Origin of the sequence: Streptomyces sp. R33, from assembly GCF_041200175.1 — a bacterium.
Lineage (GTDB): Bacteria > Actinomycetota > Actinomycetes > Streptomycetales > Streptomycetaceae > Streptomyces > Streptomyces katrae_B.
In genome coordinates this window covers 952066-1006919 of record NZ_CP165727.1, presented here as the reverse complement: position 1 = coordinate 1006919, position 54854 = coordinate 952066, and the positions used below count along the sequence as shown (strand labels likewise).

General features: G+C 73.1%; 59 protein-coding genes (2 of these 59 only partly in view). 39 read left to right on the top strand and 20 right to left on the bottom strand.

From position 1 onward, the window contains the following. Window positions 1–1107, top strand: the 3' portion of a protein-coding gene (locus tag AB5J51_RS05100; RefSeq protein WP_053789181.1) for an NAD(P)/FAD-dependent oxidoreductase. The gene continues 285 nt to the left of window position 1, outside the view; 1107 of the gene's 1392 nt are visible here — the last part of the coding sequence; the start codon falls outside the window, past its left edge; it ends in the stop codon at window positions 1105–1107. Between the two features lie 26 nt (window positions 1108–1133). After that, window positions 1134–2372 carry a cytochrome P450 gene (locus AB5J51_RS05095; RefSeq protein WP_136223930.1) on the top strand — a complete coding sequence of 413 codons (1239 nt, stop codon included), beginning with the start codon at window positions 1134–1136 and terminating at the stop codon, window positions 2370–2372. A 60-nt stretch (window positions 2373–2432) separates the two neighbouring features. Here the strand turns inward: AB5J51_RS05095 and AB5J51_RS05090 are convergent, their stop codons facing one another. The 3 genes from AB5J51_RS05090 to AB5J51_RS05080 all read right to left on the bottom strand — a co-directional run bounded on the left by AB5J51_RS05090 (window position 2433) and on the right by AB5J51_RS05080 (window position 5157). Continuing rightward, on the bottom strand, window positions 2433–3116 hold the full coding sequence (locus tag AB5J51_RS05090) for an HAD family acid phosphatase (protein WP_369776973.1): 684 nt from the start codon (window positions 3114–3116) through the stop codon (window positions 2433–2435). 114 nt (window positions 3117–3230) lie between these two features. Continuing rightward, on the bottom strand, window positions 3231–3989 hold the full coding sequence (locus AB5J51_RS05085) for a 3-hydroxybutyrate dehydrogenase (protein ID WP_369776972.1): 759 nt from the start codon (window positions 3987–3989) through the stop codon (window positions 3231–3233). Window positions 3990–4101: 112 nt separating this feature from the next. Then, window positions 4102–5157, bottom strand: coding sequence for a PHB depolymerase family esterase (locus tag AB5J51_RS05080; RefSeq protein ID WP_369776971.1), 1056 nt, complete (start codon window positions 5155–5157; stop codon window positions 4102–4104). Between the two features lie 85 nt (window positions 5158–5242). On the opposite strand from AB5J51_RS05080, the gene AB5J51_RS05075 reads away from it, so the two are divergent. The 5 genes from AB5J51_RS05075 to AB5J51_RS05055 all read left to right on the top strand — a co-directional run bounded on the left by AB5J51_RS05075 (window position 5243) and on the right by AB5J51_RS05055 (window position 9466). Further along, window positions 5243–6211 (top strand): LysR family transcriptional regulator, encoded by a 969-nt coding sequence (locus AB5J51_RS05075; RefSeq protein ID WP_369776970.1) that lies wholly within the window; start codon window positions 5243–5245, stop codon window positions 6209–6211. Next, window positions 6208–7080, top strand: a complete 873-nt coding sequence (locus AB5J51_RS05070; protein WP_369776969.1) for a serine hydrolase — start codon at window positions 6208–6210, stop codon at window positions 7078–7080. Before AB5J51_RS05075 ends, AB5J51_RS05070 begins: the two co-directional genes overlap by 4 nt. 113 nt (window positions 7081–7193) lie before the next feature. Continuing rightward, entirely contained in the window at window positions 7194–8375 is a 1182-nt protein-coding gene (locus AB5J51_RS05065) for a sensor histidine kinase (RefSeq protein WP_369776968.1), read from the top strand. Next, on the top strand, window positions 8372–9037 hold the full coding sequence (locus AB5J51_RS05060) for a response regulator (protein WP_369776967.1): 666 nt from the start codon (window positions 8372–8374) through the stop codon (window positions 9035–9037). Before AB5J51_RS05065 ends, AB5J51_RS05060 begins: the two co-directional genes overlap by 4 nt. A 129-nt stretch (window positions 9038–9166) precedes the next feature. After that, the gene (locus AB5J51_RS05055; RefSeq protein ID WP_136223936.1) at window positions 9167–9466 is read left to right on the top strand and encodes an SHOCT domain-containing protein; all 300 of its coding nucleotides are present in this window, start codon (window positions 9167–9169) and stop codon (window positions 9464–9466) included. Between the two features lie 76 nt (window positions 9467–9542). Here AB5J51_RS05055 and AB5J51_RS05050 read toward each other — a convergent pair whose 3' ends face one another. Next, window positions 9543–10049, bottom strand: a complete 507-nt coding sequence (locus AB5J51_RS05050; RefSeq protein WP_369776966.1) for a GNAT family N-acetyltransferase — start codon at window positions 10047–10049, stop codon at window positions 9543–9545. A 168-nt stretch (window positions 10050–10217) separates the two neighbouring features. Between AB5J51_RS05050 and AB5J51_RS05045 the strand changes: the two genes are divergently transcribed. Then, window positions 10218–10979: a carbonic anhydrase gene (locus AB5J51_RS05045; RefSeq protein ID WP_136223938.1), complete on the top strand. Its 762-nt coding sequence runs from the start codon at window positions 10218–10220 to the stop codon at window positions 10977–10979. Between the two features lie 109 nt (window positions 10980–11088). After that, a complete protein-coding gene (locus tag AB5J51_RS05040) occupies window positions 11089–11769 on the top strand; it encodes a hemerythrin domain-containing protein (RefSeq protein WP_369776965.1) in 681 nt (226 codons plus the stop codon). On the opposite strand, the gene AB5J51_RS05035 is transcribed toward AB5J51_RS05040, so the two are convergent. Continuing rightward, window positions 11766–12485, bottom strand: coding sequence for a beta-glucanase (locus AB5J51_RS05035; RefSeq protein WP_369776964.1), 720 nt, complete (start codon window positions 12483–12485; stop codon window positions 11766–11768). The two genes, AB5J51_RS05040 and AB5J51_RS05035, sit on opposite strands and share 4 nt — an antisense overlap. Before the next feature lie 73 nt (window positions 12486–12558). After that, window positions 12559–12963, bottom strand: a complete 405-nt coding sequence (locus tag AB5J51_RS05030) for a DUF5997 family protein (protein ID WP_053789193.1) — start codon at window positions 12961–12963, stop codon at window positions 12559–12561. A gap of 58 nt (window positions 12964–13021) precedes the next feature. On the opposite strand from AB5J51_RS05030, the gene AB5J51_RS05025 reads away from it, so the two are divergent. Continuing rightward, entirely contained in the window at window positions 13022–13828 is an 807-nt protein-coding gene (locus AB5J51_RS05025) for a LysR family substrate-binding domain-containing protein (RefSeq protein WP_369776963.1), read from the top strand. A gap of 19 nt (window positions 13829–13847) precedes the next feature. On the opposite strand, the gene AB5J51_RS05020 is transcribed toward AB5J51_RS05025, so the two are convergent. The 3 genes from AB5J51_RS05020 to AB5J51_RS05010 form a co-directional block, all read right to left on the bottom strand. Beyond that, entirely contained in the window at window positions 13848–14588 is a 741-nt protein-coding gene (locus tag AB5J51_RS05020) for a PP2C family serine/threonine-protein phosphatase (RefSeq protein ID WP_369776962.1), read from the bottom strand. Window positions 14589–14670: 82 nt separating this feature from the next. Continuing rightward, a complete protein-coding gene (locus tag AB5J51_RS05015) occupies window positions 14671–15804 on the bottom strand; it encodes a site-2 protease family protein (protein WP_369780217.1) in 1134 nt (377 codons plus the stop codon). Window positions 15805–15929: 125 nt separating this feature from the next. Then, window positions 15930–16289 carry a hypothetical protein gene (locus tag AB5J51_RS05010; RefSeq protein ID WP_369776961.1) on the bottom strand — a complete coding sequence of 120 codons (360 nt, stop codon included), beginning with the start codon at window positions 16287–16289 and terminating at the stop codon, window positions 15930–15932. Window positions 16290–16607: 318 nt separating this feature from the next. Between AB5J51_RS05010 and AB5J51_RS05005 the strand changes: the two genes are divergently transcribed. The 17 genes from AB5J51_RS05005 (at window position 16608) to hypE (ending at window position 36305) form a co-directional block, all read left to right on the top strand. Next, window positions 16608–18734: a hypothetical protein gene (locus AB5J51_RS05005; protein WP_369776960.1), complete on the top strand. Its 2127-nt coding sequence runs from the start codon at window positions 16608–16610 to the stop codon at window positions 18732–18734. A gap of 50 nt (window positions 18735–18784) precedes the next feature. Further along, a complete protein-coding gene (locus AB5J51_RS05000; RefSeq protein ID WP_369776959.1) occupies window positions 18785–20428 on the top strand; it encodes an ABC transporter substrate-binding protein in 1644 nt (547 codons plus the stop codon). 64 nt (window positions 20429–20492) lie between these two features. Continuing rightward, a complete protein-coding gene (locus AB5J51_RS04995; RefSeq protein ID WP_369776958.1) occupies window positions 20493–21083 on the top strand; it encodes an NIPSNAP family protein in 591 nt (196 codons plus the stop codon). A gap of 209 nt (window positions 21084–21292) precedes the next feature. Next, window positions 21293–23062, top strand: a complete 1770-nt coding sequence (locus AB5J51_RS04990) for an enoyl-CoA hydratase-related protein (protein ID WP_133895822.1) — start codon at window positions 21293–21295, stop codon at window positions 23060–23062. Between the two features lie 97 nt (window positions 23063–23159). Further along, window positions 23160–24218: a hydrogenase expression protein HypE gene (locus AB5J51_RS04985; protein ID WP_136223944.1), complete on the top strand. Its 1059-nt coding sequence runs from the start codon at window positions 23160–23162 to the stop codon at window positions 24216–24218. 103 nt (window positions 24219–24321) lie between these two features. Continuing rightward, window positions 24322–26106, top strand: coding sequence for a nickel-dependent hydrogenase large subunit (locus AB5J51_RS04980; RefSeq protein WP_053789202.1), 1785 nt, complete (start codon window positions 24322–24324; stop codon window positions 26104–26106). Next, window positions 26103–26624, top strand: a complete 522-nt coding sequence (locus tag AB5J51_RS04975) for a hypothetical protein (protein WP_369776957.1) — start codon at window positions 26103–26105, stop codon at window positions 26622–26624. Before AB5J51_RS04980 ends, AB5J51_RS04975 begins: the two co-directional genes overlap by 4 nt. A 77-nt stretch (window positions 26625–26701) precedes the next feature. Further along, window positions 26702–27319, top strand: a complete 618-nt coding sequence (locus tag AB5J51_RS04970) for a DUF5947 family protein (protein ID WP_369780216.1) — start codon at window positions 26702–26704, stop codon at window positions 27317–27319. Continuing rightward, window positions 27316–28017 carry a DUF6084 family protein gene (locus AB5J51_RS04965; protein ID WP_369776956.1) on the top strand — a complete coding sequence of 234 codons (702 nt, stop codon included), beginning with the start codon at window positions 27316–27318 and terminating at the stop codon, window positions 28015–28017. Before AB5J51_RS04970 ends, AB5J51_RS04965 begins: the two co-directional genes overlap by 4 nt. Continuing rightward, the gene (locus tag AB5J51_RS04960) at window positions 28014–29435 is read left to right on the top strand and encodes a hypothetical protein (RefSeq protein WP_369776955.1); all 1422 of its coding nucleotides are present in this window, start codon (window positions 28014–28016) and stop codon (window positions 29433–29435) included. The genes AB5J51_RS04965 and AB5J51_RS04960 overlap by 4 nt, the downstream gene beginning before the upstream one ends. Further along, entirely contained in the window at window positions 29432–29962 is a 531-nt protein-coding gene (locus AB5J51_RS04955; RefSeq protein ID WP_369776954.1) for a hydrogenase maturation protease, read from the top strand. The genes AB5J51_RS04960 and AB5J51_RS04955 overlap by 4 nt, the downstream gene beginning before the upstream one ends. Before the next feature lie 247 nt (window positions 29963–30209). Beyond that, window positions 30210–30617, top strand: coding sequence for a hydrogenase maturation nickel metallochaperone HypA (hypA, locus tag AB5J51_RS04950; protein WP_369776953.1), 408 nt, complete (start codon window positions 30210–30212; stop codon window positions 30615–30617). Between the two features lie 3 nt (window positions 30618–30620). Further along, complete coding sequence (gene hypB, locus AB5J51_RS04945; protein ID WP_369776952.1) at window positions 30621–31385, top strand: hydrogenase nickel incorporation protein HypB; 765 nt, start codon at window positions 30621–30623, stop codon at window positions 31383–31385. Continuing rightward, window positions 31385–33769 carry a carbamoyltransferase HypF gene (hypF, locus tag AB5J51_RS04940; protein WP_369776951.1) on the top strand — a complete coding sequence of 795 codons (2385 nt, stop codon included), beginning with the start codon at window positions 31385–31387 and terminating at the stop codon, window positions 33767–33769. The genes hypB and hypF overlap by 1 nt, the downstream gene beginning before the upstream one ends. Then, window positions 33738–34097 carry a HypC/HybG/HupF family hydrogenase formation chaperone gene (locus tag AB5J51_RS04935; protein WP_240805243.1) on the top strand — a complete coding sequence of 120 codons (360 nt, stop codon included), beginning with the start codon at window positions 33738–33740 and terminating at the stop codon, window positions 34095–34097. The genes hypF and AB5J51_RS04935 overlap by 32 nt, the downstream gene beginning before the upstream one ends. After that, a complete protein-coding gene (hypD, locus tag AB5J51_RS04930) occupies window positions 34094–35227 on the top strand; it encodes a hydrogenase formation protein HypD (protein WP_053789211.1) in 1134 nt (377 codons plus the stop codon). Before AB5J51_RS04935 ends, hypD begins: the two co-directional genes overlap by 4 nt. 16 nt (window positions 35228–35243) lie before the next feature. Then, the gene (gene hypE, locus AB5J51_RS04925; RefSeq protein ID WP_369780215.1) at window positions 35244–36305 is read left to right on the top strand and encodes a hydrogenase expression/formation protein HypE; all 1062 of its coding nucleotides are present in this window, start codon (window positions 35244–35246) and stop codon (window positions 36303–36305) included. 10 nt (window positions 36306–36315) lie between these two features. Here hypE and AB5J51_RS04920 read toward each other — a convergent pair whose 3' ends face one another. Both AB5J51_RS04920 and AB5J51_RS04915 read right to left on the bottom strand, forming a co-directional pair. Beyond that, window positions 36316–36444, bottom strand: coding sequence for a hypothetical protein (locus AB5J51_RS04920; protein ID WP_276611395.1), 129 nt, complete (start codon window positions 36442–36444; stop codon window positions 36316–36318). Window positions 36445–36477: 33 nt separating this feature from the next. Continuing rightward, entirely contained in the window at window positions 36478–37317 is an 840-nt protein-coding gene (locus tag AB5J51_RS04915; protein WP_053789364.1) for a class II glutamine amidotransferase, read from the bottom strand. Window positions 37318–37510: 193 nt separating this feature from the next. On the opposite strand from AB5J51_RS04915, the gene AB5J51_RS04910 reads away from it, so the two are divergent. From AB5J51_RS04910 to AB5J51_RS04875, 8 genes are all read left to right on the top strand, one after another. Then, on the top strand, window positions 37511–37984 hold the full coding sequence (locus AB5J51_RS04910) for a hypothetical protein (protein ID WP_053789213.1): 474 nt from the start codon (window positions 37511–37513) through the stop codon (window positions 37982–37984). Then, window positions 37981–38301: an MrpF/PhaF family protein gene (locus AB5J51_RS04905; protein WP_053789214.1), complete on the top strand. Its 321-nt coding sequence runs from the start codon at window positions 37981–37983 to the stop codon at window positions 38299–38301. Before AB5J51_RS04910 ends, AB5J51_RS04905 begins: the two co-directional genes overlap by 4 nt. Before the next feature lies 1 nt (window position 38302). Continuing rightward, the gene (locus AB5J51_RS04900; RefSeq protein ID WP_369776950.1) at window positions 38303–38605 is read left to right on the top strand and encodes a monovalent cation/H(+) antiporter subunit G; all 303 of its coding nucleotides are present in this window, start codon (window positions 38303–38305) and stop codon (window positions 38603–38605) included. Beyond that, on the top strand, window positions 38598–38915 hold the full coding sequence (locus AB5J51_RS04895; protein ID WP_053789216.1) for a DUF4040 domain-containing protein: 318 nt from the start codon (window positions 38598–38600) through the stop codon (window positions 38913–38915). Before AB5J51_RS04900 ends, AB5J51_RS04895 begins: the two co-directional genes overlap by 8 nt. Continuing rightward, complete coding sequence (locus tag AB5J51_RS04890; RefSeq protein ID WP_369776949.1) at window positions 38912–39709, top strand: MnhB domain-containing protein; 798 nt, start codon at window positions 38912–38914, stop codon at window positions 39707–39709. Before AB5J51_RS04895 ends, AB5J51_RS04890 begins: the two co-directional genes overlap by 4 nt. Then, window positions 39709–40056, top strand: coding sequence for a sodium:proton antiporter (locus tag AB5J51_RS04885; RefSeq protein WP_053789217.1), 348 nt, complete (start codon window positions 39709–39711; stop codon window positions 40054–40056). Before AB5J51_RS04890 ends, AB5J51_RS04885 begins: the two co-directional genes overlap by 1 nt. 4 nt (window positions 40057–40060) lie before the next feature. Further along, on the top strand, window positions 40061–41881 hold the full coding sequence (locus AB5J51_RS04880) for a complex I subunit 5 family protein (protein ID WP_369776948.1): 1821 nt from the start codon (window positions 40061–40063) through the stop codon (window positions 41879–41881). Window positions 41882–42036: 155 nt separating this feature from the next. Continuing rightward, window positions 42037–43914, top strand: a complete 1878-nt coding sequence (locus AB5J51_RS04875) for a serine/threonine-protein kinase (protein WP_136223954.1) — start codon at window positions 42037–42039, stop codon at window positions 43912–43914. A 46-nt stretch (window positions 43915–43960) separates the two neighbouring features. Here AB5J51_RS04875 and AB5J51_RS04870 read toward each other — a convergent pair whose 3' ends face one another. Then, window positions 43961–44338 (bottom strand): hypothetical protein, encoded by a 378-nt coding sequence (locus AB5J51_RS04870; RefSeq protein WP_369776947.1) that lies wholly within the window; start codon window positions 44336–44338, stop codon window positions 43961–43963. 280 nt (window positions 44339–44618) lie between these two features. On the opposite strand from AB5J51_RS04870, the gene AB5J51_RS04865 reads away from it, so the two are divergent. Next, window positions 44619–45263, top strand: coding sequence for a DUF4360 domain-containing protein (locus tag AB5J51_RS04865; RefSeq protein WP_053789221.1), 645 nt, complete (start codon window positions 44619–44621; stop codon window positions 45261–45263). A gap of 64 nt (window positions 45264–45327) precedes the next feature. Further along, window positions 45328–45996 carry a DUF4360 domain-containing protein gene (locus tag AB5J51_RS04860; protein ID WP_030293684.1) on the top strand — a complete coding sequence of 223 codons (669 nt, stop codon included), beginning with the start codon at window positions 45328–45330 and terminating at the stop codon, window positions 45994–45996. A 61-nt stretch (window positions 45997–46057) separates the two neighbouring features. Here AB5J51_RS04860 and AB5J51_RS04855 read toward each other — a convergent pair whose 3' ends face one another. The 3 genes from AB5J51_RS04855 to AB5J51_RS04845 form a co-directional block, all read right to left on the bottom strand. After that, on the bottom strand, window positions 46058–47455 hold the full coding sequence (locus AB5J51_RS04855) for an Ig-like domain-containing protein (protein ID WP_369776946.1): 1398 nt from the start codon (window positions 47453–47455) through the stop codon (window positions 46058–46060). Window positions 47456–47740: 285 nt separating this feature from the next. Continuing rightward, window positions 47741–47968: a DUF6296 family protein gene (locus tag AB5J51_RS04850; protein ID WP_053789223.1), complete on the bottom strand. Its 228-nt coding sequence runs from the start codon at window positions 47966–47968 to the stop codon at window positions 47741–47743. Window positions 47969–48040: 72 nt separating this feature from the next. Continuing rightward, window positions 48041–48709 carry a 1,4-alpha-glucan branching protein gene (locus tag AB5J51_RS04845; RefSeq protein ID WP_136226781.1) on the bottom strand — a complete coding sequence of 223 codons (669 nt, stop codon included), beginning with the start codon at window positions 48707–48709 and terminating at the stop codon, window positions 48041–48043. Between the two features lie 186 nt (window positions 48710–48895). Here AB5J51_RS04845 and AB5J51_RS04840 point away from each other — a divergent pair, with 186 nt between their 5' ends. Next, entirely contained in the window at window positions 48896–49318 is a 423-nt protein-coding gene (locus tag AB5J51_RS04840) for a ribonuclease domain-containing protein (RefSeq protein ID WP_133895807.1), read from the top strand. A 30-nt stretch (window positions 49319–49348) separates the two neighbouring features. Here the strand turns inward: AB5J51_RS04840 and AB5J51_RS04835 are convergent, their stop codons facing one another. Together AB5J51_RS04835 and AB5J51_RS04830 are read right to left on the bottom strand one after the other, a co-directional pair. After that, window positions 49349–49969: an L-threonylcarbamoyladenylate synthase gene (locus AB5J51_RS04835; protein ID WP_053789226.1), complete on the bottom strand. Its 621-nt coding sequence runs from the start codon at window positions 49967–49969 to the stop codon at window positions 49349–49351. 9 nt (window positions 49970–49978) lie between these two features. Continuing rightward, window positions 49979–50704 carry a TetR/AcrR family transcriptional regulator C-terminal domain-containing protein gene (locus tag AB5J51_RS04830; protein ID WP_369776945.1) on the bottom strand — a complete coding sequence of 242 codons (726 nt, stop codon included), beginning with the start codon at window positions 50702–50704 and terminating at the stop codon, window positions 49979–49981. Between the two features lie 121 nt (window positions 50705–50825). Between AB5J51_RS04830 and AB5J51_RS04825 the strand changes: the two genes are divergently transcribed. Further along, on the top strand, window positions 50826–51572 hold the full coding sequence (locus AB5J51_RS04825) for a DUF4386 domain-containing protein (RefSeq protein ID WP_136226785.1): 747 nt from the start codon (window positions 50826–50828) through the stop codon (window positions 51570–51572). Here the strand turns inward: AB5J51_RS04825 and AB5J51_RS04820 are convergent. From AB5J51_RS04820 to AB5J51_RS04810, 3 genes are all read right to left on the bottom strand, one after another. After that, window positions 51497–53128 carry an FAD-dependent monooxygenase gene (locus AB5J51_RS04820; RefSeq protein ID WP_369776944.1) on the bottom strand — a complete coding sequence of 544 codons (1632 nt, stop codon included), beginning with the start codon at window positions 53126–53128 and terminating at the stop codon, window positions 51497–51499. The two genes, AB5J51_RS04825 and AB5J51_RS04820, sit on opposite strands and share 76 nt — an antisense overlap. A gap of 124 nt (window positions 53129–53252) precedes the next feature. Next, window positions 53253–54587, bottom strand: coding sequence for a diaminopimelate decarboxylase (gene lysA / locus AB5J51_RS04815; protein WP_136226787.1), 1335 nt, complete (start codon window positions 54585–54587; stop codon window positions 53253–53255). Window positions 54588–54600: 13 nt separating this feature from the next. Then, window positions 54601–54854 carry the 3' portion of an SAV_915 family protein gene (locus tag AB5J51_RS04810; protein ID WP_369776943.1) on the bottom strand. 109 nt of this gene lie beyond the right edge of the window, so 254 of the gene's 363 nt are visible here — the last part of the coding sequence; the start codon falls outside the window, past its right edge; the stop codon is at window positions 54601–54603.

Here is a 54854-nt window from a genome sequence, read left to right as displayed (position 1 = left end):
AGGCGGGTCAAGCTGGCCGACGGCGACGAGGTGCCCTACGACAGGCTGCTGATCGCCACCGGCGTCCGGGCCCGGCCCTGGCCCAACCCGGCCGAGGCGGAGCTCGACGGCGTGTTCGTCCTGCGGACCCGCGACGACGGCGCGGCCCTGGCCCGGCGGCTCGACGCCGGCCCCCGCCGGGTCCTCGTCATCGGCGCCGGGTTCACCGGCTCCGAGATCGCCTCCGCCTGCCGCGAGCGCGGGCTCGAGGTCACCGTCGCCGAACGCGGCGACGCGCCGCTCGTCGGCGCGCTGGGCGGGGTCGTCGGCGCGGTCGCCGCCGAGATGCAGCGGGAGAACGGCGTCGACCTGCGCACCGGCGTGATGGTCACCGGCCTCGAGGGCGACACCACCGGACGGGTCCGCGCCGCGCACTTCTCCGACGGCACGTCCCTGGAGTGCGACGTCGTGGTCGTCTCGCTCGGCGCCCAGCGCAACACCGAGTGGCTGACCGGCTCCGGGCTCGGCGCCGGCCCCCGCGGCATCGCCTGCGACGCGGGCTGCCGGGCCTTCGACATCCGCGGCATCGTCACCGACGACATCTTCGTGGCGGGCGACGTCGCCCGCTCCCCGCACCCGCTGTTCGGCTACCAGTTCCTGTCCCTGGAGCACTGGGGCAATGCCGTCTCCCAGGCCGAGACCGCGGCCCACAACATGCTCAGCGAGAGCACCGAGCGCCGCCCCCACATCTGGGTGCCGGCCTTCTGGTCCACCCAGTTCGGGGTGAACATCAAGTCGGTCGGCGTGCCCTCGATGGGGACCGAGATCATGATCGCGCAGGGCTCGCGCGCCGAGCGCCGCTTCACCGGCGTCTACGGATACCAGGGCCGCGTCATCGGGGCGGTCACCTTCGACAACTCGCGCTGGCTGCAGTTCTACGAGCAGCAGATCGAGGCCACGGCCCCGTTCCCGCCGCCGTTCCCCACGGTCGACCGGCGCCCCGAAGGGCAAAAGCCCCTGCCCGCGGACTTCCCCGACCCGTCCGTGCCCACGCACGGGCCGACCATCACCCTCAGCGGATATTCGCCGGCCGACCGGCGGATGACGTTCACCCCCGCCGGGCACTGACCCGCCCGCCCTCCGGAGGACCCGGCATGAAGCAAGGCATCCTGAGCGACATCCTCGACTACTCCAACCGCGCGAATCCGTACCCGCTGTACGAGGAGCTGCGCAAGACCCCGGTGTTCCACGACGGGGACGGCCCGTACGTCATCAGCAAGTACCACGACATCCAGAGCCTGTTGCACGACCCGCGGCTCAGCTCCGAGGCCCGCAACCTGGCCGCGACGGCGGGGGATCCGCTCGCCGAGAGCGAGGACGAAGGTGCCGCGGCCCTGCCGCCGAGCTTCCTGAAGCTGGACCCCCCGGAGCACGACCGGCTGCGCCGGATGACCAACCGGCCCTTCGGGCCGCCGCATTCCCCGCACCGCATCGAGGGGATGCGCGACGACCTCAAGGGCATCGTCACGGGTCTCATCGACAACCTCGGCGACCCGGCCCGGATCGACCTGGTCGACCAGTTCGCCTACCCGTTCCCCGTCACCATGATCTGCCGGCTGCTCGGTGTGCCGCGCGAGGACGAGCCACGCTTCCACGTCTGGGCCGACACCCTGGCCGCGAGCCTGGACCCCGATCCGGACGCCGACGCGAAGGAGCGCGACAAGATCACCCACGACGCCCGGATGGAACTCGGCATGTACCTGGCCGGGCTGATCGAGGAGCGCCGCAAGAACCCCGGCGACGACATGCTCTCCCAACTGGCCGCCGGGCACGGCCAGGACGAGTCGATGAGCACGATGGAGCTGCTCAGCACGGCAGCCCTGCTGCTGATCGCGGGCCACGAGACCACCGTCAACCTGATCACCAACGGGATGCTCACGCTGCTGCGCAACCCGGACGTCCTGAAGCAGCTGCGCGAGACGCCCGGGCTCGCGGTGCCGATGGTGGAGGAGCTGCTGCGGTTCGAACCGCCGGTGCAGCTGCTGCCGCAGCGCACCCCGCTCGTCGACATCGAGGTCCGCGGGGTCACCATCCCCAAGGGCTCCTCGATGTGGCTGATCCTCGCCTCCGGCAACCGGGACCCGGACCGCTTCGAGAACCCGGACCGCTTCGACCCGTACCGCAAGGACATCCAGCACCTGGGCCTCGGCAGCGGCATCCACAGCTGCTTCGGCGCCCCGCTGGCCCGGCTGGAGGCGCAGCTCGCGCTGAGCGAGCTGGCCCGCCGCCTGGAGAACCCGCGCCTGGTCGAGGACCCGCCGCCCTACCGGCAGAACGCGGTGCTGCGCGGCCCGCGCCACCTCCAGGTCACCTGCGACGGGATCCGCCCCTGACACGGACCGCGGTCGGGAGCCGGCCGCCTGCGCAGAGGCGGCCGGCAACCGTGATCCGGACTAGGAGAGCTTGCCGTCGTAGTCCGGCAGCTTGAAGGTGCGCTCCGCGTGGCCGCCGACCAGGTCGCTGTTGTTGTTGCCGATGTTCGCGATGATCGTGTAGCCGCGGGCCTCGATCTGGGCGCGCTTGGCCGTCTTGTAGGTGCTGACCTCGCTGAAGAGGTCGGGCAGGTCCCGGACGTACAGGTCCGAGACGGGGTAGCCGACCGCCTTGAGGTTGTGCTCGGTGAGGGAGTGGATGATCCCCGGGCGGGCGGTGACGAAGATGATGGCGACACCGTGCTCGTCGGCGTACCGGGTCAGGTCGCGGACCTCGGAGATCGCCGGGGTCGGGAAGGTCCAGAACCAGTGGAAGTCCGTCTCCAGCGAGGAGTTGTCGATGTCGAGGACGATCGCGGGCTTCTCGCCGGCGGGCGACCGGGCGATGCGCTGCTCGACGTACGGGCGGGCCGTGGCCATGACGGCGGCGACGTCGCGCTTCCACGTGCCGTAGTCGATACCGCGGATGAGCGCGTTGCCGCCGGGAGCGGAGGCCGTCGCCGCGGCCGGGGCGGCAGCCGGGGCCGGGGTGGGGACCGGGGCGGCCTGGGCGGAGGCGACGGGGGCCAGCATCAGGACGACGGTGGCCGTGGCAGTGCCGGTGGCGGTTGCGAGCGTGCGGATGCGGGCGCGGGTGCTGCGCATGTGGGGGCGCTCCTCATGGGCTTCATTGGCTGAAATGACATGTACGGGGCCAGAATCCGCATGCTCGCCCTCCCTGTCTACTGACCGGTAGTTAATTTTTGGTGGCCGAATCGTTCACGTGGCGGTCCATCCCCCGTCGAGGGGGAGCGAGGTTCCGGTGAGGTAGCCGGCGTGCGGCCCGCACAGCCACACGGCGGCCGCCGCGACCTCCTCGGGCTCGATCAGGCGCTTGAGCGCGGACCGGGTGAGCAGCACCTCTGACAGCACCTCGTCGGGCCCGATGCCGTGTGCGGCGGCCTGCTGCTCGATCTGGGCCTCCACCAGGGGCGTGCGCACGTAACCGGGGCTGATGCAATTGCTGGTCACGCCGTACGGGGCGCTCTCGAGCGCGGTGACCTTGCTGAGCCCCTCCAGGCCGTGCTTGGCGGCGACGTAGGCGGACTTGTAGGCGCTGGCGCGCAGCCCGTGCACGCTGGAGATGTTGACCACCCGGCCCCAGCCGGCCGCGTACATGTGCGGCAGCACGTGGCGCAGCAGCAGGAACGGCGCGGTGACCATCACCTGCTGGATCCGGGTGAAGCGCTCGGCCGGGAAGTCCGTGATGGGGGCGACGTGTTGCAGGCCCGCGCTGTTGACCAGGATGTCCACCGCTGCGGGCAGCCCCTCGATCGCGGCGGGGTCGGCGAGGTCGACGACGTGCGCCTGCCCGCCGACCAGTGCGGCGACGCTCCGGGCCGACTCCTCGCCCATGTCGACCACGTGGACGGTGGCGCCCGCCTCGGCCAGGGCGATCGCGCAGGCCCGGCCGATGCCGCTGCCGCCGCCGGTCACCAGCGCGACGCGCTCCCGCAGGAAAGGAAGTTGGCTCGTCATGGCTGAACAGTAGGGAGGGCCGGCGGCCGCGCCCATGGCGGCGCGCACCACACTCGGTCACCCTGGTGTGGCGCGCGCCGCCATGCGCATCGTGCCGAGGCGACGGCTGCCGTCAACGTCGCCCGGCGGAAAGGAAGTCGAGCACGGTGCTGCTCGCATCCAGTGCGGTGCTGACGGGGCCGAAGCCCGCGGGCGGCGGAACGGCCGAGCCCGGCCAGGTGTGGCCCGCCCCGTGCATGACGAGCAGCCGTACGGTCGCCCCCGCGGGGCCGGGCCGCCAGGTGACGGAGTCGTAGCCGGGCTTGCCCTCCTCGGCGGGATCGCCGGCCCCGCCTGCGGCGGCGAACGCCTCCGCGCTCGCCCGGGCGGACATGGTCGCGGTGATGGGTTCCTCCCCGGGACCGGCCGGCCCGGGACTCGGCAGTCCGGCCAGCGGGCGTACGGGGTCCTCGGCCCCGTAGACGATCAGCACGGGGACCGGGCCGGTGGGCTTCACTGCGGCGGCCCCGGTGGGGAGTTCACCGGAGACCGAGGCCGCGCCCGCGACCAGGTCCGGCCGCTGCGCGGCCATCCGCAGGGCCATGGAGCCGCCGTTGGAGAACCCGGCGACGTAGACCCGGTGCGGGTCGGCCCGGCCGGTGCGCACGAGCTCGGCGACCAGGGCCTCGGTGAACCGGACATCGGCGTCCGGATCCGGCCGCTGCGCGGAGGGAGCGGTGCCGGCGCCCCAGGCCTTGCCCACGGCCTCGGGGTACACGACGAGCATGCCGCGGGCCTCGGCGGCGCGGTCCAGGCCGCTCTGCTTCCGCAGGTTCTCGGCGTCGGCGCCGCGTCCGTGGAAGGCGATGAGGAGCGGCCGGGGTCCCGCGCCGTCCGCGGCGGAGCGGTGCACCAGGTACTCCCGGGTGCCGCCGTCGACGGTCAGCCGCTCCCGGCTGTCGGCGGCCGCGGCGGTGGGGGCGGACGCGGATGCGGACGCCCTCCCGCTCACGGTCGGCCCGGCCGCCGCGGGTGGCCGCGGGCCCGCCGTACAGCCGGTGAGCGTGGCGGTCAGCGCGAGGCCGAGGGCCAGGGCGGCGGTGCGCGCGGCGCGTCGGGTGCGGCGGGAGCGGTGGGAGCGGTGGGGGGACGGCAACGAGGCCGAGGGGTTCGCGAAGTTCGAGGACATGCCGTGAGCACAACACCGACGCTCGGCCGCCGTCCAAGATCCCTATCGATCGGGGATCCATCAATCTCCGATATCGTTGCTGGCCGTGGACTTGATCCGGCATCTGCAGTGCTTCGTGGCTGTTGCAGAAGAAAGACATTTCGGCCGTGCCGCCGAGCTGCTCGGGATGGCCCAGCCGCCCCTGTCCCAGCGCATCCAGCGCCTGGAGCGCGAGCTCGGCGTCCGGCTCTTCGAACGCACCAGCCGCCAGGTGACCATCACCGCGGCCGGCACGATGCTGTTGGAGGACGCCCGCCTGCTGCTCGCCCGGGCCGACGCCCTCGCAGCCACGGCCCGCCGCATCCGCAACGGCGAGAGCGGACTCCTGCGCGCCGCGCTGCCGCCCGACCTCGCCGGCGAGGCGATCGCCGCGATCCTGGCCGCCTTCCGGCAGCACCACCCCGGCGTGGAGCTGGAGCTCCACGAGCTGTCCACCGCCGAGCAGCTGGCCCGCTTCGCCTCGCGGGAGCTGGACGTCGGGCTCGTCCGGCACCCCTGCGACCTCGCCGGGCTGGAGCTCGGGCCGGTCCTGCGCCGCGAACTCGGCGTGCTGCTGCCCCGCGAGGCCCCGGCCGCCACACTGGACGAGGTCCCCCTCGCCGCCCTCACCGGACACGGCCTGGTCCTCTTCCCGCGCGCCGAGGCCCCCGCCCTGCACGACGACGTGCTCAACACCTGTGCCCGGGGCGGCTACACGCCCGCCACCGTCCGGCAGGGCCGCGGCACCGGCTTCGTCCGCGGTCTCGTCCTCTCCACGAACGCGGTGGCCTTCGTCCCGCGCGACACCGGGTCGGCAGATGCCGCGGGGCCGTACGCGGACATCGTCTGGCGGCCCCTCGCCGGCTCCCCGCTCGCCTGGCGCCACAGCGTCGCTTGGCCGCAGGGCCGCGGCGACGCCGCCGTCGGCGCCTTCACCGAAGCGACCTCGCGCGCCCTGTGGAACACTGCGGCGGTGACCGCCGACGTACCCGCACGGCCGCTCCACCTGCGCCCGGCAGCGGAGTACTGGCTGTGAACCACACCCTCCACCGCATTCGCGCGGCCTTCGCCGAAGCCGGCGTCACCGGCCGGCTGCACGCCGTCGACATCGATTCCGGTACGGAGATCGACGCCGGAGCGGACCAGCCGGTCGTCACCGCCAGCGTGCACAAGCTCTGCCTGCTCGTCGCCCTCCACGAGCACGCCGCCGCCGGCCGGGTCGACCTCGGCGAACAGGTCGAGTGCCCGCCGGGCGACCGCACCGCCGGCCCCACCGGACTGGCCGCGATGCTGGATCCCGTGCGCATGTCCCTGCGCGACGCCGCGTACCTGATGACGGCCGTCAGCGACAACGCCGCCGCCGACCTGCTCCTCGCACGCATAGGCCTCGACGGCGTCAACGAGGCCACGGCCCGGCTCGGCCTCACCCGTACCCGCGCCGTCCACACCTTCCGCTCGCTCTTCGCCACCGTCCGGGAGGACGCGGGGCCCGCCGGCGCCCGGGCCCTCGCCGATCCGCACGTCATCTCCCGGCTCCGCGCCCTCGACCCGGCCCACAGCAACCGCAGCACGCCCCGCGACATGACCCGGCTGCTCGCCGCCGTCTGGCGCGACGAGGCCTGCACCCCCGAACACGGCGCAGCGATCCGCCGACTGCTCGGACTCCAGGTGTGGCCCCACCGGATGGCCGCCGGATTCCCCTTCGACGACGTCCACGTCGCCGGGAAGACCGGCAGCCTGCCGACCCTGCGCAACGAGGTCGGCGTCATCGAGTACCCCGACGGCGGCCGCTACGCCGTCGCCGTCTTCACCCGGGCCGCCAACCCCGCAGCCACCCTCCCCGCGGCCGACGCCGTGATCGGCACCACCGCCCGCATCGCCGTCGACGCCCTGCGCGCGACGTAGCCGGTCCAAGACCGCAGGCCCGCCCCACGCGGTGTACGTACTCCACCGGGAGTACGCCCGATCGGCCCGCCCGGCGGACGACGACGGCGCCCCCGGCGGTCTAGCGTGGCCGCATGGCGGAGCGGCGGCGGGAGTACTGGGCGGAGCGCACGGGCGCCGGGCGGCTGCCCTGGCGGTCCTCGCTGCTCGTGGCCGTGTTCACGCAGGCGTCCACCGGGTGGGTCCACCACCTCCAGCCCGACCGGGAGCCGGTCGGCGCGCTCGGCAGGCTCCTGCTGCTCCTCGGGCCGGCCCTGCTGCTCCTGCGGCACCGGTACCCGGTGCCCGTCGTGTACGGCGTCTGCGCGGTCACGCTGGCCTACCTCGCCGGCGGATACCCCTACGGCCCCGTCTTCATCAGTGTCGCCCTGGCCTGTTTCGCCGCCGTCGTCGCCGGACACCGCTACGCCGCCTGGGGCGCGGTGGGGGCCCTGTGGGCCGGCCATCTGCTCATCGGGCACTGGCTGTACCGCTGGCTCCCGCCGCCCGGCGACGGCCCGGCGCCGTGGGGGACCGAGGGCGGCGTCACCGCCTGGGCGATCGCCGTACTCGCCGCGTCCGAGGTCGTCCGCGTACGCCGGGAGCAGTGGGCCCGCGACCGGGCCGAGCGGAAGGCAGCCGAACGGCGCCGGGTGGACGAGGAGCGGCTGCGGATCGCCCGGGAGCTGCACGACGTACTGGCCCACAGCATCTCCGTGATCAACGTGCAGGCGGGCGTGGGCCTGGCCCTGCTCGACACGGACCCCGAGCAGGCCCGTACGGCGCTCACCACCATCAAGGCGGCCAGCAAGGAGGCGCTCGGCGAGGTCCGGCAGGTCCTGAACACCCTGCGCGCCCCCGGCGAGGCACCCCGCACACCCGCCCCCGGGCTCGGCCGGCTCCCCGAACTGGTCGACCAGGCGGCCTCGGCCGGGCTCACCGTCTCGGTGGAGGGGGAGGCCGCAGCCCGGGGGCTGCCGCCGGGCACGGATCTCGCCGCGTTCCGGATCCTGCAGGAGGCGCTCACCAACGTGGTGCGCCACTCGGGCTCCCGGACCGCCAGGATCCGTATCGCCCGGCCGCCCGGCGTGCTCGAACTGCGCGTGGACGACGACGGGCCGGCCACCGGCGGCGACGCCGGCGGCAGCGGCACCGGCCTGATCGGGATGCGCGAGCGCGCCGCCGCGCAGGGCGGCACCATCGAGGCCGGCCCCCGGCCGGACGGCGGCTTCCGGGTACTGGCCCGGCTCCCGCTGGGAACCGAGGAGAACTCGTGATCCGCGTACTGCTCGCCGACGACCAGGCACTGGTGCGGGCCGGCTTCCGTGCGCTGCTCGACGCGCAGCCGGACATCGAGGTTGCGGGCGAGGCCGCCGACGGGGCCGAGGCCGTCCGGCTGGCGCGCGAACTACGCCCGGACGTGGCCCTGATGGACATCCGGATGCCGGTGCTCGACGGCCTGGCCGCCACCCGCACGATCACCGGGGACCCGGGGCTGAGCGCGGTGAGGGTGGTCATGCTGACCACCTTCGAGCTCGACGAGTACGTCTTCGAGGCGATCCGCTCCGGCGCGTCCGGCTTCCTGGTCAAGGACACGGAGCCGGAGGAACTGCTGCGTGCCGTACGGGCCGTGGTGGCGGGAGACTCGCTGCTCTCGCCCGGGGTCACGCGCCGGCTGATCGCGGAGTTCGCGGCCCGGTCGAAAGTGCCCGAGGCGGCGGCGGAGCTGGAGCGGCTGACCGAGCGGGAGCGCGAGGTGATGGCCCTGGTGGGCCTCGGCCTGTCCAACGAGGAGATCGCCCGCCGGCTGGTGGTCAGCCCGCTGACCGCGAAGACGCACGTCAGCCGGGCCATGATCAAGCTCGGCGCGCGGGACCGGGCCCAGCTGGTGGTGCTGGCGTACGAGTCGGGGCTGGTCAGGCCCGGCTGGCTGGGCTGAAGCCGCTTCCGCGGTGGGCTACTCCCGCGGTCGTACCCGGACTGCCGCCGGCCGTACGACGACCCGGGCACCCTCCCGGGGCGAGTCTCGGAAGTGACAAGGCAACCCCTTCCGAGGAGCTGAACCGAGATGAACACCCTGGCGTACGACGGGCCCGGCCCGTGGATCCTGTTCGTCCCGCTGATCTGGGCGGCCGTCGTCTTCGGCGTCGTCACGGTCCTGCGCCGTACGGTGTGGCGCGGCGGCCGCGGCCCGCGCGGACCGTGGGCCGCGACCCGCGGCTCGTACGGCGAGAAATCGCCGATCGCGATCCTGGGCCGCCGGTTCGCCACCGGCGAGATCGACGAGGACGAGTACTGGCGCCGGCTGTCGGTCCTCGACGAACAGTTCGGCCGCACCCGTCTCGACGGCAAGGACGGCCCCGTCTGACCGCGCCGTCCGAAGCGTCAGCGCGACGGGGTGACGAGGTCCGCGCACCCGCGGACCTCCACCCCCGTCCCGCACATCACAGGACCCGGCGCATGCAGATCCGCGGCCAGCGGTCCAGGCCGTGTTCCGCTTCGCGGTCGCGGATGTCCTTCAGGCCAGGGCTGAGCTCCCCGTCGGCGAGGCGCTCGAAACCGCAGCGGGCGTAGTACGGGGCGTTCCACGGGACGTCCTCGAACGTGGTGAGGGTCAGCGCCGGTATGGACTCGGCTGCCGCCCGGGCCGCCAGATGGTCCAGCAGCGACCGGCCGATGCGGCGGCGCGCGCCGTCCGGATGCACGGAGACCTGCTCGATGTGGAGGTTGCCGTCGACGCGGTCGGCGATGAGGTAGGCCAGCGGAGCATCGGCCTCCGTGACCGCGGCCCAGGCCAGTCCGGCCCGCTGGTAGCGGGCGAGTTCGTCGAGCGGCAGCGGTTCGTCGTCGGCGATCTCCGGCATGCCGATGCCGCGGAAGCATTCCCCGGCCGCTCTCTCGATGGCCTGGAGCAGGGGCAGTTCATCGGTGTGCACTGCTCGAATACGCATGGCGCCCATTGTCCTCGCCGGGCGTGCGGTGCCCCCGGCGGGGCTCGGCCGTCCACAGGCTGAGACGTGTATCTCGGCGTGGTTCGTTTCGGCCGGATCCGGGCGGGCATCCCGCCATTCCTGCCCTCGCCCGGCCGGGTGGCCCGGACGCCGGGTTACGGTCCCGCGATGTATTCGAACACGCAGACAGTCGAGGCCCCTTCGCCCAGCCGTCGCGGCCTGCTCCGCGCCGCCGTGGCGGGTTCGGCGGCCGTCGGGTCCGTCCTCACCCTCGGTTCCGCCTTCACCGCCTCCGCCGCCCCGGCTCCCGCTCCTGCACCCATCGCGCCGGAGACCGCCGGGCGGCCCGTCTCCCCGGAGGAGGCCCTGCGCCGGCTGACCGCCGGGAACCGGCGCTGGCGCACGTACCACCAGGAGCACCCGCACGAGTCGCCGTCCGTACGGCTCCAACTCACCCGGGCCCAGCACCCCTTCGCGATCGTCCTCGGCTGCATCGACTCCCGCGTCCCGCCGGAGCTCGTCTTCGACCAGGGACTCGGCGACCTCCTGACGGTGCGCTCCGCGGGCGAGGTGCTCGACGAAGCCGTGCTCGGCAGCGTCGCGTACGGGGCGCTGGAACTCGAGATACCGCTGGTGCTGGTCCTCGGCCACCAGTCCTGCGGGGCGGTCCGCGCCGCCGTCCACGCCGACGAGACCGGCGAGCAGCTGCCCGCGCACATCCAGTACCTGGCCGACCAGATCCGGCCCTCCATCGACCACGGCCAGCAGGGCGAGGCCCGTATCGCCGCCACCATCGACGCGCACGCCCGGCGCACCCGCGACCGGCTCGCCGCCGAATCCGACATCGCCCGCCGCATGGCCACCGGCAAGCTGGCCGTCGTCGCCGCCCGCTACGACCTCGGCGACCAGAGAGTCCGCACCCTGGTGTAGACCAGGCTCCCCGGGGGCGCTGGAGCGCCGTCGTGCGCCCCTGGTGGAGACGGCTGGCCGGCCCCCACGCTGGAACCCGGTAATCCCACCAGGACGGGGGTCACGGGCGATGTCGACGTCGATGGAGAACCAGGGGAAACCGATCACCACGCACGACATGGTGGTGGTCCACCGGATGTTCCGGCGTGAGTTCCGGGAGGCGGCGGGCCGGGTGCGCGGGGTGCGCCACGGGAGCCGCGCGCAGGTCAGGCTGGTCGCCGACCGGGTGGCGCTGCTGCTGGACACCCTGCACCACCACCACGAGGTCGAGGCCCGGCTGCTGTGGCCCAAGCTGGCCGAACGCGCGCCCGGGCAAAGCGAGTTGTGGAAGCGCATGCGGGTCCAGCACGCCGACCTGGCGGCCCGCCTCGAACGGGCGGACGCCCTCCTCGGGCCGTGGACGGCCGGCGGGGCGAGCGCCCGGGGAGAGGAGCTGGCCGCCGCGCTCGAGCAGGTGTCGCAGGCCGTCGGGGAACACTTCGACCAGGAGGAACGCGAGGCGCTGCCGCTCGTCCCGGCAGTGGTGTCGCAGGCGGAGTGGGACGAGATCGGCGACGCGGCCAGCGCCGCCCTGCCCAAGAGCAGGCTCCTCACCGTCCTCGGGATGATCCTCAAGGACGCGGACCCGGGGGAGCAGATACTGATCATGGCGCACCTGCCGCTGGCGCCCCGGGTGATCTGGCGCGCGGTCGGGGAGCGCAACTTCCGACGGCTGGAAGAGCGCCTGGCGGCGGCGGTGGGGCACGGCTAGGAGCGGTAGACGCGGAGGTCGGAGACTTCGTACGACATCTCGGAGACGGCCGGGTCGGGGGCCGGGTGGTAGCGGCCCGCGCTCACCGACAGGTTCACGATGATGTACGCCCGCCAGCGCCGGCCCACCCCGCTGCGGTCGGCGTACGCGCGGGTGCCGTTGACCCACCACACGACCGAGTTCGCACCGAACTTGACCTTGAGGTCGACCCATGCGCCGGGCTGGACGGCGGCGTCGCGGAAGTAGTGCGATCCGCCGCCCCGGACGTGGTTGGAGAGTTCCAGCAGGTCCGGGTTGTCGGGGTGGTACTCGAAGACGTCGACCTCCTGGCCGCCGTCCCGCCAGGTCCAGATCGCGGGCCAGGCGCCGGCCGCCTCCGGCAATCGGACCCGGGCTTCCAGCACGTCCTCCGCGCGCAGCAGGAACCCCTCGTCGCTGCCCTCGGTGGTCAGCAGGCCGGTGTCCCAGTTGCCGTCCGGCCGCCGGGTGGCGCGGAAGGTCCCGCTGCGGCTGTAGGCGGGATCGTCGGTCAGATGATCGAGTTTGCTGTCGCCCGGATTGACCGGACCGCCGTCGGGATAGGCCCAGGACCGCCCGGCGACCCACCGGGACGTCGAGCCGAAGTCGGCCGAGAAGACGAGTGCGCCGGGGCGCCGGAACTTGGCGAGGAGTTGCGAGATCACCCCGCAGCTCTGCCCGCGGCGCGCCGTCCGCATTCCGGTGATCTCTACCCGATCGGCCCGGGACGGGGCACTTCGGGGCATCGGCGGCGCCCGCGGCGCACGCCGGTCAGGAGTCGGACCGCTGGGTCCGCTCTGCGCGCTCCGCGTGCTTCTCCTTGATGCGGACCGCTTCCTTGCGGACCTCGGCCTGGGTGGTGCGCTCCTTCTGGAGCCACTCCGGGTTCTCCTGCTTCAGCGCGTCGATCTGCTCCGTGGTGAGGGCCTCGGTGACCCCGCCGCGCGCGAGACCGGCGATCGAGACGCCGAGCTTGGCCGCGACCACCGGCCGGGGGTGCGGGCCGGACCGTCGCAGATCCTGCAGCCACTGGGGCGGCTCGGCCTGCAGCGCGTTCAGCTCGCTGCGGGTCACGACCCCCTCCTGGAACTCAGCGGGGGTGGCTTCGAGGTACACACCCAGCTTCTTCGCCGCGGTGGCGGGCTTCATGGTCTGGGTGGTCTTGTGCGACGTCATGGGGTCAAGAGTATCGAGCGTGTGCGCTACTTCTGACCACGGCCGGTAACCTGGCCGGGTGACAGGCTCGGAAGCATCTCCCTCGGCATCTCCTTCGTTCCGGCTGGCGTACGTCCCCGGGGTGACGCCCGGCAAGTGGGTGCGGATCTGGAACGAGCGCCTGCCCGACGTCCCGCTGACCCTCCTCCAGGTGTCCGCCGCCGAAGCCCCCGACATGCTGCGGGGCAGCGACGCCGACGCCGGGTTCGTGCGGCTGCCGATCGACCGGACGGGCCTGGCCGCCATCCCCCTCTACACCGAGAACACGGTCGTCGTGGTCCCGAAGGACCACATCGTGGCCGCCGTGGAGGAGGTGTCCACCGAGGACCTCGCCGACGAGATCGTGCTGCACCCCCTCGACGACACGCTGGACTGGGAGAGCCTGCCCGGGCGGCCCGCGCTCGATCGCCCCGCCACGACGGCGGACGCGATCGAGCTGGTGGCGGCCGGGATCGGCGTCCTCGTCGTCCCGCAGTCCCTCGCGCGGCTGCACCACCGCAAGGACCTCACGTACCGGACGGTCACGAACGCCCCCGAGTCCCGGGTCGCGCTGTCGTTCCCGGACGGCGAACCCACCGACCTGGTCGAGGAGTTCATCGGGATCGTGCGCGGCCGGACCGTCAACAGCACGCGCGGCCGCGGCGCCCCGACCCCGCCGCAGCCGAAGCAGCGCAAGCGCCCCGAAGCGGCCGGCGCAGGGCGCAAGCCCACGGCCGGCAAGTCGGGCGGCAAGAACCCGCGCGGCGCCTCCGGCGGGGCGAAGGGCGGGGCGAAGGGCGGCGCCAAGGGTGGCAAGGGCGGAAAGCCCCGCCGCACGGGTCGCTAGGGGACCTTGACGGCACCCCTCAGGCGCCGATCCTGACCAGCGCCAGCGTGATGTTGTCGGGGCCGCCGGCATCGATGGCGGCCTTCCACAGCTCGAACGCGGCCTTGCCGTCGTCGTGCACCCGCAGCAGCTCGTCGAGCTCCTCGGGCGCCACCGGGTCCGTCAGCCCGTCCGAGCACACCAGGTAGCGGGCTCCGGCGGACAGCGGCTCCGTCGAGACGTGCGGCGTGATCGCGCTGCGCCGGCGGGCGCCCCCGAGTGCCTGGGTCAGCAGCGACGTGGTGCGCTGCCCCGGCTCCAGGGGCGGATTGTCATCCACGCTCAGCTGCCGCAGCTCCTCCGCCGTGGCGTCGAACACCCTGCTGTCGCCGACGTTGAAGGAGATCAGCGAGTCCTCCAGTACGACGGCACCCGCGACCGTGGTGCCCATGGTGGCCAGCTGCGCATCGCTGTCGGCAGCCGCGTACACCGCCTGGTTGCACAGGACGAGCGCCTCGCGGACGGCTCCCTCGCTGTCCAAGGAGGGCCCGAGCATCGCGAGTTGGCGGGCTACCAGCGCGCTCGCCACCTCGCCGGCAGGCTGTCCGCCGATCCCGTCGGCGACCGCGACGACGAGCGGCGAGCCCGTCGGGAACACGAGCGTCTGCGGATTACGGGTCACACCGGCGCACAGCGTCCACGGCCCGACGACGAGGCTGTCCTCGTTGTGGTCCCGTACCAGCCCGGCATGGCTCAACGCGCTCACGGCTATGTACGTCATCGCACCCCCATTGTCACGCCGCACACCCGAAGCCGCGCTCGGAGCCGGACCGCCGCAGCCGCCGCCCCCGGCGGCCACCGCCTCACTCGGGCTCCCGGCGGCCGCGCAGCGTCTGCCGCTGCACGAGCCGGCTGATGTCCTTCGCGGTGACGATCCCCACCAGCCGGCCCCCGTCCACCACCAGGAGCGGCAGCCCGGTCCCCGGGCGCAGCCCGTCCAGGGCCTCGCCCAGCAGGTCGTCCGGGGCGGCGACGGCGCACTGCGCCAGCGGGGTCGCGACGTCCCGTACGCGCAGCGCGTCCCGCTGAGCGTCCTGGATCCGGGCCAGAGCGCGCAGGTGCACCACCCCGCTGGGCCGGCCGTCGAAATCGAGCAGCGGCAGTGCGGAATGCCGGGATTCCACGGCCACCTCGTCGACGAACTGCCGCACGCTCAGCCAGTCGGCCCCGGTCGTCACCGGGCTGGACATGGCATCGGCCACGCGCACGCCCCGCAGCCCCGTACGCAGCACGGCCTGCTGGCGCTCGGCGCCCGCGACGAACGCGACGAAGAGCCCGATGCAGACCAGCCACAGTCCGCTCGACGACCCGCGCAGGAAGGAGATCCAGCCCACGGCCGCCAGCAGCACGCCCATGACCTGTCCGCTGCGCGAGGCCGCCCGCTCCGCCCGCTCCCGGTCGCCCGTACGCCACCACAGCAGCGCCTGCAGCACCCGTCCGCCGTCGAGCGGCGCGGCCGGCAGCAGGTTGAAGACGCCGAGGAACAGGTTCGTCCAGCCGAGCCACACCAGGACGGCTGCGGGCACCGCCCAGCCGAGCAGGGTGTGCAGCCCGATCCCCGCGCCGAGTGCGGCGCCACCGAGCACAAGGCTCGTGAGCGGCCCGCTCACCGCCACCACGAAGGCCGCCGCGGCGGTCTGCGGCCGGCCCATCCTGGTCATCCCGCCCAGCGCCCACAGGGTGACGTCCTCGACGGAGATCTTCTTCCTGCGCGCGGTCGCGGCGTGCGCCGTCTCGTGCAGCAGCAGGCTGCCCATCAGCAGCAGCGCGCCCACGACACTGGCGACGGTGTACACGGCGTTCGAGCGCCCCGGAGTCCACACGGGCAGGGTCTGGCGGCCGAGGCCGTACGCGAACAGCACCACCAGCAGGGGCACGCTCCAGTGCATGCGCAGCGGCACACCGACAACACGTCCGATAGGGACCGAGCCGTTCATCTTCGTCTCCTGCCGGCCCGGCAGCGGGTCCACACACCCATTGTCACTCCGGGGGCGGCGGACCTGCGCCGGATGCCGCCCCGGCCCGCGGACGCGGTCGGCAGGGGGGCGGCACCCGGCGGGGCTCAGCCCTCCGTGGTGGCGGCCGGAGCGGCCAGGACCTCGTCGAGCTCCCACGCGTGCCGCTTGAACTCGCGCAGGAAGTCGGTGTGGTCCTCCCACTGGCGGGCGATCCCGCGCAGCACGTCCCAGTGGTGCTCCACCGACTGGTCGATGACCCGGCGCAGCGCCGGCTCGGCCTCCGCCCGCTTCTCGAGGAGCCCCTTGACCGCGGAGGCCTCCAGCACCGCGTTGCGCAGGGCGCGCAGGGCACGGGAGGTGTCGTCCATCGCGAAGCCGTGCTCGCTGCCGGTGGCCTCGCCGAACAGCGGGGTGAGCCGCGCCTCGATGAATGCGGTGATCCGCTCGAAGTGCTGCACGTCCATCGGGACTCCATCTCCTGCCGCGCACGGTGCGGCCCGGCACATCGGGTGTTGCATCTGCTTCCAGGCGTTCTGGCCCCGCCTGCGTGGACGCAGAATATCCGTTGAAGATCGACCGCATGATCCGCGCAGGGATCTGCGTGTGGTCCCCGGAATTCCGGGAAGGAGATCCGCGGCATTCACCGTCGCTCCGCGTCTTCCCGGTGTTACCTTCCGTTCCGTCGGCAGGTGCGTCGCATCTTTCGGTTGGGGGGCGGGGGAATGGTGAGCGCAACGGCGGAGCTCGGCCATGCGGAGGGGACCGACGCTTTTCTTCGGCACATGATCTGGCGGTACCCGGACCAGCGGCAGCCCGTGGTGGCGCTGCTCGGACCCCGGCAGTCGGGCAAGACCACGATGCTTCGCTCCCTGTCCCAGGGCTGCGGCTCCACGGTGGTCCACGCCCACCTCGACTTCCACGAGAACCCGCTCGACCCGGTGTCCGCCGCGGCCCTGGTGGCCTTCCAGATGATGCGCGGCTGGGACACGCTGCGCCGCAGCCCCGTCTTCCACCGGTTCGCCCTCGGCCTGCTGGCCCTCAACGAGAACCTCGAAGCGGACCGCTCCCGGGCCACGGACCAGATCAAAGGCCTGATCCAGCAGTACACGCGCAACACCCGCCGCGGCCGGTTCGCCACCCGGCTCGAGGAGGCCGTGGACGCCACGATGGACGTGGTGGTCACCGGAGCGCTCAGCCCGCTCGTCCAGGGGCAGGCGCGCGAAGTCGTCACCGCCGCACGGGAACGGGCCCGTCCGGTGATCGGATCGCTGCTGCAGAGCACCGCCCGCTGGGGCCTGCGCGACGCGCTGCGCTGGCACGTCGGCATCCCGGAGGCCGAGGCCGCGAGCTCCCTCGACGCGCTGATCAGGCTGAGTTCCGCGTCCCGGTCGGCTGCGGTCGGGCCGCTGCTGGCCGCGTTCCTCGCCGACGCCAAGGACCAGGCGGAACGGCACCCGGCGCTGCGCTCCTCGTGCTCGTGCGAGCTGCCGGAGGAGTACGCAGGCCGGGCCGCCCGGCACGACCACGCCTGGGTCCTCTTCGTGGACGGCGCCCAGACCCCGGCCGGCCGCCGGTTCCTCGCCGCACTCGTCGCGGCACGCATACGCAACGAGCAGAACGAGCCGGGCTCCGGGTCTGCCGCCGACCCGCTCGTCGTCCTCGCCGCCTGCGACCAGTGGCAGCCGGAATGGACCACCCGCTGGTGCGAGCCCTGGCGCACCTCCCCGCTGCCGGACACCCCGCAGCGCCGCGTCCCCCTCCTCAGTCGGGCCACCCGTACGGGCTGGACCCGGCAGGACGGGGCCGGCGCCGGCCCCGGCCCCGACCCCGCCTCGGCGGCCCACTACTGGTATCCCGTGTGGCTCGATCCGATGTCCGAGGAGCGGGTCTCGTACCTGACCGACGACGCTGCGCCGCTCGCCGCACCCGTTGCGGCGTCCGTCGTCCACGCCCTCACCGGCGGCCACTGGGGCGCCGCCATCGCCCTGCAGGAGCAGCGCGAGAGCGCGCCGCCGGACGCGGAGGCCGGCGTACCGGAGAGACCCCTGCCCGCCGCGGTCGACGCGAGCGGAAGACCGCTGTGGTCGCGGGCCCTGGAGACCAGCCTTCCCGAAGGGCTCGCCGCCCCCGAGCCGGGACGGACCAACCCGCCGCCCGTCGTCCTGGCGGCCGCCTACCTCGCCGACATGCGCACCGCCGACGACCCCCGCGTACCGCCGGACATAGCCGACCTGCCCCGCAGCCTCGAGCTGTTACGCCGCCACCTGTGGGTCAGCACCTTCTTCCACCGCCCGTCCCGGATCCGGGAGGTCGGCTGGGGCGAGGCGGACAGACCCCCCGTCCTGCATCCCTGGCTGAGCCGCTGCGCGCTCACCGCCCTCTCCGCCGCCACCCCGGCCGGCGCCCCCGGCGCCGCAGCGGAAGGGGGGCATCCCGCCGACCCGTGGCACGACGTGTTCACCCGCCAGGCCCGGGCCCTGGCCGCCCTCGCCGCCACCCACAACGGCGGCCCGGGCTTCGCACGCGAGGAACAGCAGCTCTTCTACGACCTGGCCCTGGGCAAGTTCGCCCCCGTGGCCGAGGCGCTGGCCGACCGGTTCGACCGGGACCACCGCGCATGGGTGCGCTTGCTCGACTACCTGGCTTCGGCGCCGTGCCGCCTGGTCCACGAGCAGTCCGCCCAGGAGTCGTACGCACTCCTCCTCGCCGGGATCGAGCAGAGCGGCCGGGACGTCGTGGCGGTCGCCACGGCCAAGCTCCTGGCGCTGCTGTGGCTGTACAACGATCCGCTCACCGAGCGCAGCCGGCGCTGGGACGCCCAGATCGAAGAGGGCTTCGAACGGCTCTCGCACAACTCCCGTCTGCTCGACGTCAGCGCCCTCCAGCAGGCGGGCGCGCTGTTCGCCTGACCCTCCGCGCCACGCCGTCGGCGTGGCCGGGCGCACCGCAAGGAGTCCACATGCCCGCAGGTGTACGCAACCCACGGCTCGGTCGGCTGCGCCGCCATCCCGTGCTCTCGCTGACGGCCGCCCTCCTGCTCCTGGCCGGTGCCGTGCTCGGCGGCACGTGGGGCTACGGCGTGCTGTTCCCGCCCGCGCTGTCGTGCGGTCCCGGAATGACCGCCGCCGGCACGCCGTTGGCCTGCGTCGGCGTGAACCTGGACAGCAGGCCCTTCACGAAGGGCGAACCCGCGCGCATGGGCAAGCTGGAGGACACGATCCGCGCCGCCAACGAGGCGGTGCAGGGGAACTCCACCAGCGTGGTGCTGATGCTGAACCTCTCGCCCATCGATGACGTGGACACGCTGACCTACGAATCGCTCTACCACAACATCGAGGGCGCCATGGCCGCCGTCTGGCGTGCCAACAACACGGCCGCGTACGGCAGTACACCAGGCGTCAAGCTGTACCTGGCCAACATGGGCAGTCAGTACGGGTCCTGGCAGCAGGCGGTCGCCAGCGTCAAGAAGAACGCCGCGGCCGAGCACATCTCGGCGGTCGTCGGCCTGGGCCAGAGCACCGAGCAGACCCGCCAGGCGGCCGCGGCCATTTCCGCCCAGCTGCACATCCCCGTCATCGGGTCCACGGTGACCGGCAACTCGATGAACCTGGACCCCGCGGACCCGGCCGGCAAGCGGACCATCCCCGACATGTTCCGGGTCTCGCCCACCAACTCCGACTCCGTGATCGCGGCCAACCAGTACGTGTCCGGGTTGCGCCCGGCCGTGACCTCGCTCGCCGTGGTGGCGGACAGCGTCGCCGACGACGACTACACGGCCACGCTGGCGGCGGAGGCCAAGACCCGCTTCCAGGCGCCGGACCGCACGGTGACGGTGCTCCCGTACACCTCGCCCCGGAGCCTCCCGAGCGGCGCCGGCCGCCAGGACTACCTGATCCAGCAGTTCAACCTGATGCACGCCAACCTGTGCCAGGCCGCACCGTCCGTCGTGTACTTCGCCGGACGCGGCCGCGACCTCGGGGCGTTCGTGCAGAACTGGGTGCAGGGCGCGCCCTGCGGCATCCCGCAGCTGCGCATCCTGGTCGGGGACGACGCCTCGGCGGCCATCCGCGACGACGCGGTGCTCAAGGGCCTCGCCTCCGGCCGGGTCACGGTGACGTACACCGCCCTGGCCAGTCCGGACGAATGGGGCACCGAATGCCCCGGATCGGACGCCAAGCGCAACTACGACCAGTTCTGGTCCGCGTTCACCGGCCGGCCCGACCCGTGCACGAAGCAGCCCCTGGCCACCCTGTCCGGAGCGGCACCCCTGGCCTTCGACCCCGCGGATCTCGCCAGCGGCCAGGCGATGCTCTCGCACGACGCCGCCGTCGCCGCGATCAGCGCGGCCCGGCACGACGAGGCCGGCGTGAAGAACCCGGGGCTGGAGACCGGCATCCTCCACCAGTTCTACTGCGCGCAGATGCTCCCGGGGGCGAGCGGCTGGCTCTCGTTCGGCGCCGACGGCAACCCGGTCGGCAAGCCGGCCCCCATCGTCCAGCTCAACGCGGACGGGACGACGAAGACGGTCACCCTCACCTGGCCGAGCTCCGCCCCCAACCTGAGTCTGCCGCAGCGCGGCGGCACGGGGGCTCCGGGCTGCTGACGCCGGCGACCGCGGACCGGTCCACTGACAGGAGGTGTCAGCGGACCGGTCCTAGTCTGCGGCGATGATCGTCGAACTCAGGCAGTACACCTTGCACCCCGGTGCCCGGGACACCCTGATCGCACTCTTCGAGCGGGAGTTCGTCACCGGGCAGGAAGCGGCGGGCGTCACCGTCGGCGGACGCTTCCGGGACCTCGACGACCCGGACCGCTTCGTCTGGCTGCGCGCCTTCCCGGACATGGGGCGGCGGGAGCGCTCGCTGCGCGCCTTCTACGAGGGCCCCGTCTGGCAGGAGCACCGCGACCGGGCCAACGCGACCATGGCCGACTCGGACGACGTCCTCCTGCTGCGCGGTCCGGGGTTCGCCGCCCGGGCCGGCGCCGGCCCGGTCACGGTGACCATCTGCCACCCCGCAGACCCGTCCTTCGAGGGCCACTTCGAGCGGAGCCTGCGTCCCCGGCTGGCCGCCGCCGGCTCCCCTCCGACGGCGGTCCACCGCACGGAACACGCCCCGAACACCTTCCCCGCCCTGCCCGTACGCACCGGCGAGGACGTGCTGCTCTGGTTCACGGCCGGGGAGGCGCCGCTCCTCCCGGACCTCTCCGCACACCTGACGCGTCCGCCTCAGCACCTGAGGCTCGCGCCGGTCGGCTGATCCGGGCCACCTGCTCAAGGGGAGAGCCGGGCCACTTGCTCCAGTCCCCGCGTACGTCGCGTATCCACCAGGTGGCGGCCCGCGCGCCCCCTTCCGGGTGACACCCCCCGTACGTCGAGCCGGCGTGCGCACGCCGGTGGTCAACGATCTCCAGCGGTCGTACGTGTTGCGGCCGCAGATCGCCGGGGGCCGGAAGCTTGGGAGATCACGTGCACATCCTGCTCGCCGCCAGCGCGTTCAACAGTCTCACTCAGCGTGTCCACGCTGAACTGAGGGACCGCGGGCACAGTGTGGCGGTCGAGCTCGCCCTGCCCGGCGTCTCCCTCGCCGAGGCCGTCGAGCGCCACCGGCCGGACCTCGTGCTCGCGCCGATGCTCAAGACGGCCATCCCCCGCGAGGTGTGGTCCGCCCACACCTGCCTGATCGTCCACCCCGGACCCGTCGGGGACCGCGGACCCTCCTCGCTGGACTGGGCCGTCACCGAGGGCGCGACCCGCTGGGGCGTCACCGTCCTGCAGGCCGCCGAGGAGATGGACGCGGGCGACGTCTGGGCCACCGCGGACTGCCCGCTGCCGCCCGTCGGCAAGAGCGACGCGTACCGCGGCGAGATCGCCGACGCCGCCCTGTCCGCCGTACTGACGGCCGTCGACCGCTTCGCCTCGGGCACCCACGTGCCGCAGCGGCAGGAATCGGGCCGCGCCCGGCCCTACCTGCGCCAGGAACTGCGCCGGATCGACTGGCACCACGACTCCACGGAGAGCGTCGTGCGCGCGCTGCGCGCCGCCGACTCCCAGCCCGGCGTACTCGACGAACTGCTCGGCGGCCAGTGGTTCCTGCACGGCGGACACCCCGAGGACCAGCTGCGGGGCCGTCCCGGCGAGCTGCTCGCCACCCGGGCGGGCGCCATCTGCCGGGCGACCGTCGACGCAGCGGTGTGGATCCCCGAGCTCCGCGCCCGGCGCACGGCGGCCGAGCCGGCTCCCGTCAAACTCCCCGCCACCCTGGCCCTCGGCGACCGGCTGCCACCGCTCCCCGAGCTCCCCGCGCCTCCGTACGCCGAAGAGGGCCCGCGCACCTGGTCCGACATCGGCTACCGGGAGCAGGGCGGAGCCGGCTTCCTCACGTTCGCCTTCCCCGGCGGCGCGATGAGCACCTCGCAGTGCCGGCGCCTGCTCGCCGCCTACCGGGAGGCCTGCACCCGCCCCGTCTCCGTCCTCGTCCTCGGCGGCGGCCGTGACTTCTTCTCCAACGGCATCCACCTCGGCGTCATCGAGGCGGCTGCCGACCCCGCCGAGGAGTCCTGGGCCAACATCAACGCCATGGACGACCTGGTCGAGGCCGTCCTCACCACCACCGACCGGTTCGTCGTGGCCGCCCTCGGCGGCAACGCGGCGGCCGGCGGGGCCATGCTCGCGCTCGCCGCCGACGAGGTCTGGTGCCGTACCGGCGTGGTGCTGAACCCGCACTACCGGCTGATGGGCCTGCACGGATCCGAGTACTGGACCTACACGCTGCCCCGCCGGACCGGGACCGGCGTCGCCGACCGCCTCACCGCCGACGCCCTGCCCCTCAGCGCCGAAGCCGCCCGGCGGCTCGGGCTGGTCGACCGTACGATCGACTGCGGCCCGCAGGCCTTCGCGGACGAGACCGCCCGGCTCGCCGTCCGGGTGGCGGACTCGCCCGCCATCCGGTCCCGGATCGCCGGCAAGAAGGCCCGCCGCGACGCCGACGAGAGCGTCCGGCCGCTCGCCGCCTACCGCGAGGCAGAACTCGCGCGGATGCGGGAGACCTTCTTCGACCCGCAGGCCCCGTACCACGCCCTGCGCCGTGCCTTCGTGCGCAAGGAGCTCCCCGACCGCACCCCGGCCCACCTGGAGCGGACCGTGCCCGGACGGCGGACCGCGCCGCTGCCCTCCCGGCGGCCCGCAGTCACTGGACCGGCCGAACAAGACAGGGCACCCGGCTCGGCCGGCTGCTAGCAAGAAGGGTGAGGCCGGCGCGGTGCACCCGCCCGTCCGCCGTCCCCGTCCCCGCCCCACCCACCTTCCCCGCATCCCTCCCCAAGGAGCGATCCTCATGGATGCAGCAACGCCGAGCACGGCAGTAGAGGACCCCACGATCCACATCCTCTGGATCAACGCCGGACTGAGCTGCGACGGCGACTCGGTGTCCCTGACGGCAGCGATGCAGCCCAGCATCGAAGAGATCGTCATGGGCGTCCTGCCGGGCCTGCCCAAGATCGCCGTGCACTGGCCGCTGATCGACTTCGAATGCGGACCGGTCGGCGGCGCCGACACGTTCATCGAATGGTTCTTCAAGGGGGAGCGCGGGGAGATCGACCCCTTCGTGCTCGTCGTCGAAGGCTCGATCCCCAACGAGAAGATCAAACCCGAGGGCTACTGGTGCGGCTTCGGCGACGACCCGGAGACCGGCCAGCCCATCACCACCAGCGAGTGGATCGACCGCCTCGCGCCCAAGGCCCTCGCCGTGGTCGCGATCGGCACCTGCGCCACGTACGGCGGCATCCACGCGATGGAGGGCAACCCCACCGGCGCCATGGGCGTGCCTGACTACCTCGGCTGGGACTGGACCTCGAAGGCCGGCATCCCGATCGTGTGCGTCCCGGGCTGCCCGATCCAGCCGGACAACTTCTCGGAGACCCTCACCTACCTGCTCTACCAGGCAGCCGGCTCCGCCCCGATGATCCCGCTGGACGACAAGCTGCGTCCGACCTGGCTGTTCGGCGCCACCGTGCACGAGGGCTGCGACCGGGCCGGCTACTACGAGCAGGGCGAGTTCGCCCACACCTACGACTCGCCCAAGTGCCTGGTCAAACTCGGCTGCTGGGGCCCCGTCGTCAAGTGCAACGTCCCCAAGCGCGGCTGGATGAACGGCATCGGCGGCTGTCCCAACGTCGGCGGCATCTGCATCGCCTGCACCATGCCGGGCTTCCCCGACAAGTTCATGCCGTTCATGGACGAGCCTCCCGGCGCGAAGGTGTCCGCCACCGCCAGCGGGGTCTACGGCACGGTGATCCGCAAGCTCAGGGCGATCACCGAGCACACCGTGGACCAGGAGCCGAAGTGGCGCCACCCGGGGCGCCAGCTGACCACCGGCTACCGCAAGCCCTGGTGACCCGGCCGCCCGCAGCTCCGCGTCCGCACCACGTCCGCCCCACCACCGCTCCGCTTCCAAGAACCTCCAGCTCCCGTCTCCAAGAAGGGTCACGGCAGACAAGATGACACCGAAGACGAAGGCGGCCGGCGACGGCAGCGGCCTGGTGGAGATGGCCTGGGATCCGATCACCCGGATCGTGGGCAGTCTCGGCATCCACACGAAGATCGACTTCAAGCAGAAGAAGGTCGCGGAGTGCTACAGCACCTCGTCGGTCTTCCGCGGCTACAGCGTCTTCATGCGCGGCAAGGACCCCCGCGACGCGCACTTCATCACCAGCCGCATCTGCGGCATCTGCGGCGACAACCACGCCACCTGTTCCGTCTACACGCAGAACATGGCGTACGGAGTGAAGCCGCCCCACCTCGCCGAGTGGATCATCAACCTGGGCGAGTCGGCGGAGTACATGTTCGACCACAACATCTTCCAGGAGAACCTGGTCGGGGTCGACTACTGCGAGAAGATGGTCCGCGAGACCAACCCGGGGGTCCTCGAACTCGCCGAACGCACCGAGGCCCCTCACGCCGGGGACCACGGCTACCGCACCATCGCCGACATCATGCGCTCGCTCAACCCCATCGAGGGCGAGTTCTACCGCGAGGCCCTCCAGGTCAGCCGCTACACGCGCGAGATGTTCTGCCTGATGGAGGGCCGCCACGTGCACCCCTCCACCCTCTACCCGGGCGGCGTCGGCACCATCGCCTCCGTCCAGCTCTTCACGGACTACATGAGCCGCCTCATGAGGTACGTGGAGTTCATGAAGCGGGTCGTCCCGCTCCACGACGACCTCTTCGACTTCTTCTACGAGGCCCTGCCCGGGTACGAGGAGGTCGGCCGCCGGCGCGTCCTGCTGGGCTGCTGGGGCGCGCTCAACGATCCCGAGTACTGCGACTTCACGTACGCCAACATGACCGACTGGGGACGGAAGATGTTCGTCACCCCCGGTGTGGTCGTGGACGGCAAACTCGTCACCAACGACCTCACCGAGATCAACCTCGGCATCCGCATCCTGCTGGGCAGCTCGTACTACGACGACTGGGCGGGCCAGGAGAAGTTCGTCACGCACGACCCGCTCGGCAACCCCGTCGACGCCCGCCACCCGTGGAACCAGCACACCATCCCCGCCCCGCAGAAGCGCAACTTCGACGACAAGTACAGCTGGGTGATGTCCCCGCGCTGGTTCGACGGCAAGGACCACCTCGCCCTCGACACCGGCGGCGGCCCGATCGCCCGCCTGTGGTCCACCGCCCTCTCCGGGCTCGTCGACATCGGCTACGTCAAGGCCACCGGCAACAGCGTCGTCATCAACCTGCCGCGCACGATGACCAAGCCCGAGACGCGCTTCGAGTGGAAGATCCCGAAGTGGAGCAACGCGCTGGAGCGCAACCGCGCCCGCACGTACTTCCAGGCGTACGCGGCCGCCGTAGCACTGCACTGCGCCGAGCAGGGACTCAAGGAGGTGCGCGCCGGACGCACCCAGACCTGGGAGAAGTTCGAGGTCCCGGACGAGTCCATCGGAGTCGGGTTCACCGAGGCCGTCCGCGGCGTGCTCTCGCACCACATGGTGATCCGCGACGGCAAGATCGCCAACTACCACCCGTACCCGCCGACCCCGTGGAACGCCAGCACCCGCGACACCTTCGGCACCCCCGGACCGTACGAGGACGCCGTCCAGAACACCCCGATCTTCGAGGAGAACTCCCCGGAGAACTTCAAGGGCATCGACATCATGCGCGCCGTGCGCAGCTTCGACCCGTGCCTGCCCTGCGGCGTGCACATGTACGTCGGCGGTGGCAAGACGGTGAAGCAGATGCACGTGCCCACCGGCCTGAGCGGACTGGGCGGATGAGCGGGGCTGCGACCGACGCCCGCGAGGCGGGCCGGCGGGTGGACGAGGTCCTCGACCGGCTGGCCGCCGGCGGTGACCGCGAGGCCTGCGCCGCCGCCGAGGAACTGGTGCGCGTGCTCATGGACTTCTACGGGGCCGGGCTCGCCCGGATCGTGGAGCGGCTCGGCGTGGAGCGCCTCGGCGGGCTGCTGGACGACGAGCTCGTCGCGAGCCTGCTGGCCCTGCACGACCTGCACCCCGAGGACGTCCACACCCGGATCGCCCGCGCCCTGGACTCCGTACGGGACCCCGTGTCGCTGGCCGGCTTCGACGAGGCCACCGGCGTCCTGCGCCTGCGGTCCGCGCCGGGCGGCGGCTGCGGCTGCGGGTCCGCCGGCGACGCGGTGCCGCAGGGCGTCGAGGACGCCCTGGCCTGCTTCGCGCCCGAGGTGACCGCGGTGGAACTGGAACCGGCCGGGGTGCCGCTGCCCCTGCTCCAGATCGGCACCCGCCCGCAGGCCCCGGCACGGGCCCGGTGAGCGCGCGGCACCCCTGGGCACCGGCGGAGCCGCGCACGGGCTCCGCCGGTCCGGCCGGGCTGCGCGGCCCGCGCGGCCTGCGCCGGTTCACCGGGCCCCGGCCGCCCCGGCCCGAGCGCTGCGAGCTGTGCGGGGTGGCCGTGCCCGAGGACGGCCACCGCCACCTGGTGGAGACCGAGAAGCGGGCGCTGGTCTGCGCCTGCACCGCGTGCGCCCTCCTGTTCGACCGGCCCGGCGCCGCCACCGGTCGCTTCCGCGCCGTCCCCGACCGCTACCTCACCGACCCGGAGCACCGGCTCGAGGAGGGCGCCTGGGAGCAGCTGCAGATCCCGGTCGGCGTCGCCTTCTTCTTCCGCAACGCCGCCCTCGACCGGCTGGTCGCGCTCTACCCGAGCCCGGCCGGAGCCACCGAGAGCGAACTGGACCCGGCCACCTGGCAGCACGTACTCGGCGGCGGGGCACTCGCCTCGCTGCTCGAACCCGACGTGGAGGCGCTGCTGCTGCGCCGGGCCGAGGGCCGCACCGAGTGCTACCTCGTGCCCATCGACATCTGCTACGAACTGGTGGGGCGGATGCGGCTGCTGTGGCAGGGCTTCGACGGCGGGGCCGAGGCCCGCGCCGCGCTGAACGCCTTCTTCGCACAGGTGGAGCGCCGGGCCAAGGTCCCCGCCGCGGCGGGGGAGGGGCGGGCATGAGCGACTTCACCTTCGCCTGCACCGGGGTGCGCGCCGACCCGTACGCGGCCGGCCCCACCCTCGTGTTCCGGCTGCGCATCACCACCGCCGCCGACCAGCGCGTCCACGCCCTCGCGCTGCGCTGCCAGATCCGCATCGAGCCGGCGCGGCGCAGCTACGGCACCGGCGAGGCCGCAGCCCTCCACGACCTGTTCGGCGAGCGGGCCCGGTGGGGAACCACCCTGCAGCCCCTCCAGTTCGCGCAGGTCGCGGTGATGGTCCCCAGCTTCACCGGGGAGACCGAGACCGACATCGTCGTACCGTGCACGTACGACATGGACATCGCCGCCGGCCGCTACCTCAGCGCTCTGGAGGACGGCGAGGCACCCCTGCTGATGCTGTTCTCCGGCACGGCCTTCACCGGCGCGGGGGGCTTCCAGGTCGAGCCCGTCCCCTGGGACCGCGAAGCCCCGTTCCGGATGCCCGCCGAGGTGTGGCGGGAGATGGTCGAGCAGCACTTCCCGGGCTGCGGCTGGCTGCGGTTGCCCCGCGACACGATGGCCGACCTGCTCGCCTACCGCTCCCGGCACGCACTCGCCTCCTGGGAGGCGACCGTACGGTCCCTGCTCGACGCGGCGCCGGCGGCAGAGCCGCCGTCCCCGGACCCCGCCTGGGCCGGCGCGGTACTGCCGCGGGCCGCCGAGAGGACGGCGCCATGACCACGACGGCCCTGCCCGAATCCCGGTTCGCCGTAGCACGCCAAGTGGCCGACGCGGTCCTCTTTGAAGGCTACGTGCTCTACCCGTACCGGGCCTCGGCGGCGAAGAACCGGCTGCGCTGGCAGTTCGGCGTACTGGTCCCGCCCGCGTGGGGGCCCGCGCACGACGAGCACTCCTTCCAGCGCACCGAGCTGGTGATGGAGCCGCGCGGTGCGGCGACCCTCGCCGTCGAGCTGCGCTTCCTGCACGCGCAGCGGCGTACGGTCGAAGAGGCCCGCGCGGACGGCTCGTTCGCGGCCGTCCCCGAACTGCACCTGCCCGACCGGGTCCTGGTCCCCTGGGACGAGGGAACCGAGGAACGGGTCGAGATGACCGTCCCCGTCGCCGAGCTGGAGGAGGCCGAGGTCTCCCTGCCCTTCGTCCGGCCCGCGCGCGAGGAGAGCGAACCCGTCCTCGGCGCCGACGGCCAGGTGGTGGGCCGGCTGGTCCGGCGCACCGAGCGGGCCGACGGCGTGCTGCGGCTGCGCGCCGAGCAACTGGACGTCCCGTACCGGGCGTTCAAGCTCACGGTGGTGGTCGAGAACACGAGCGACTGGACACCGGGCGCCGACGCCGCCGACCGCGACGCCGCCCTGCCGCGCTCTCTCGTCGCGGCCCACCTCCTGCTGGGCCTCAGCGCCGGATCCTTCCTCTCGATGACCGACCCGCCCGAGTGGGCCAAGCCCGCCGTCGCGGCCTGCGCCAACCTGCACACCTGGCCCGTGCTCGCCGGCGAACCGGGCAGCGCCGACGTGGTCCTCTCCTCGCCGATCATCCTCGAGGACCACCCCGGCATCGCCCCCGAGAGCATCGGGGCCATGTACGACGCCACCGAGATCGACGAGATCCTCGCCCTGCGCACGGCGGCCCTGACCGACCAGGAGAAGCGGGAGGCCCGCGGGACCGACGCCCGGGCGGCCGCCGTGATCGACCTGGCCGAGACCATGCCCCCGGAGGTGCTGGAACGCCTGCACGGAGCCGTCCGGGCGCTGCGGGAGATCACCGACCCCGGTGCGCCCACCCCCGAGTCGTTCCCCGAACTCTTCGACGAGGACGCCGTGTTCAGGCCGGACACCCCCTGGTGGGACCCGGCGCACGCCGACCCCGCCGACCCGGCCCGCGACCGGATCCTGATCGACGGCACCTCGGTGGGCCCCGGCAGCAGGGTCCTCCTGCGCCCGGGCCTGCGGCGCACCGACGCCCAGGACCTGTTCCTCCAGGGCGCCGCCGCCCAGGTCGAGGCCGTCCTCCACGACGTCGACGGCGGAGTGCACCTCGCCGTCACGGTCGAAGGGGATCCCGGCGCCGACATCCGCCGCGAGCAGGGCCGGTTCCTGTACTTCCAGCCCGACGAGGTCGCCCCCCTGGAGGACGCGTGAGCGGCCGCATCCTGATCGCCGGCATCGGCAACGTCTTCCTCGGCGACGACGGCTTCGGCGTCGAGACCGTCCGGAGGCTGGCCGAGCCCGGGTGCGGGCTGCCGGAGCACGTCGAGGTGGTGGACATCGGCGTACGCGGGGTCCACCTCGCCTACCAACTCCTCGACGGCTACGACACGCTCGTCCTGGTGGACGCCACCGCGCGCGGCGGAGCCCCCGGCACCCTGTACCTGATCGAGGCCGCCGAAGCCGGCTCCATCGCCCCGCAGGGCCCCGTACTCGACGGGCACCAGATGTCGCCCGACGCGGTGCTGGCCCTGCTGGAGACACTGTGCGCCGGAACCGGCGGGACACCGCCCCGGCGGATCTGGGTCGTCGGCTGCGAACCCGCCTGCCTGGACGAGGGCATCGGGCTGAGCGCCCCGGTGGCCGCAGCCGTCCCGGAGGCCGTACGGATGGTCCTGGACCTGGTCCGCCGACCGGACCAGGAACTGCTCGACGAAGAGCGCAACGCCACCGCCAACTGAGGAGAACCCCATGAAGAAGGCCATCATCGGCGGCGCGGCCGCCGCCGCCCTCGCCGCCGCACTGTGCGTGGTGCTCCCCGACGTCCAGCGCTACCTGAGGATCCGCCGCATGTGACCCGTGATCGCAGATCCCTGATGTGCGACCGCCCCGGCGCCCGAACGGCGTACGGGGCGTCGGCGCGTCGGCGTGCCCGACCGCCCCGTACGGCGCCGGCCGGTCTAATGAGCCCCGGCAGGACGGAGTCCCATGCACGAGATGTCGATCGCCGTGGCCGTGGTGGCCCAGGTGGAGGAAGCCGCCGAGGCCGGCGGCGCCGGGGCCGTCACCTCGGTCCGGCTCCAGGTCGGTGAGCTGGCCGGGGTGGTACCCGACGCCCTCGCCTTCTGCTTCGAACTGGCCTGCGCCGGAACGCTCCTGGAAGGTGCCGAGCTCGTCACGGAGCCCGTCCCGGCCCGCGCGCACTGCCGCTCCTGCACGGGCGGCTGGGCGGTCGGCATGCCGCCCCGGCTGGTCTGCCCCGGCTGCGGGCAGGCCACGGAGGTCGAACTCCTCGCCGGACGCGAGCTGCAGATCCTCAGCGTGCACTGGGAGGACGGCCCCGCCTGCGACCGGCCCCCCGCCCCCATCCGCGAACCGATCTCCGAGGAGCGCTGAACCATGTGCCGTGTGGTCGACCTGAAGCAGGCGGTCCTCGCCAAGAACGACTCGGCCGCGCACACCCTGCGCGCCGAGCTCACCGCCCGCGGCACCACGGTGGTCAACCTGCTGTCCAGCCCGGGAAGCGGGAAGACCGCCCTGCTGGAACGCGAACTCGGGCTGGCGCGCGAGCGCGGCGTGCCCGTCGCCGCGCTGACCGCCGACCTCGCCACCGAGAACGACGCGCTGCGACTGGCGCGTTCGGGCGTCCCCGTCAAGCAGGTGCTCACCGACGGGCTCTGCCACCTCGAGGCCGCGATGCTCGGGCGGCACCTCGACGGCTGGATGCCCGAGGACACCCGGCTGCTGTTCGTGGAGAACGTCGGCAACCTCGTCTGCCCCGCCTCGTACGACCTGGGGGAGACGCTGCGCGTCGTCCTGGCCTCGGTGACGGAGGGCGAGGACAAACCGCTCAAGTACCCGACGGCGTTCGGGCTCGCCCACCTCGTCGTGGTGACGAAGACGGACATCGCACAGGCCGTGGAATTCGACGAAGCCGCCTTCCGCGCACACGTCCAGCAGGTCAACCCCGGCGTGGAGGTGGTGCTGACCTCGGCCCGCGCGGGCGAGGGCGCGGGCATCCTGCTCGACCGGGCGCTGGCGGCCGGCGCGGGTGGCGCGGTGCACGCCCCGGTCATGGCACAGCAGCACCCCACGCACCACCATCACGATCACGATCACCAGGCCGGGGGCCACTCGCACTCCGCCGTGGTGCCGACCCGCTGATGGAAGCCGTACAGCGCCGCCGGGTCGTCGTGCGCGGAGTGGTGCAGGGCGTGGGCTTCCGGCCGTACGTGTACACCCGAGCGACCGGGCTCGGCCTCGCCGGGCACGTCACCAACACCCCCGAGGGCGTCGTCGCCGAGGTCGAGGGTGCGCCGGCGGCCGTATCGGCCTTCTGCGAGCGGCTCGCGGCCGACGCCCCGCCCCTGGCGGTCGTCGACGCCGTCGACCACTGCGAGGTCCCCGTCGCAGGCGGCGCCGGCTTCACCATCGTCGCCTCCCGGTCCGGCGGACCCGCACGCACCCTCGTCTCCCCGGACGTGGCCACGTGCGCCGACTGCCTCGCGGAGCTGGCCGATCCCGCCGACCGGCGCCACCGGCACCCCTTCATCACCTGCACGCACTGCGGTCCCCGCTTCACCATCGTCACAGGGCTCCCGTACGACCGGGTGCACACCACCATGGCCCGCTTCCCGCTGTGCCCCGACTGCGCCCGCGAGTACGCCGACCCCGCCGACCGGCGCTTCCATGCCCAGCCGGTGGCCTGCCCCGCCTGCGGACCCCGGCTGCGGCTCCTCGCCGGCTCGCCCCCGCGCGAGGGGGCGTACGCCGACCCGGTCGCCGAGGCCCGCCGGCTGCTGGCCGACGGGGCGATCCTCGCGGTCAAGGGCCTCGGCGGCTACCACCTCGCCTGCGACGCCGGGCACGCCGGCGCCGTGGCCGAGCTGCGGCGCCGCAAGGCCCGTGGGGACAAGCCATTCGCCCTGATGGCCCGGGACCTCGCCGACATCGAGCCCCTCGTCCACCTCGGCCCGGCCGAACGGGAGCTGCTCAGCGGACCCGTCCGGCCCATCGTCCTGCTGCGCCGCCGCCCCGGCGCCGCCGCCCGGGAGCTCGTCGCCGACGCCGTCGCCCCGGGCAGCCCCGACCTGGGCGTGATGCTCCCGTACACGCCCGTCCACCACCTGCTGCTCGGCCTGCCCGGCGACCCGCCCGGCCCCCGCCTGCTCGTCATGACCAGCGGGAACCTGTCGGGCGAGCCCATCGTCACCGACGACACCGAGGCCCTGGACCGGCTCGCCGGGCTCGCCGACGGCTGGCTCACCCACGACCGGCCGATCCACGTCCCGTGCGACGACTCCGTGGTGCGCGTCTGCGACGGCGAGGTGCTGACCCTGCGCCGCTCCCGCGGATACGCCCCGCTGCCCCTGGACCTGCCGCTGCCCGTGCCGACCGCCCTCGCCGCCGGAGGAGACCTCAAGAACGCCTTCTGTCTCGGCGAGGGCCGCAAGGCCTGGCTGTCCGCGCACATCGGCGACATGGACGACCTGGCCACGCAGTACGCCTTCGAACGCGCCGAGCAGCAGCTGGAGTCCATCACCGGTGTACGCCCCGGACTGCTCGCCGCCGACCGGCACCCCGGCTACCGCTCCGGCCGCCTGGTCCGGGACCGGGCCGCCGGCCGCCCGGTCGTCGCAGTCCAGCACCACCACGCGCACGTTGCGTCCACGATGGCCGAACACGGCCTCGACGGCGCCCGCCGGGTGATCGGTGTCGCCTTCGACGGCACCGGATACGGCGACGACGGGGCCGTCTGGGGCGGGGAGGTGCTGCTGGCGGACTACGCCGGGTACACCCGGTTCGCGCACCTCGCCTACGTCCCGCTGCCGGGCGGCGATGCCGCCGTGCACCGGCCGTACCGGATGGCCCTGTCCCATCTGCGCGCCGCCGGACTCGACTGGGACCCGGACCTGCCCTGCACGGCAGCCTGCCCGCCCGACGAACTGCGACTGCTCCGGCGTCAGTTGGAGCGCGAACTGTACTGCGTCCCGACCTCCAGCATGGGCCGCCTCTTCGATGCCGTCTCCTCCCTCGCGGGCGTATGCCACCACGCCGGGTACGAGGCCCAGGCCGCCATCGAGCTGGAGAGCGCGGCGCTCGCGGGGTCCGGGACGCAGGCGCACGGCGGGTACGCCTTCGCGCTGCACCCGGGGGAACCGCACGCCGCGACCCCGGTCACTGCCGACCCGGCCCCCGTACTGGCGGCGGTCGTGGCCGACGTACGGGCGGGTACGAGCCGGGCATTGATCGCCGCCCGCTTCCACACGGCCGTGGCCGACCTCGTGTGCACGCTGGCCGTCCTCGCGCGCGAGCGGCACGGGCTCGACACCGTCGCCCTGACCGGCGGGGTGTTCGCCAACACCGTGCTCTCCTGCGCCTGCGCCCGCGGACTGCGCGAGCGCGGCTTCACCGTACTGCGCCACCACCGCGTCCCGCCGAACGACGGCGGGCTGGCCCTCGGCCAGCTCGTGGTGGCGGCCTGTGCCCCGCACCACCCACAGCAAGGAGAGGGCCATGTGCCTGGCGGTACCCGGCAGAGTGCTTGACATCGGGGAGAAGGACGGCACCCGCATGGCGACCGTCGACTTCGGCGGAGTGGTCAAGGAGGTGTGCCTCGAATACCTGCCGGACCTGCAGGTCGGCGAGTACGCCATCGTCCACGTCGGCTTCGCCCTGCAGCGCCTCGACGAGGAGTCGGCCAAGCAGACGCTCGAACTATTCGCCCAACTCGGCATGCTCCAGGAGGAGTTCGGCGATCCGTGGGAGCGGGCCGCGGCCGAGGCGGGCGCCGGTGACGGGGACTGGCCCTTCGCCGACGACATCGCGCAGCAGCCGCACACCGGGGACGCCGTACAGGAGGCGCAGCAGCAGTGAAGTACATCGAGGAATTCCAGGACCCCGAGCTGGCCCGCCGCCTGCTCGACGACATCCACGCCACCGTCACCCGGCCCTGGGCGCTGATGGAGGTCTGCGGCGGCCAGACCCACACCATCATCCGGCACGGAATCGACCAACTACTGCCCGAACAGGTCGAGTTGATCCACGGCCCGGGCTGTCCGGTGTGCGTGACCCCGCTGGAGGTCATCGACAAGGCGCTGGAGATCGCCTCCCGCCCCGGGGTGATCTTCTGCTCGTTCGGCGACATGCTCCGCGTCCCCGGGACCGGCCGCGACCTGTTCCAGGTGCGCAGCGAGGGCGGCGACGTACGCGTGGTGTACTCTCCGCTCGACGCCCTGCGGATCGCACAGCAGAACCCGGCGCGCGAGGTGGTCTTCTTCGGCATCGGCTTCGAAACCACCGCGCCGCCCAATGCCATGACGGTCCATCAGGCGAAGAAGCTCGGCATCCCCAACTTCAGCCTCCTCGTCTCCCACGTCCGGGTGCCCCCGGCCATCGAGGCGATCATGACCTCCCCGAGCTGCCGGGTGCAGGCCTTCCTCGCCGCCGGGCACGTGTGCAGCGTGATGGGCATGGGGGAGTACCCGGAGCTGGCCGCGCGCCACCGGGTCCCGATCGTGGTCACCGGCTTCGAACCGCTGGACATCCTCGAAGGCGTACGCCGGGCCGTACGGCAGCTGGAACGGGGCGAGCACACCGTCGACAACGCCTACGCCCGCGCCGTCCGCCCGGAGGGGAACCCGGCCGCCCTCGCCATGCTGGAGGACGTCTTCGAGGTCACCGACCGCGCCTGGCGCGGCATCGGCGTCATCCCCGCCAGCGGCTGGCGGCTGTCCGCCCGCTACCGCGACTACGACGCCGAGCACCGCTTCTCGGTGACCGGCATCGCCACGCAGGAACCCGCCGAGTGCCGCAGCGGTGAGGTCCTCCAGGGCCTGATCAAGCCGCACGAGTGCGAGGCCTTCGGCACCACCTGCACCCCGCGCACCCCGCTCGGCGCCACGATGGTCTCCAGCGAGGGCGCCTGCGCCGCGTACTACCTCTACCGGCGCCTCGACCTCGCGCCGGCCCGGACCGCACCGCTGGAGGCGAGCCCCGTTGTCTGAGACCGTTTCCGACGCCGTGTCCGCGACCGCACTCGACATCAGCGGCTGGACCTGCCCGGCCCCGCTGCGCGACCGCCCCCGGGTGGTGATGGGTCACGGAGGCGGCGGCGCCCTCTCCGCCGAGCTCGTCCAGCACGTCTTCGCACCCGCCTTCGGCGGCGAGGTGCTCGCCCAGCTCGGCGACTCCGCCTCGGTCACCCTGGGCGGGGCCCGGCTTGCCTTCTCGACCGACTCGTACGTGGTGCGGCCGCTGTTCTTCCCCGGCGGCAGCATCGGCGACCTCGCGGTCAACGGCACGGTCAACGACCTCGCCATGAGCGGGGCCCGCGCCGCCTACCTCTCCTGCGGGTTCATCCTCGAGGAGGGCGTGGAGATCTCGGTGGTGGCCCGCGTCGCCGAGGACCTCGGAGCGGCCGCGCGCGCCGCGGGAGTCGAGGTGGCCACCGGCGACACCAAGGTCGTGGAGGCCGGCCACGGCGACGGCATCTACCTCAACACCGCGGGCATCGGGCTCATCCCCGACGGGGTGGACCTGCGCCCGCAGCGCGTCGTACCGGGTGACGTCGTCATCGTCAGCGGGGAGATCGGCCTGCACGGCGTGGCCATCATGAGCGTCCGCGAGGGCCTCGAATTCGGGGTGGACGTCAAGAGCGACTGCGCACCACTGGGCGGGCTCGTCCGGGCCATGCTCGCCGTCACCCCCGACCTGCACGTGCTGCGCGACCCCACGCGCGGCGGGCTGGCGGCCGCCCTGAACGAGATCGCGGCCGCCTCGGGCACCGGGGTCGTCATCCAGGAGGGCCGCGTCCCGGTCCCCGAGGCCGTGGGCAACGCCTGCGCGATCCTCGGCCTCGACCCCTTCTACGTGGCGAACGAGGGCAAGCTGGTCGCCTTCGTACCCCGCGAGCACGCCGACGCCGTCCTCGACGCGATGCGCGCCCACCCGCTGGGCCGGCACGCCACGGTGATCGGCGAGGCGGTCGAGGCGCACCCGGGCCTCGTCGTGGCTCGCACCGGCCTCGGCGGCACCCGCGTGGTCGACCTGCCGATCGGGGAGCAGCTGCCCCGCATCTGCTGAGGCGGGGGCCCTACGGATCGGCCGGCAGGGTGCGCAGGTCGCCGATCCGGTAGCCCCGGGAGCGGACCGCGTCGATGATCTGCGGCAGGGCCCGTGCGTCGAGCACGGGGCCCTGCCCGTCGAGCGAACCGACGTGCATCCGGACGATCCCGCCCGGCGGTGATCCGTGACATCAGGGAAGCTCGGGGATGAAGGGGAGGTAGTCCTCCGTCGCCGGGGAGGGCACGACGGCGTAGCTCGCCTCGGGGAGTTCGTTCCACACGCCGGGGAGGTCGCCCAGCGGTTCGGAGACCACCAGCCGGGTCGCGTCGGAGACCTCCCGCAGGAACGGCAGTTCCGGGTACAGCTGCCGTACGGTCTCGGCCTTGCTGCTGTAGTACAGCGACCGCGACTGGCCCGCGCTGGAGTAGCGGAAGGCCCACACGCGCTCGCCGTCGCTGACCGCGATCGTCATCTGCAGCGGGTCGGCGACGCCGTGCTCCTTGCCGAGCCGCTCCACCAGGCCCGCCATCCGGGCGACCGCTCCGGGGACGTCCTGGTCGAGGCCGAAGGTGACGGCCAGGTAGAACATCACCTCGGAGTCCGTCGAGCCCTCGATGCACGAGAACAGGGCCGGGTCGACGGCCATGTACAAGTCGCGCTGCAAACGGTGGAAGTCGGTGATCGCGCCGTTGTGCATCCACAGCCAGCGGCCGTGCCGGAAGGGGTGGCAGTTCGTCTGCTGGATCGCCGAGCCGGTGGAGGCGCGGACATGGGCGAAGAACAGCGTCGACCGGACGTGCGCGGCCAGTTCCCGCAGGTTGCGGTTGTTCCAGGCCGGCCCGATGTCCCGGAAGATCGCCGGGGTCGCCCCGCCGTCGGCGCTGTACCAGCCGATGCCGAAACCGTCGCCGTTGGTCGACTCGACACCCATCCTGGCGTGGAGGCTCTGGTCGATCAGCGAGTGTTCCGGCTGGTAGAGAACCGCGTCGAGCAGCATCGGCGAACCGGAGTAGGCGAGCCATCGGCACATCAGCATCATCCCTCTCCTGAGGCTCGTACGAGCCTATCGCGGCCGGGGTCGCGCTGCTCCGCGGCCGTCACGTGCCCGCAGCGGCGGGCTTGACCCGCACGGGTGACATCTACCGCGCCGGGCGCCGGTCTGGGGCGCGGGTGGCGGACCGCTGCCGAGAATCTGTGTCTGCGGCCCAGGGAAGGGGAGACAGGTGCGCGGCACGGTCGAGATCCTCGTGTGGTGGGCGGTGCTGATGGGAGCCACGCTGGTGTCGATCAGCTCACCGGGACCCGTCGAACTCCTGGTGGCCGGTGCCGCGGCGGCCGGTGCCGCCGTGACGGCACGGCTGATGCGGCGGGCGGCGGACGTACGGGTCCGGGGAGCCTCCGGGGCGCTGCGGGCGGTCGTCGGGCTGCCGCCGGCCGCCGCGCAGGGTCTCGCCGTACTGGTGGGCGTACTGGCCAGGCCGCGAGCAGGCGCGGGCAGGGGCCGGACCCGGCGGATCCGGCTGCGCGAGGGGGCAGACCCGGGATGGGCCGGGGTGGCGCTCGGATGGTCCGCCGACACCTGCGTGATCGACCTGCCGGACGACGGCCGTGCGCAGGCCGTCGTCCACACCTTCCGGCCCGAGACGGCCCCCAGCGGTCCGGAGCGAGCGCTGGCCCGCCGGGACGGCACGCGGTGAGCGGCGTCCCGGTTCCCGCCTGGTCGGCGGCCTCGCTCGTGCTGCTCGCGGCCGCCTGGCCCGCCTGCCTGTGGGCGGCGGCCCGCGGCGGTGCCGTACGGCGGCTGGCGGGGCTGTGCATGGCGGGCACGGTGACGGGCGCCGTGCTCCTGCTGCTGCCCATGGCGTACGACCGGTCCTCCTACCAGGACGTGGCCCTCGTGTTCGCGGTTCTGTCACCGGCCGGGGTGCTGGTCTTCACCCGCTTCGCGGGCGCCGGAACGGGCGCCGACGCGGACGCCGGCGCCGTTGCGGACGCGGACCCCGGGGACGGCTGAGATGGCCGTGGCGCACGTGGCGGCCGCCGTACTGCTGTGGCTGGGCGTCACCTGCCTCCTCGCGGGCGCGGGAGCACTGGTGCTGCTGCGCGGGAGCCTCGAACGGCTGCACGCACTGGCCCCCGCCAACGGGCTCGGCGTACCGCTGATCGCCTGCGCCGTGGCCCTGGAGCAGGGCGCGGGCCGGGCAGCCGTGAAGACCCTTCTCATCGGGCTGCTGCTCGCCGTCGGCGGGACCGTGACCACCATCGCCGTGGGCAAGGCCACCACCGACGAGCAGAAGGGCCGGCCCCGGCATGGATGACGCACTGACCGCCGTCGCCCTGCTGCTCGTCGTGGCGGCCGCGACCCTCGCCGTCCTGTGCCGGGAGCCCGTGCGCCAAGCCGCGGCCCTCGCCGTGCTCGGGCTCGCGCTGACCCTCCTGTTCGTCGTACTCCAGGCCCCTGACGTGGCGCTTTCGCAGCTCGCGGTCGGCACGGCGCTGACACCGCTGCTGATCCTGCTCACCGCGCGCAAGGTCCGCCGCCCGCCTGCCGAGGAGTCCGCCCCCGAGGACGGCGGGCAGCACGGCGACCGGGACGGCCGTGGGCACGCCCCGCAGGACCGGCCGTGAGGGACCGCACCCGGCTGCTGCTCCTCGGCTGCGCCTGCGCGGTGATCGCCGGCTTCTTCACCGCCGCCTGCCCGCGGCTGCCCGCCTTCGGCACCGACCTCCATCGGTACGGGGACCGCGCCGTGGCCGCCGCGCTGGCCCACCAGACCGCCAACGTGGTGTCCTCGGTCAATTTCGACCTCCGGGCGCTCGACACCCTCGGTGAGGAGACGATCCTCTTCGTCACCGTCCTCGCCTCGACCCTGCTGCTGCGGCTGGCCCGTGACGAGCGCAAGGCGCCGCCCCGGAGTGAGCGTGCCCTGCCCACCACCCGGCTGTTCGGGGCCGTCCTGCTGCCCGTCGCCCTCGTGGTGGGCGTGTACGTCGTGGCGCACGGGCAGCTCACGCCCGGCGGCGGGTTCCAGGGAGGCGTCGTCCTCGCCACCGCCCTCCACCTGGCCTACCTCGCAGCCGACTACCGGGTCCTGGAACGGGTCCGGCCGCTCGAGGCCCTCGACGTCACCGACGCGCTGGCCGCCGTGTCGTTCACGGCGCTGGGTCTGGCGGGCCTCGCGGCCGGCGGCGCGTTCCTGGAGAACGTCCTGCCCTTCGGCACCTTCAACCAGATCACCTCGGGCGGCCTCGTCCCGCTCCTCAACGTGGCCGTCGGCGTCGAGGTCGGTTCCGGGCTGATCGTGCTCCTGGCCCACTTCCTCGACCAGGCCGTCGAGATCACCGAGCCGGACGGGCACCCCCACCCCGGGGGCCGCCCCCACCGCCGGCCCGCCACCGCCCCGCAGGAGGACGAGAACTGATGGGTGTCCTGCCCTTCCTGGCCGCCGGGTGGGTGCTGCTGACCGCCCTGTACGGGCTGGTCACCAGCCGTAACCTCATCCACGCCATCGGCTGCCTCGCCGTCGCCCAGTCGTCCACGTACCTGATGCTGCTGGGCGTCGGATACCGCCGCGGGGCCACCGCACCCGTGTACGGCGACCTCGAGCCCGGCAGCCGGCCCGTGGTCGACCCGGTCGTCCAGGCCCTGACCCTCACGGACATCGTGGTCGGCGCCACCGCGACCGCCCTCCTGCTCGCCCTCACCATCCAGCTGCGCAAGCGCCACGGAACGGTCGACCCCCAGGCGCTCACCGCGCTCAAGGGCTGACGCCATGGCGGACGCCGAGGCGCTCCTCCCGCTGGCCGTCGCGATCCCGCTGATCGGGGCCGTCCTGCTGGCCGTGGCCGGCCGGTGGCTGCCCCGGCTCGGCTGCGACCTCCTCGCCACCGCGACCGCGGCGGCCGGCCTCGGCTGCCTGGTCGCCCTGTGGCCGCACACCGCGAACCGGGCGGCCGTCCGGATCGGCGGACACCCCGCGGACATCGGGATCGTCCTGCTCGCCGACCCGCTCGGCACCGGACTGGCCCTGCTCGCCGCGGTGCTCGTCCTCGCCGTGATCGTGTACTCCTGGCGCTACTTCGACGAGCCGGCCGGGGACCGGGCCGGGGTCTTCCCCGCGCTGCTCCTGCTCTTCGAGGCGGGCATGGTCGGCTTCGCGCTGACGGCCGACCTGTTCAACGCCTTCGTCTTCTTCGAGCTCATGAGCGTCGCCGCGTTCGCGCTCACCGGCTACCGCATCGAGGACCCGAGGCCGCTGCAGGGCGCCCTCACCTTCGGGATCGTCACTTCCTTCGCCGCGTACGGCTCCCTCCTCGGCATCGCCATGCTGTACGCCCGTACCGGGGAGCTCAACCTCGCCCGGCTCGGGGAGCGGCTCGACGGGCAGCCCACGGACGCCCTGACGGTGGTCGCGTTCGTCCTCGTCGTCACCGCGTTCCTGGTCAAAGCCGCGGCCGCACCGTTCCACTTCTGGCTGCCCGATGCGCACGCCGTCGCCCCGACACCGGTCTGCATGCTGATGTCCGGGGTGATGGTCGAGCTGGGCGTGTACGGGGTCGCCCGCGTGTACTGGGCGGTGTTCGCCGGGCCCGGCGGGATCCCGCATACCGCCTTCCGGACCACCTTCGTCGCGGTCGGCGTCGTCACCGCGCTGCTCGGGGCCCTCATGTGCTGGCCGCAGCGGCACTTGAAGCGGATGCTGGCCTTCTCCACCGTCAGCCACGTCGGGCTGTTCCTCGTCGGCGTCGCCCTCCTCACCCCGGCCGGCACCGGCGCCACGGCGGTGTACGTGGCCGGCCACGGCTGCGCGAAGGCGGCGCTGTTCGGGCTGTGCGGGGTACTGCTCGACCAGTACGGATCGGTGGACGAGTACGGGCTGCACGGCAAGGCGCGCGCCCACCGGGCGGTGGGCCTGCTGTTCGCCCTGGGCGCCCTGGTCCTGGCCGGACTCCCGCCGTTCGGCGCGGGTCTGGGCAAGGCACTCGGCGAGGAGGCGGCGGGCCATGCGCTGTTGCCGGTGTTGCTCCTCACCTCCGCGGTGACCGGCGCCGCGCTGCTGCGCGCCACGGCCCGGATCTTCTGGGGAGCCGGGCCGCCCCCGCGCAAGGCACCCGCAGACGCCGAGACCACCGGGGAGGGGGAGGAACCGGAGGTGCGCGCCGCCCGGCAGTCACCACGTCCGCCCATGGTCGCGGTACCGGCCGCGCTGCTGCTCCTGGGCCTGCTCGTCGGCACCGTACCGGCGGTCGCCGAGAGCCTGGGCCACGGCGCGGAGCTGTTCACCGACCGGGCGGGCTACGGCGCGGCCGCGGGCGGCAGCGAGCTCCGGGGCGGCGCGGCACCGGAGGCGGTCGCGACGGAGTGGACCGCGGTGGGCGCCGGACTCGGCGTGGCCTCGGCAGCCCTGGCCTGCCTGATGGCCGGGGCAGCGCTCTGGTGGCCGGGCGGTGTCGCCCTGCGGCGGGCGTCGGCCGCCGCGGTCCTGCCGCTGCGCCGCCTGCACTCGGGGCTGCTCGGCGACTACCTGGCCTGGCTGGCCGTGGGCATGGCCGCACTCCTGCTGGCCGTTGCCCTCCAGGCGCAGGGTGCATGACCGTACGTCAGACAGGACGGCGGCGACGGCAACGCGCTCACCCGGGACGGGTACGGTGTGGCCAGGCGACCAGGACGAGCCACGATGTTGGGTACCCTCTCGGTTGGCTTCGGGGCTTCGGCGGGCTGAACTGCCGTGACAGGGGATGGATTTTCATGAGTACACCTTCGACCGACCTTTTCCAGCCTCTCAGGCCCGACGACCCGGCCACCGTGGGCGGTTACCGTCTGACCGCCGTGCTGGGCGCGGGCGGCATGGGCAAGGTGTACCTCTCCTACACGCCGGGCGGGCGGCCCATCGCCCTCAAGGTGATCCGGCCCGAGTTCAGCGAGGACCCCGAGTTCCGGCGCCGCTTCCAGCAGGAAGTGCGGGCGGCGCAGCGGGTGCAGGGCCTCTACACCGCGCCCGTCATCGACTTCGACACCGAGGGCTCCCAGCCCTGGCTGGCCACGGCGTACGTCCCGGGCCCCTCCCTCGCGCACGCGGTGGCCCGGCACGGGCGGCTGCCGCTGCGCAGTGTGCTGCTGCTGACCGTCGGGGTCGCCGAGGCGCTGCACGTCATCCATGGCGCGGGCATCGTCCACCGTGACCTGAAGCCGGCGAACGTACTCCTCGCCGCCGACGGTCCTCGCGTGATCGACTTCGGCATCGCCCGTGCGGCGGACGCCACTTCCCTGACCGGCAGCGGCGTCAGCGTCGGCACGCCCGCGTTCATGGCACCCGAGCAGGCCTCCGCCGGTACGGTCACCGCCGGCACCGACATCTTCGCCCTCGGCCAGATCGTGGCGTACGCGGCGATCGGTGCGCCCGCCTACGGCGAGGGGTCCTCGCACGCCGTGCTGTACCGCATCGTGCACGAGGATCCCGACCTCAGCGCGCTGCCGGAGGAGCTGCGGCCCCTCGTGACGCGCTGCCTCAGCCGGGACCCGGCGGACCGGCCCACCCTGACCGAGGTCATCCAGATGTGCCACGACCTCTCTCAGGTCCCGCTCCGCCAGGGCGAGGACTGGCTGCCCCAGGCGGTCGCCGGTTCCATCACCGAGCGCCTCCAGCTGCCCGAACCGGCGAAGACCCCGCCGCCGCAGCCCGCCGTGGCCCCGACGCCGACCGAAGTCTCCCCGCAGGCTCCGGCGCAGGGGGCGCCCCCGTACCCGCCGACCGCTCCTGGCGTGGCCGCCGCGCCGACGCAGAGCGCACCCGCCGCCCCGGCGCACGCACCGGCCGCTCCCGTCGCTCCGGGCGCGGTGCCGCCCGGATACCAGACGCCTCCGCCCGGCTACCAGACCCAGCCCGGCTACCAGACGCCGCCGCCCGGCCATCAGACCCACCCCGGTTACCAGACGCCGCCGCCCGGGTACGTGGCCGGCTACCAGACCCCGTCGCCGTCCCACCACCCCGGGTACCCGCCCCCCGCGCCGCAGGGCAAGCCGAAGGGTCTGATCATCGCCGGAGCCGTGGTGGCAGCGGTGATCGGCCTCGCGGTCATCGGTTCCCTGCTGCCGGACGGCTCCGGTGACAAGGCCAAGGGCGGCTCGACCTCCACCGGCGCAAGCCCGAGCGGCGCAGCCCCCAGCGGCGGCTCCCAGGACAAGGGCCAGAAGCGCTCCGACCCCGCCCCGGCCTCGTACCAGGGCATCAACCTGACGGCCAACTACCAGCTCATGCTGGCCGACAACCCGCCGCGCCCCGCCACCGGCGGCAGCTCCGGCGTGCTGTACAACCACGGCGACCTCTACTTCTACCTCGACACCCTCTTCGGGGACACGAAGGTCGGCACCAACAACGGCAAGCTGGTCGTGCTGAACAACTCCCAGAAGGGTTCGCTGGAGACCTGCCGCGCCGAAACCCGCTACACCGAGAAGATCGGCCTCGACCAGCTCTCGGACGGGACGGAGGTCTGCGTGCTCAGCGACGCGGGCCACATCGCGGTGGCGACGTACCGCGGCAAGTCGGGCGCGAACGACCCGAGCAACTACATCACGCTCGACCTCACGATCTGGCGCAACGCCGAGGAACCGAAGAAGAGGAGCTGAGGCTCCGGGGCACTCGCGCGGCGAGTGCCCCGGACGCAGGCCACCCCTAGAGCCGCTCCTCCATGCCGATGGCCGATTCCAGGTCCTCGCGGGCCCTGCTCTCGCCCTCCTTGCCCTCCTGCTGCTCCAGCAGGGCCGCGGCGATCGCGTCGAGCTTGCGCTGGATGACGTGCTCGGCGCGGCGCTCGGAGTTCTTCAGCAGGGCCAGCAGCAGCAAGGACACGGCAGCCATGGCGTCGCCCGCGAGGTGCTGCCACTCCGTGGACAGCCCCGCCACGTGGGTCGCCACGTAACCGGCGACCAGGAGCACGCACAGCAGGGAGAAGACGGCTGAGCTCGTGAAATTGGAGGCGAGCTCGGCCAGCTTCTCGAAGCGGGCGGCACGCCCCTCGCGTTTGCGTTCCCCCGGGTGCTGCAAGGCCATGCCCTGCGCCTGCCCAGCCCGTACGACCGCACACTCCTTCCGGTCATTGTCGTGCCACGGCGGTGCGCCGGGTTTCCCCGGCGGGGCGGGGGAGCGGGGCTGATGGGCGGGGGCGGGGGAGTGCTGCGGGGATTGCAGAATTCGGCCAGGGCGGGCGGGCCGGAGGCGTTGTCCATATCGCGTCCTTCCCAGCACGCACCCGCTGTGGTGGCATGTGCATGCCGAATTCCGGTTCCGCAGGACGAATGTCTCCGCGGGACGAATGAATGGAGAAACGAAGATGTTGCTCCGCAGACTCACCGTCGGCGCAGCGGTCGCGGCGTTATCCGCCCTGGCCCTGCCCGCGCAGGCCCATACCGCATCCACGCCGCCCGGAAGAATCACCGTCGACGTGGTCGGCGTCAACGGATCGGGGTGCCCCCAGGGGACCGCGAGCGTCGCCGCGGCCTCCGACAACACGTCGTTCACCGTCACGTACAGCAACTACCTGGCCCAGGCCGGCGCCGGTTCCGGCGGCACCGAGTTCCGCAAGAACTGTCAGCTCGCCCTGCAGATCCACGTACCGCAGGGGTTCACGTACGCCATCGCCCGCGCCGACTACCGCGGCTTCGCCCACCTCCAGCGCGGGGCCTACGGCCAGGAGCGCGCGAACTACTACTTCCAGGGCATGGCGCAGACGGCCCGTACGACCCACCAGTTCAACGGCCCGTACTCCGACAACTGGCAGGCGAGCGACCAGACCGAGTACCAGGACCTCGTCTATGCACCCTGCGGCGAGGAGCGCAACCTCAACGTCAACAGCGAACTGCGGGTCTACTCGGGGACGTCGAACCCGCAGGCCCTGAGCTTCATGAGCATGGACTCGACGGACGGCAGTGTCAGCACGATCTACCACTTCGCGTGGAAGGAATGCCCCGCGGCCTGACGCGGCGTGAGCGAGCGCAGGAAACACCGATCGATGATCAGGAGTGACAACGATGTCTCCTTCCCTGTCTCGTACCCTGCTCACCGGCGGCGCGGCGGCCGTGCTGATCGCCTCGGCGACGACGTCCGCCGGAGCCGCCGGTCCCACCCCGCAGATCACCGCACCCCCGGACAAGATCGTGATCGAACTCGCCACGGTCAACGGATCCGGCTGTCGCGAAGGCACCGCCGAGGTGGCCGTCGCCCCGGACAACACCGCCTTCACGGTCACCTACAGTGAATACCTCGCCCAGGTGGGCCCCGGTGCGCCGCCGACGGCATTCCGCAAGAACTGCCAGCTCAATCTCCGCGTCCACGTTCCTTCGGGATTCACCTACGCGATCGTCCAGGCGGACTACCGCGGATTCGCATTTCTCCAGCCCGGCGCATGGGGGCAGGAACGCGCGAACTACTACTTCCAGGGAATGCCCCAGACCACTCAGCGCACCCATCAGTTCAACGGGCCGCACAATGACAACTGGCAGGCGAGCGACAAGACCGAGTACGCGGATCTGGTCTGGGCGCCGTGCGGAGAGAAACGAAACTTCAACATCAATACGGAACTGCGCGTGAATGCGGGCACGTCCAACCCGCAGACCTCCACCAGCTTCATGGCCATGGACTCCACGGACGCGAGCGTGAGCACCCTCTACCACCTCGCCTGGCAGGTCTGCCCCACACCGAGGCACCCCTGACGACCCGGTATGCGCCGTACCCGGCGGATCCGCCGGGTGCGGCGCGTACCTCATCGCGCCGTCATGTCAGCGGCCGCAGCCGGGACGAGGCTTGGTGCGCCACCGACGGGACGGGCGCGGAGGTGAGGGAGCTGCCCGCCTGCCAGGACCGCCAGTCCAGGTTCCAGTCGCCGAAGCCGTTGTCGAACGGAGCCATCGGCTCGCCGCCGCTGTTCACCACCTGCACGATGTCCCCCTCGCGTACCGTCTGGAAGAACCAGGCGGCGTCCGCCGTGCTCATGCCGGTGCAGCCGTGGCTCACGTTCTCCTCGCCCTGCGACGCGACCGACCAGGGCGCGGCGTGCACGTACTCGCCGCTCCACGTGACCCGCGTCGCGTAGAACACCGGCAGGTCGTAGAACTCGCTCGTGCCGCGCTTGATGCCGACGGTGTCCCCGCGCATCCGGACCTGGTACTCCTTGCGCAGCACCACCTTGACGCCGCTGCGGGTCCGGAACCCCTCCTTTCCGGTGGTGACCGGGATCGTCCGGATGACCCGGCCGTTGCGGCGTACGGTCATCTCGTGGGCGGCGGAGTCGGTGACCGCCTCGATCCGGTCACCGATGGTGAACTCCGTGGAGTCCGAGGGGCCGCCGTAGCCGTGGGCGCCGACCTCGACCCCGTCGAGACCGCTCGTCACGTGCACCTCGGCGTGCGCCGGCCAGTACGTACGCGGCCGGTAGTGCAGCGTCGAGTCGTCCACCCAGTGCCAGCCGCCCTCGACCACCGGCTCCGAGGTCACCTGGAGCGCCCGCTCCACCCGTGCCCGCGCGGTCCGGTCGGTGGCGGGAACCGGCCGGCTCAGGGCGGCGGTCACGATCTGCCCCGCGCCGTACGTCCCGGGCCTCGGCCCGAACTCCACCGTGAGCCTGCCCCCGTCGGGGGGCGGCGCGGTCCGGAAGGCCATGGTGGCGCCGACCGGCGTACCCGCCGCGTCCTGGGCGCCGACCCGTACGGTGTAGAGCTCGCCGGCGCGCAGCGGCTCGGTGTTGGCCCAGTGGCGGTTCTTCGGGGCGAGCGCGCCGGCCACGTAGCGCCCGTGCCCGTCGCGGACGGTGACATCCGTGAGCTGCCCCGCCTCGGCGAGCCCGATCTCGAGCGGACCGCCGGCGTTCGTGGGGAGGACGACCGTACGAACCGCCCCGGCGGCCTCCCGGGACGCGGGCCCCCGCAGCACCGACCCGGCGCCCCCGGCGGTGGCCCGTACGCGCTGCTGCCGCCAGCCGGTGCACAGGCCGTCCCGGAAGCCCTCCACCGTGCACCGGGCGGCGATGCCGCCGTCCCCCTCGTCCAGGGCCCGGCCGACCAGCAGGGTCACGGAGGCGTCGGGGCCGCCGTCCGCCGACCCCTTGCCGTCCTGCTCCGGCGCCCGGTCCGGCGCCGCGACGACGACGAGGACGGCGCCGGTCACGGCGGCCACCGCACTCCACAGCCTGATCCTCCGTGCCCGTCTCGCCTTTCGCTCCTGTTGTCCACGGTGCGTCGATGACATCACCACGCAGCCCTCCCAGCTCGCCCACGGCCCGATGGGAGTATCAAAACGATTGCGCGGCTAAATGATGATCATGCGCTCGGAGGGTGCGACCGAACGGGCACGCAAGAGAACTCGTACGGAGCAACGGAGCAACAGGCAACAGGGCTACACGGCAACGCGGCAACGTCTGCGGCCGGCCCGCCCTTTGCCGGCCCGGCCGAGAGCGCGCATTCAGGGCAGCGGCCGGACCCGGACCACGCGGGCCGGGTTCTGGCTGCCGCCGGAGGCCAGGACGCGTACCTCCTCCTGGTCGCTGATCTCCGCCCGGACGATGCCGGTCGCATCCGTGTAGACAGGGTGGCCGCCCGGACCGGCCTGGCCGGTGGCCGTCACCACGACGACGTCCTCGCTCGTGTCCGGTCCCTCGGAAAACACCAGCTCGTAGCGCTCGGAACTCATCCGCGCCCTCCTCTGCCGGGCGAAAGAGCGTCCCCCACCTCCATGATGCGCGCAGCGCCCGCCGCGCGCCGCCTACGCGTGGACGACGGCGTACCGGCCGCGGGCCTTCGTGCCGTCCGGCAGGCTCCAGTCCGCGGTGACGTGCCCCAGCAGCTGCCCGGTGGCGGGGTCGGCCTGCGCCGGTACGGGCCGCAGGACGCGCTGGACGCTGATGGTCAGCTTCCCGGCGGAGGTCTGCACGCGCACGTCGGAGGTGTCCGGTCCGGCGGACACCTCCAGGACCGAGAGCGGCCCCGGGCGGCCGGCGTCCGCGGACCAGCCCGTGACGGACGGGTCGGGCCTGTCGCTCTCGCTCTGGGCCTGCGCCTCGGCCTCGCCGAGCACGAGCGCGTACAACCGGTCGACGAGGACCGGGTCGTGGGTCCCGTCGTAGATCCACCGGCGCCCCAGCACCCCGTGCTCGGAGGTGCCGATGAGGGCGTGCTGCGCTCCGTCGAGCGGGGCTCCGCGGTAGGTGAGGGGCACGAGGTACGTGACCGGCTGCTCTCCCGCACCGTCGGTGACCGCCATGAACTCGATCCCGACCTCGCCCTGCGGGTCGTCGAGCCGGAAGCCCCCGGCCTTGGCCGGCTGCGGCGCACTTCCCGCGTCCGGGCGCTGGTACCAGGGCTGGGTGGGAAGCCAGGAAGCGAGCAGCTCCAGCTTGCCCGGGGTCATCGTGGTCCGGTGGACGACGGCCATGGTGCGGCACCTCTCTCGGTCGACTGGTGATCATCCTGCCACCTGTGTCGCACGGTGCTCAGGTTGCGTCCGTGTGAAGCGGCGGCGGCATCCGTGCCAAGGGCTGCGCATCCTCGGTGAACAGGCAGGAAACTCAACGGAGTTGGCGTTGACGGCCACTGCTCTACGCGCGTCATCATGGGCCGCATGAGAATCCCCCCACGCTTCGTGGCCCTCGCCGGCGCCGCGGCGGTCGCCGCCGCGCTCCTCACCGGACCGGCCGCCTCTGCGGCTCCCGCTCCCGCCTCCGCACCCGTCTCCGTCGCGGCCGCCTCCGCGGCAGCGGTCGGCAGCGTCTGCTACTCGGCGCTGCCGTCCCAGGCGCACCACACCCTCGACCTCATCGACGAGGGCGGTCCGTTCCCCTACTCCCAGGACGGCGTCGTCTTCCAGAACCGTGAGCGGCTGCTGCCGCTCCACGGCAGCGGCTACTACCACGAGTACACGGTCGTGACCCCGGGCTCGCCGACCCGCGGGGCGCGCCGGATCATCACCGGACAGCAGTGGGAGGAGGACTACTACACCGCCGACCACTACGCGACGTTCCGGCGCGTCGACTTCGGCTGCTGACCCGCCTGTCCGCACGGGCGCCGGGCGGCGTCACTCGAAGCGCGTGGTGTCGCCCGCTCCGCGGCGGACGATCTCGGCGTCGCCGCCGGAGAAGTCGATGACGGTGGTCGGCTCGGTCCCGCAGTCGCCCGAGTCGACCACGACGTCCACCAGATAGTCGAGCCGCTCCTTGATCTCCCAGCCCTGCGTCAGCGGCTCCGGCTCGTCGGGCAGGAGCAGGGTGCTGGACAGCAGCGGCTCGCCCAGCTCGGCGAGCAGGGCCTGGGTGACCGCGTGGTCGGGAATGCGGACACCGACCGTCTTCTTCTTGGGGTGCAGCAGCTGGCGCGGCACTTCCTTCGTCGCGGGCAGGATGAAGGTGTAACTGCCCGGTGTGGACGCCTTGATCGCCCGGAACACGTCGTTGTCGATCTGCACGAACTGGCCCAGCTGGGCGAAGTCCTGGCACACCAGCGTGAAGTGGTGGCGGTCGTCCAGGTTGCGGATGGACCGGATCCGGGCGAGGCCGTCACGGTTGCCGAGCTGGCAGCCCAGCGCGTAGCAGGAGTCCGTGGGGTACGCGACGAGCGCGCCGGAGCGGATGCTGTCAGCGACACTGCCGATGGTGCGCTGCTGAGGATTGTCGGGGTGCACGTCGAAGTACTTGGCCATTGGCCGAGCCTACGCGATCAGGCCACCGCCCGAGCGCGAGCGCCGGGCGCTCGATGTCCAGCCCTGCTCCCGGAGGCGTTCGAAGCCGTCCAGGAGCAGATCCAGCGCGAACTCGAATTCGAACTGATCGTCACAGCCGCCGCCCACGACGGAATCCCCGTCGTGGGCGGCGGCCATGGCCAGCTCCGTGACGTGGGGGTAGGCCGCCGCGGCCTCCGGGGGCACGGCCGGCCGCCCCTCGGGACCGGGGCCCGGGGCGGCGGCGTCGAACAGCTCCTGGGTGAAGCCCAGCACGCGGCTGCCCAGCGCATGCATCACGTGGTGCGTGAGATCGACCGAGAAGCCGCCGCCGCGGAACATCCCGATCACCGAGTCCATGTACGCGAGCACCGCCGGGGTCGGGCCGGTGCGTGACCGGATCACCTGAGCCGCCCAGGGGTGCCCCAGCAGGGCCGCCCGCGCCGAGAGGATCCGCTGCCGGACCGCCCCCTGCCAGTGGGATCCGGGGGCCGGGGGGTCGATCTCGCCCACCACGGTCTCCACCATGCCGTCCAGGAGCTGTTCCTTGTTGGCGACGTGCTTGTAGAGCGCCATCGGCACCACGCCCAGCTCCTGGGCGAGCCTGCGCATGCTCAGGGCCTCGATGCCGATGCCGTCGGCCAGCGCGACGGCGGCGCTCAGCACCCGGCCCCTGCTCAGGGGCGCCCGGGGCGCTGCCTCCGTCTGCGGGGTCATCTCGATCAGCTCCCTCGTGGCCCGTGCCCGGGCGGGATCCCCGGCTTGACGAGTGTACGGCGTACACCTAACGTACGGCTCAGGTGTACGCCGTACACCTAGGCAGAGGGGTCGGTTCCGCATGAGCTCAACCAGGAAAATCGCCGTCGTGACGGGTGTGCTGTTCCTCGTCACCGAGGCCGCCGCGATCGGCGGGCTCGCGCTCTACGGCCCCGTGCTGCACGACGCCGACTACGTCCTCGGCGCCGGCGCCGACTCCCGGGTGTTCCTCGGGGCGCTGTTCGAGTTCGTCCTCGCGCTGGCGGTCACGGGAACCGGGGTTGCCCTGTACCCGGTCGTCAGGAGGCAGAACGAAGGCGCCGCGCTCGGCTACGTCTGCGGGCGGCTGCTGGAGGCCGCCGTCATCGTCGTCGGCATCATCAGCGTGCTGTCGGTGGTGACGCTGCGCAGGGACGCCGCGGGAGCGGCGGGCGCCGACGCCCCGTCCCTGGTCACGGCCGCCCACACGCTCGTGGCGATCCACGACTGGACGTTCCTCTTCGGCCCCAACTTCGTCCTGGGCGCCAACACCCTCGTCCTGGCCTGTCTGATGTACCGCTCCCGGCTCGTCCCGCGGCCCGTCGCCGTACTGGGACTGGTCGGCGGCGCCCTCATCTGCGCCTCGGCGACCGCCGTGCTGTTCGGCCTCTACGAGCAGGTCTCGGTCGCCGGATCGCTCGCCGCCCTCCCGGTGTTCGCGTGGGAGGTGACCTTGGCCGTACGGCTCCTCGCCAAGGGGTTCAGCGGGCCCGTTCAGCCCGCGAACACGGCCGAGAAGTGGGCGAGCAGCCCCGCAGCGGTCGGCGGGCACAGCCTGGCGCCGAGGTAACCGTCCGGCCGGACCACGAACGCCGCCGGCTCCCGTACCCCGTACATCCGGGCGAACTCGCCCCGGCCGTCCCGGTACACGGGCACCGGCGCCGGCCGGTCCGCCTCGGTGTCCGTGAGGATCGCGCACACCCCGACCCGGCCCGTTGCGAAGCCCCGAACCGCGGACGTGAGTTCGGCGAGGCCGTCCAGCGCCGGGCCGGGCCCGTACAGCAGCAGCACGTGCTCGCGGCCGCGCAGCAGGTCGTACAGCCGCAGCGCATAGGCGGCGATGTCCCCGGTGAGCCCGCCGCAGTCCGGCGCCCGGTCGCCGGGCTGCGGCCCGTCGCCCGCGCCGGCGTCCGCCCGCTGCACCACGGGGCTGCCCCGGTAGCCGACGAGCAGCTGGGCCTGGCGCTGCATCAGCGTCTGCGCGTCCTCCGGATCCGCCTGGACGCCCTCGGCTGCGTGCCGGACGGTACGGCCGACGACCTCCTCGCCCACCGGTCGGCGCTCGGCGTCGTAACTCGCGACCAGCCCCGGAGCCGCGGCCCCCTCCACGGCCAGCGCCAGCTTCCAGGCCAGGTTCCAGGCGTCCTGGATCCCGGTGTTCATGCCCTGCGCGCCGGTCGGCGGATGGATGTGCGCCGCGTCGCCGGCCACGAAGACCCGCCCGTGCCCGTACCGGTCCACCAGCCGGTGGCTGATCCGGAACACGGACGACCAGCGCATGGCCGACGCGGTGGTGGGCTGCGGCGACAGCCGGGCCAAGGCCGCCTGGACATGGGCGAGTTCGGGGGCGCGGCTGCCCTCCAGGCCGTGCACCACCCCGTCGCCGCCCTCGGGCGGAGCGGCGGAGAGCTCGGGCGGCACCATCATCGACACCCGGTAGCGGCGGTCGCCCGGCAGCGGGATGCACACCAGCACGTCGTCGACGGCGCCCGAGGCGTCGTGGTGCATGGCCCGCACCCCGTACGCGTACGGCAGGTCCCAGTCGACCTCCACGTCGGCGAGCATGTACTCCTCGGGGAAGGCGCCTCCCTCGAAGGTCAGGCCGAGCCCCTTGCGGACGATGCTGTGCGCGCCGTCGCAGCCCACCAGGAAGCGGGTCCTGACCTCCTCCTCCCCGTGGGGAGTGGTGAGCCGGCTGGTCACCCCGTCCGCGTCCTGGACGAACGACACGAGCTCGGTGCCCCGCTCGATGCGCGTACCGAAGCGCTCCAGGAACTCCTCGATGATCCGCTCGGTTTCGTACTGCGGCAGCGCGGCGAATCCGTACGGCACCTCCGGCGGCAGCACCAGGTCGAGCCGGGGCTGCTCCACGCCGTTCACGTACGTCAGTTGCCCGCGCATCGGGACGGCTGCCTCGAGGGCGGTCTGCACGAAGCCCATCCGGTCCCAGATCTCCAGGGTCCGCGGCTGGATCCCCACCGCCTTCGCGTACGGCAGCCTCGCCGGGAGCCGGTCGACGATCCGGCAGGCGATCCCCCGCCGCCGCAGCTCGGCGGCCGCCGTCAGCCCGACCGGGCCGGCGCCTGCCACCAGGACGTCCGCAGCTGCTCCATCGGTGTGCACCATCGGCGCCTCCCGGGCGGGGTCCCCCGTACGAGCGATCTGCCTCCATGGTGGCCCGGAGGCCCGCTGCCGGCGATCGGACCGGGAACCGGTCGGTCGGCGGACCGGCCGGTTCCCGCCCCTCTCGCTAGTCGCCGATGTCGCGGCGGCGGAAGTCGTCGAGGGTCTCGCGGCGTACGAGGAGCCGGGCCGTGCCGTCGTCGACCGCGACGACCGGGGGGCGGCCGACCATGTTGTAGCCCGACGCCATGGACTGCTGGTAGGCCCCGGCCACGGGCACGGCGAGGAGGTCTCCGGGGTGGATGTCGCCGGGGAGTTCGACGTCGGCGGCGAGGACGTCTCCCGCCTCGCAGTGGCGGCCGACGACGGTGGCGGCGTGGGGTTCGGCGGTGGAGTGGCGGCCGATGAGGCGGGGTGCGTAGCGCGCCCCGTAGAGGGCCGGGCGGGGGTTGTCGCTCATGCCGCCGTCGACGGCCACGAACACCCGCTCCCCGGTGCGTTTCACGGCGAGGACACGGTAGAGGGCCACTCCGGCGGGGCCGACGATGGCACGGCCGGGTTCGATGGTGAGGCGGGGGACGGCAAGTCCGGCCGCTGCGCAGCTCGCCACGAGCTCGGCGCGGAGCCGGCGCGCGAGGGTGGTGAGGTCGAGTGCGGGCTCTCCGGGGCGGTAGGCGATGCCGTGGCCGCCGCCCATGTCGAGCTCGGGGAGCGCGATGCCGTGGGTGTCGCGGATGCGGGCCATGAGGCCCACCATGCGGCGCAGGGCGCAGAGGTACGGCTTCGCGTCGGTGATCTGGGAGCCGATGTGGCAGTGCAGGCCGACGAGTTCGAGCGGGGGCTGGCCGAGGATGCGGGTGATGGCGTGCTGGGCGGAGCCGTCGGTGAGGGACAAGCCGAACTTCTGACCGTCGGTGCCGGTGCGGATCTTCTCGTGGCCGCCGGCCGAGATGCCGGGCACCACGCGGACCAGGACCTTCTGGTGTCCGTTCGGGCCGACGGCGGCGGCGAGGCGGGCGATCTCGGAGGGGCTGTCGATGACGATCCGGCCGACGCCGAGGCGCAGTGCGGTGTCGATGTCGCGGGGCGATTTGGCGTTGCCGTGCAGGAGGATGCGCTCCGGCGGGAACCCGGCGGTGACGGCGAGTTCGAGTTCGCCGGCCGAGCAGACGTCGAGACCGAGGCCTTCCTCGGCGATGCGGTGGGCCATGGCGCGGGAGAGGAAGGCCTTGGCGGCGTAGAGGACTTCTGCGTCGGGGAAGGCATCGCGGTAGGTGCGGCAACGGGCGCGCACCTCGCCCTCGTCCAGTACGTAGGCGGGGGTGTCGAAGCGGTCGGCGATCTCGGCCAGCGAGACCCCGCCGACGGCGAGGCCGCCGTGCGGGAGACGGGTCGTCGATGCCGGCCAGACGGACAGCTCGTCCGCGCCCGCGGCGATCTCGGACAGAGTGGCAGTGGTCATGGAACTCTCCCCCTCAGACGGCCTGGACCGGGAGCCGGCCCGGCTGGAGCGGCGCGGCCGCAGCCGCCGGAGCAGCCGCCGGAGCGGCCGCCGCAGCAGACAGCGTCGGGTCGACGGTGATCAGGCTCGCGCCGAGCGGCACGCACAGCTCACGCAGCACCGACTCCGACAGCCGGATCCAGCCCTGACCCTCGCCGAGCGTGGCGGCCAGCCGCCCCGTACTGGTGAATCCGACGGCCGTACGGGCGCCCAGCGGAGTACGGAACA

Bases quoted from the DNA above. Each gene is read 5' to 3' on its own strand.
- AB5J51_RS05095 (WP_136223930.1), top strand. From the start codon at position 1,134: ATGAAGCAAGGCATCCTGAGCGACATCCTCGACTACTCCAACCGCGCG.
- AB5J51_RS05090 (WP_369776973.1), bottom strand. From the start codon at position 3,116: ATGCGCAGCACCCGCGCCCGCATCCGCACGCTCGCAACCGCCACCGGC.
- AB5J51_RS05085 (WP_369776972.1), bottom strand. From the start codon at position 3,989: ATGACGAGCCAACTTCCTTTCCTGCGGGAGCGCGTCGCGCTGGTGACC.
- AB5J51_RS05080 (WP_369776971.1), bottom strand. From the start codon at position 5,157: ATGTCCTCGAACTTCGCGAACCCCTCGGCCTCGTTGCCGTCCCCCCAC.
- AB5J51_RS05065 (WP_369776968.1), top strand. From the start codon at position 7,194: ATGGCGGAGCGGCGGCGGGAGTACTGGGCGGAGCGCACGGGCGCCGGG.
- AB5J51_RS05055 (WP_136223936.1), top strand. From the start codon at position 9,167: ATGAACACCCTGGCGTACGACGGGCCCGGCCCGTGGATCCTGTTCGTC.
- AB5J51_RS05050 (WP_369776966.1), bottom strand. From the start codon at position 10,049: ATGCGTATTCGAGCAGTGCACACCGATGAACTGCCCCTGCTCCAGGCC.
- AB5J51_RS05045 (WP_136223938.1), top strand. From the start codon at position 10,218: ATGTATTCGAACACGCAGACAGTCGAGGCCCCTTCGCCCAGCCGTCGC.
- AB5J51_RS05040 (WP_369776965.1), top strand. From the start codon at position 11,089: ATGTCGACGTCGATGGAGAACCAGGGGAAACCGATCACCACGCACGAC.
- AB5J51_RS05035 (WP_369776964.1), bottom strand. From the start codon at position 12,485: ATGCGGACGGCGCGCCGCGGGCAGAGCTGCGGGGTGATCTCGCAACTC.
- AB5J51_RS05030 (WP_053789193.1), bottom strand. From the start codon at position 12,963: ATGACGTCGCACAAGACCACCCAGACCATGAAGCCCGCCACCGCGGCG.
- AB5J51_RS05020 (WP_369776962.1), bottom strand. From the start codon at position 14,588: ATGACGTACATAGCCGTGAGCGCGTTGAGCCATGCCGGGCTGGTACGG.
- AB5J51_RS05015 (WP_369780217.1), bottom strand. From the start codon at position 15,804: ATGAACGGCTCGGTCCCTATCGGACGTGTTGTCGGTGTGCCGCTGCGC.
- AB5J51_RS05010 (WP_369776961.1), bottom strand. From the start codon at position 16,289: ATGGACGTGCAGCACTTCGAGCGGATCACCGCATTCATCGAGGCGCGG.
- AB5J51_RS05005 (WP_369776960.1), top strand. From the start codon at position 16,608: ATGATCTGGCGGTACCCGGACCAGCGGCAGCCCGTGGTGGCGCTGCTC.
- AB5J51_RS05000 (WP_369776959.1), top strand. From the start codon at position 18,785: ATGCCCGCAGGTGTACGCAACCCACGGCTCGGTCGGCTGCGCCGCCAT.
- AB5J51_RS04995 (WP_369776958.1), top strand. From the start codon at position 20,493: ATGATCGTCGAACTCAGGCAGTACACCTTGCACCCCGGTGCCCGGGAC.
- AB5J51_RS04985 (WP_136223944.1), top strand. From the start codon at position 23,160: ATGGATGCAGCAACGCCGAGCACGGCAGTAGAGGACCCCACGATCCAC.
- AB5J51_RS04980 (WP_053789202.1), top strand. From the start codon at position 24,322: ATGACACCGAAGACGAAGGCGGCCGGCGACGGCAGCGGCCTGGTGGAG.
- AB5J51_RS04975 (WP_369776957.1), top strand. From the start codon at position 26,103: ATGAGCGGGGCTGCGACCGACGCCCGCGAGGCGGGCCGGCGGGTGGAC.
- AB5J51_RS04965 (WP_369776956.1), top strand. From the start codon at position 27,316: ATGAGCGACTTCACCTTCGCCTGCACCGGGGTGCGCGCCGACCCGTAC.
- AB5J51_RS04960 (WP_369776955.1), top strand. From the start codon at position 28,014: ATGACCACGACGGCCCTGCCCGAATCCCGGTTCGCCGTAGCACGCCAA.
- hypA (WP_369776953.1), top strand. From the start codon at position 30,210: ATGCACGAGATGTCGATCGCCGTGGCCGTGGTGGCCCAGGTGGAGGAA.
- hypB (WP_369776952.1), top strand. From the start codon at position 30,621: ATGTGCCGTGTGGTCGACCTGAAGCAGGCGGTCCTCGCCAAGAACGAC.
- hypF (WP_369776951.1), top strand. From the start codon at position 31,385: ATGGAAGCCGTACAGCGCCGCCGGGTCGTCGTGCGCGGAGTGGTGCAG.
- AB5J51_RS04935 (WP_240805243.1), top strand. From the start codon at position 33,738: ATGTGCCTGGCGGTACCCGGCAGAGTGCTTGACATCGGGGAGAAGGAC.
- AB5J51_RS04920 (WP_276611395.1), bottom strand. From the start codon at position 36,444: ATGCACGTCGGTTCGCTCGACGGGCAGGGCCCCGTGCTCGACGCACGG.
- AB5J51_RS04915 (WP_053789364.1), bottom strand. From the start codon at position 37,317: ATGTGCCGATGGCTCGCCTACTCCGGTTCGCCGATGCTGCTCGACGCG.
- AB5J51_RS04900 (WP_369776950.1), top strand. From the start codon at position 38,303: ATGGCCGTGGCGCACGTGGCGGCCGCCGTACTGCTGTGGCTGGGCGTC.
- AB5J51_RS04895 (WP_053789216.1), top strand. From the start codon at position 38,598: ATGGATGACGCACTGACCGCCGTCGCCCTGCTGCTCGTCGTGGCGGCC.
- AB5J51_RS04885 (WP_053789217.1), top strand. From the start codon at position 39,709: ATGGGTGTCCTGCCCTTCCTGGCCGCCGGGTGGGTGCTGCTGACCGCC.
- AB5J51_RS04880 (WP_369776948.1), top strand. From the start codon at position 40,061: ATGGCGGACGCCGAGGCGCTCCTCCCGCTGGCCGTCGCGATCCCGCTG.
- AB5J51_RS04875 (WP_136223954.1), top strand. From the start codon at position 42,037: ATGAGTACACCTTCGACCGACCTTTTCCAGCCTCTCAGGCCCGACGAC.
- AB5J51_RS04870 (WP_369776947.1), bottom strand. From the start codon at position 44,338: ATGGCCTTGCAGCACCCGGGGGAACGCAAACGCGAGGGGCGTGCCGCC.
- AB5J51_RS04865 (WP_053789221.1), top strand. From the start codon at position 44,619: ATGTTGCTCCGCAGACTCACCGTCGGCGCAGCGGTCGCGGCGTTATCC.
- AB5J51_RS04850 (WP_053789223.1), bottom strand. From the start codon at position 47,968: ATGAGTTCCGAGCGCTACGAGCTGGTGTTTTCCGAGGGACCGGACACG.
- AB5J51_RS04845 (WP_136226781.1), bottom strand. From the start codon at position 48,709: ATGGCCGTCGTCCACCGGACCACGATGACCCCGGGCAAGCTGGAGCTG.
- AB5J51_RS04840 (WP_133895807.1), top strand. From the start codon at position 48,896: ATGAGAATCCCCCCACGCTTCGTGGCCCTCGCCGGCGCCGCGGCGGTC.
- AB5J51_RS04835 (WP_053789226.1), bottom strand. From the start codon at position 49,969: ATGGCCAAGTACTTCGACGTGCACCCCGACAATCCTCAGCAGCGCACC.
- AB5J51_RS04830 (WP_369776945.1), bottom strand. From the start codon at position 50,704: ATGACCCCGCAGACGGAGGCAGCGCCCCGGGCGCCCCTGAGCAGGGGC.
- AB5J51_RS04825 (WP_136226785.1), top strand. From the start codon at position 50,826: ATGAGCTCAACCAGGAAAATCGCCGTCGTGACGGGTGTGCTGTTCCTC.
- AB5J51_RS04820 (WP_369776944.1), bottom strand. From the start codon at position 53,128: ATGGTGCACACCGATGGAGCAGCTGCGGACGTCCTGGTGGCAGGCGCC.
- lysA (WP_136226787.1), bottom strand. From the start codon at position 54,587: ATGACCACTGCCACTCTGTCCGAGATCGCCGCGGGCGCGGACGAGCTG.